Annotated in this window: 57 protein-coding genes and 1 pseudogene (1 of these 58 running past the window's edge); 37 read left to right on the top strand and 21 right to left on the bottom strand. The window is 41.4% G+C overall.

Features of this window, described 5'->3' with window-relative positions; genetic code table 11:
- From AMD01_RS15740 to AMD01_RS15725, 4 genes are all read left to right on the top strand, one after another.
- Nucleotides 1-343, top strand: the end of a protein-coding gene (locus AMD01_RS15740; RefSeq protein WP_053402390.1) for a SulP family inorganic anion transporter. 1,076 nt of this gene lie to the left of the window's left edge; 343 of the gene's 1,419 nt are visible here — the last part of the coding sequence; its start codon lies off the left edge, out of view; it ends in the stop codon at nucleotides 341-343.
- A 450-nt stretch (nucleotides 344-793) separates the two neighbouring features.
- Entirely contained in the window at nucleotides 794-2,539 is a 1,746-nt protein-coding gene (locus AMD01_RS15735) for a processed acidic surface protein (RefSeq protein ID WP_053402389.1), read from the top strand.
- A 42-nt stretch (nucleotides 2,540-2,581) separates the two neighbouring features.
- A complete protein-coding gene (locus AMD01_RS15730; protein ID WP_245638962.1) occupies nucleotides 2,582-3,199 on the top strand; it encodes a class D sortase in 618 nt (205 codons plus the stop codon).
- 199 nt (nucleotides 3,200-3,398) lie between these two features.
- Entirely contained in the window at nucleotides 3,399-4,445 is a 1,047-nt protein-coding gene (locus AMD01_RS15725) for a metallophosphoesterase (protein WP_245638966.1), read from the top strand.
- Nucleotides 4,446-4,479: 34 nt separating this feature from the next.
- On the opposite strand, the gene AMD01_RS24225 is transcribed toward AMD01_RS15725, so the two are convergent.
- Nucleotides 4,480-4,653, bottom strand: coding sequence for a hypothetical protein (locus AMD01_RS24225; RefSeq protein WP_157052763.1), 174 nt, complete (start codon nucleotides 4,651-4,653; stop codon nucleotides 4,480-4,482).
- 98 nt (nucleotides 4,654-4,751) lie between these two features.
- Nucleotides 4,752-5,186, bottom strand: a complete 435-nt coding sequence (locus AMD01_RS15720; RefSeq protein ID WP_053402386.1) for an acyl-CoA thioesterase — start codon at nucleotides 5,184-5,186, stop codon at nucleotides 4,752-4,754.
- Between the two features lie 406 nt (nucleotides 5,187-5,592).
- Here AMD01_RS15720 and AMD01_RS15715 point away from each other — a divergent pair, with 406 nt between their 5' ends.
- The 3 genes from AMD01_RS15715 to AMD01_RS15705 all read left to right on the top strand — a co-directional run bounded on the left by AMD01_RS15715 (nucleotide 5,593) and on the right by AMD01_RS15705 (nucleotide 8,686).
- Nucleotides 5,593-6,894: an MFS transporter gene (locus tag AMD01_RS15715; protein WP_053402385.1), complete on the top strand. Its 1,302-nt coding sequence runs from the start codon at nucleotides 5,593-5,595 to the stop codon at nucleotides 6,892-6,894.
- A gap of 129 nt (nucleotides 6,895-7,023) precedes the next feature.
- Complete coding sequence (locus AMD01_RS15710; RefSeq protein ID WP_053402384.1) at nucleotides 7,024-8,256, top strand: MFS transporter; 1,233 nt, start codon at nucleotides 7,024-7,026, stop codon at nucleotides 8,254-8,256.
- 139 nt (nucleotides 8,257-8,395) lie between these two features.
- Nucleotides 8,396-8,686 (top strand): TIGR04104 family putative zinc finger protein, encoded by a 291-nt coding sequence (locus tag AMD01_RS15705; protein WP_169775976.1) that lies wholly within the window; start codon nucleotides 8,396-8,398, stop codon nucleotides 8,684-8,686.
- Between the two features lie 173 nt (nucleotides 8,687-8,859).
- Here AMD01_RS15705 and AMD01_RS15700 read toward each other — a convergent pair whose 3' ends face one another.
- A complete protein-coding gene (locus tag AMD01_RS15700; protein WP_053402382.1) occupies nucleotides 8,860-10,221 on the bottom strand; it encodes a hemolysin family protein in 1,362 nt (453 codons plus the stop codon).
- A gap of 121 nt (nucleotides 10,222-10,342) precedes the next feature.
- On the opposite strand from AMD01_RS15700, the gene AMD01_RS15695 reads away from it, so the two are divergent.
- From AMD01_RS15695 to AMD01_RS15670, 6 genes are all read left to right on the top strand, one after another.
- On the top strand, nucleotides 10,343-10,801 hold the full coding sequence (locus AMD01_RS15695) for a DinB family protein (protein WP_053402381.1): 459 nt from the start codon (nucleotides 10,343-10,345) through the stop codon (nucleotides 10,799-10,801).
- 548 nt (nucleotides 10,802-11,349) lie between these two features.
- Complete coding sequence (locus AMD01_RS15690) at nucleotides 11,350-12,330, top strand: class F sortase (RefSeq protein ID WP_053402380.1); 981 nt, start codon at nucleotides 11,350-11,352, stop codon at nucleotides 12,328-12,330.
- A 144-nt stretch (nucleotides 12,331-12,474) separates the two neighbouring features.
- The gene (locus AMD01_RS15685) at nucleotides 12,475-13,161 is read left to right on the top strand and encodes a class I SAM-dependent methyltransferase (RefSeq protein WP_053402464.1); all 687 of its coding nucleotides are present in this window, start codon (nucleotides 12,475-12,477) and stop codon (nucleotides 13,159-13,161) included.
- Between the two features lie 311 nt (nucleotides 13,162-13,472).
- Entirely contained in the window at nucleotides 13,473-13,727 is a 255-nt protein-coding gene (locus AMD01_RS15680; protein WP_053402379.1) for a FeoA family protein, read from the top strand.
- Nucleotides 13,717-14,469, top strand: a complete 753-nt coding sequence (locus tag AMD01_RS15675; RefSeq protein WP_053402378.1) for a FeoB small GTPase domain-containing protein — start codon at nucleotides 13,717-13,719, stop codon at nucleotides 14,467-14,469. Before AMD01_RS15680 ends, AMD01_RS15675 begins: the two co-directional genes overlap by 11 nt.
- Nucleotides 14,470-14,485: 16 nt before the next feature.
- On the top strand, nucleotides 14,486-15,844 hold the full coding sequence (locus AMD01_RS15670) for a nucleoside recognition domain-containing protein (protein WP_245638965.1): 1,359 nt from the start codon (nucleotides 14,486-14,488) through the stop codon (nucleotides 15,842-15,844).
- Nucleotides 15,845-16,007: 163 nt separating this feature from the next.
- Here AMD01_RS15670 and AMD01_RS15665 read toward each other — a convergent pair whose 3' ends face one another.
- The 5 genes from AMD01_RS15665 to AMD01_RS15645 all read right to left on the bottom strand — a co-directional run bounded on the left by AMD01_RS15665 (nucleotide 16,008) and on the right by AMD01_RS15645 (nucleotide 20,511).
- Entirely contained in the window at nucleotides 16,008-16,325 is a 318-nt protein-coding gene (locus AMD01_RS15665) for an ArsR/SmtB family transcription factor (protein ID WP_053402376.1), read from the bottom strand.
- Between the two features lie 156 nt (nucleotides 16,326-16,481).
- Entirely contained in the window at nucleotides 16,482-17,390 is a 909-nt protein-coding gene (locus AMD01_RS15660; RefSeq protein WP_053402375.1) for a phosphotransferase, read from the bottom strand.
- Between the two features lie 16 nt (nucleotides 17,391-17,406).
- Entirely contained in the window at nucleotides 17,407-17,784 is a 378-nt protein-coding gene (locus AMD01_RS15655) for a hypothetical protein (protein ID WP_157052761.1), read from the bottom strand.
- A gap of 11 nt (nucleotides 17,785-17,795) precedes the next feature.
- Nucleotides 17,796-19,064: a TolB-like translocation protein gene (locus tag AMD01_RS15650; protein ID WP_053402463.1), complete on the bottom strand. Its 1,269-nt coding sequence runs from the start codon at nucleotides 19,062-19,064 to the stop codon at nucleotides 17,796-17,798.
- Between the two features lie 103 nt (nucleotides 19,065-19,167).
- Nucleotides 19,168-20,511: a hypothetical protein gene (locus tag AMD01_RS15645; RefSeq protein WP_053402373.1), complete on the bottom strand. Its 1,344-nt coding sequence runs from the start codon at nucleotides 20,509-20,511 to the stop codon at nucleotides 19,168-19,170.
- Nucleotides 20,512-20,867: 356 nt separating this feature from the next.
- Between AMD01_RS15645 and AMD01_RS15640 the strand changes: the two genes are divergently transcribed.
- The 4 genes from AMD01_RS15640 to AMD01_RS15630 all read left to right on the top strand — a co-directional run bounded on the left by AMD01_RS15640 (nucleotide 20,868) and on the right by AMD01_RS15630 (nucleotide 24,810).
- Entirely contained in the window at nucleotides 20,868-22,541 is a 1,674-nt protein-coding gene (locus tag AMD01_RS15640) for a copper resistance CopC/CopD family protein (RefSeq protein WP_053402372.1), read from the top strand.
- Between the two features lie 21 nt (nucleotides 22,542-22,562).
- Nucleotides 22,563-23,186: a YcnI family copper-binding membrane protein gene (locus tag AMD01_RS15635; RefSeq protein WP_053402462.1), complete on the top strand. Its 624-nt coding sequence runs from the start codon at nucleotides 22,563-22,565 to the stop codon at nucleotides 23,184-23,186.
- 320 nt (nucleotides 23,187-23,506) lie between these two features.
- Nucleotides 23,507-23,629 carry a hypothetical protein gene (locus AMD01_RS24960; protein ID WP_281176888.1) on the top strand — a complete coding sequence of 41 codons (123 nt, stop codon included), beginning with the start codon at nucleotides 23,507-23,509 and terminating at the stop codon, nucleotides 23,627-23,629.
- Between the two features lie 314 nt (nucleotides 23,630-23,943).
- A complete protein-coding gene (locus AMD01_RS15630) occupies nucleotides 23,944-24,810 on the top strand; it encodes a YitT family protein (RefSeq protein ID WP_053402371.1) in 867 nt (288 codons plus the stop codon).
- A gap of 30 nt (nucleotides 24,811-24,840) precedes the next feature.
- Here the strand turns inward: AMD01_RS15630 and AMD01_RS15625 are convergent, their stop codons facing one another.
- Together AMD01_RS15625 and AMD01_RS15620 are read right to left on the bottom strand one after the other, a co-directional pair.
- Nucleotides 24,841-25,512 carry an alpha/beta family hydrolase gene (locus tag AMD01_RS15625; RefSeq protein WP_425415147.1) on the bottom strand — a complete coding sequence of 224 codons (672 nt, stop codon included), beginning with the start codon at nucleotides 25,510-25,512 and terminating at the stop codon, nucleotides 24,841-24,843.
- 122 nt (nucleotides 25,513-25,634) lie between these two features.
- Nucleotides 25,635-26,069, bottom strand: coding sequence for a GNAT family N-acetyltransferase (locus tag AMD01_RS15620; protein WP_053402370.1), 435 nt, complete (start codon nucleotides 26,067-26,069; stop codon nucleotides 25,635-25,637).
- Nucleotides 26,070-26,310: 241 nt separating this feature from the next.
- Between AMD01_RS15620 and AMD01_RS15615 the strand changes: the two genes are divergently transcribed.
- Entirely contained in the window at nucleotides 26,311-26,826 is a 516-nt protein-coding gene (locus AMD01_RS15615) for a GNAT family N-acetyltransferase (RefSeq protein ID WP_169775975.1), read from the top strand.
- Nucleotides 26,827-27,105: 279 nt separating this feature from the next.
- Nucleotides 27,106-27,870: an SDR family NAD(P)-dependent oxidoreductase gene (locus AMD01_RS15610; protein ID WP_053402368.1), complete on the top strand. Its 765-nt coding sequence runs from the start codon at nucleotides 27,106-27,108 to the stop codon at nucleotides 27,868-27,870.
- Nucleotides 27,871-28,027: 157 nt separating this feature from the next.
- Here the strand turns inward: AMD01_RS15610 and AMD01_RS15605 are convergent.
- Nucleotides 28,028-28,240, bottom strand: a pseudogene (locus AMD01_RS15605) (IS5/IS1182 family transposase); the annotation flags it as partial.
- A gap of 82 nt (nucleotides 28,241-28,322) precedes the next feature.
- Here AMD01_RS15605 and AMD01_RS24220 point away from each other — a divergent pair.
- Nucleotides 28,323-28,505: a hypothetical protein gene (locus AMD01_RS24220; RefSeq protein WP_157052760.1), complete on the top strand. Its 183-nt coding sequence runs from the start codon at nucleotides 28,323-28,325 to the stop codon at nucleotides 28,503-28,505.
- A gap of 41 nt (nucleotides 28,506-28,546) precedes the next feature.
- Here AMD01_RS24220 and AMD01_RS15600 read toward each other — a convergent pair whose 3' ends face one another.
- Together AMD01_RS15600 and AMD01_RS15595 are read right to left on the bottom strand one after the other, a co-directional pair.
- Nucleotides 28,547-29,809 (bottom strand): MFS transporter, encoded by a 1,263-nt coding sequence (locus AMD01_RS15600; protein ID WP_053402367.1) that lies wholly within the window; start codon nucleotides 29,807-29,809, stop codon nucleotides 28,547-28,549.
- Nucleotides 29,799-30,419 carry a PadR family transcriptional regulator gene (locus AMD01_RS15595; RefSeq protein ID WP_053402366.1) on the bottom strand — a complete coding sequence of 207 codons (621 nt, stop codon included), beginning with the start codon at nucleotides 30,417-30,419 and terminating at the stop codon, nucleotides 29,799-29,801. Before AMD01_RS15595 ends, AMD01_RS15600 begins: the two co-directional genes overlap by 11 nt.
- Nucleotides 30,420-30,777: 358 nt before the next feature.
- Here AMD01_RS15595 and AMD01_RS15590 point away from each other — a divergent pair, with 358 nt between their 5' ends.
- The 4 genes from AMD01_RS15590 to AMD01_RS15575 all read left to right on the top strand — a co-directional run bounded on the left by AMD01_RS15590 (nucleotide 30,778) and on the right by AMD01_RS15575 (nucleotide 35,422).
- Nucleotides 30,778-31,851, top strand: a complete 1,074-nt coding sequence (locus AMD01_RS15590) for an undecaprenyldiphospho-muramoylpentapeptide beta-N-acetylglucosaminyltransferase (RefSeq protein WP_053402459.1) — start codon at nucleotides 30,778-30,780, stop codon at nucleotides 31,849-31,851.
- 135 nt (nucleotides 31,852-31,986) lie between these two features.
- Nucleotides 31,987-32,526 carry a histidine phosphatase family protein gene (locus AMD01_RS15585; protein ID WP_053402365.1) on the top strand — a complete coding sequence of 180 codons (540 nt, stop codon included), beginning with the start codon at nucleotides 31,987-31,989 and terminating at the stop codon, nucleotides 32,524-32,526.
- Between the two features lie 85 nt (nucleotides 32,527-32,611).
- Nucleotides 32,612-33,061, top strand: coding sequence for a MarR family winged helix-turn-helix transcriptional regulator (locus AMD01_RS15580; protein ID WP_053402364.1), 450 nt, complete (start codon nucleotides 32,612-32,614; stop codon nucleotides 33,059-33,061).
- A 168-nt stretch (nucleotides 33,062-33,229) separates the two neighbouring features.
- Nucleotides 33,230-35,422 (top strand): EAL domain-containing protein, encoded by a 2,193-nt coding sequence (locus AMD01_RS15575; protein WP_169775974.1) that lies wholly within the window; start codon nucleotides 33,230-33,232, stop codon nucleotides 35,420-35,422.
- Between the two features lie 30 nt (nucleotides 35,423-35,452).
- Here AMD01_RS15575 and AMD01_RS24955 read toward each other — a convergent pair whose 3' ends face one another.
- On the bottom strand, nucleotides 35,453-35,581 hold the full coding sequence (locus tag AMD01_RS24955; protein ID WP_277933907.1) for a hypothetical protein: 129 nt from the start codon (nucleotides 35,579-35,581) through the stop codon (nucleotides 35,453-35,455).
- 78 nt (nucleotides 35,582-35,659) lie between these two features.
- Here AMD01_RS24955 and AMD01_RS15570 point away from each other — a divergent pair, with 78 nt between their 5' ends.
- Entirely contained in the window at nucleotides 35,660-36,415 is a 756-nt protein-coding gene (locus AMD01_RS15570) for a GNAT family N-acetyltransferase (RefSeq protein ID WP_053402362.1), read from the top strand.
- A 296-nt stretch (nucleotides 36,416-36,711) separates the two neighbouring features.
- Here AMD01_RS15570 and katA read toward each other — a convergent pair whose 3' ends face one another.
- A complete protein-coding gene (katA, locus tag AMD01_RS15565; protein WP_053402361.1) occupies nucleotides 36,712-38,172 on the bottom strand; it encodes a catalase KatA in 1,461 nt (486 codons plus the stop codon).
- A gap of 360 nt (nucleotides 38,173-38,532) precedes the next feature.
- Between katA and AMD01_RS15560 the strand changes: the two genes are divergently transcribed.
- Entirely contained in the window at nucleotides 38,533-39,222 is a 690-nt protein-coding gene (locus tag AMD01_RS15560; RefSeq protein ID WP_053402360.1) for an ABC transporter ATP-binding protein, read from the top strand.
- Nucleotides 39,219-40,565, top strand: coding sequence for an ABC transporter permease (locus AMD01_RS15555; protein ID WP_053402359.1), 1,347 nt, complete (start codon nucleotides 39,219-39,221; stop codon nucleotides 40,563-40,565). The genes AMD01_RS15560 and AMD01_RS15555 overlap by 4 nt, the downstream gene beginning before the upstream one ends.
- Nucleotides 40,566-40,606: 41 nt before the next feature.
- On the opposite strand, the gene AMD01_RS15550 is transcribed toward AMD01_RS15555, so the two are convergent.
- Nucleotides 40,607-42,307 (bottom strand): catalase, encoded by a 1,701-nt coding sequence (locus AMD01_RS15550; RefSeq protein WP_053402358.1) that lies wholly within the window; start codon nucleotides 42,305-42,307, stop codon nucleotides 40,607-40,609.
- A 282-nt stretch (nucleotides 42,308-42,589) separates the two neighbouring features.
- Between AMD01_RS15550 and AMD01_RS15545 the strand changes: the two genes are divergently transcribed.
- From AMD01_RS15545 to pepF, 3 genes are all read left to right on the top strand, one after another.
- Nucleotides 42,590-43,996, top strand: a complete 1,407-nt coding sequence (locus AMD01_RS15545; RefSeq protein WP_053402458.1) for an NAD-dependent succinate-semialdehyde dehydrogenase — start codon at nucleotides 42,590-42,592, stop codon at nucleotides 43,994-43,996.
- A gap of 119 nt (nucleotides 43,997-44,115) precedes the next feature.
- The gene (locus AMD01_RS15540; protein ID WP_053402357.1) at nucleotides 44,116-44,739 is read left to right on the top strand and encodes a nitroreductase family protein; all 624 of its coding nucleotides are present in this window, start codon (nucleotides 44,116-44,118) and stop codon (nucleotides 44,737-44,739) included.
- A 130-nt stretch (nucleotides 44,740-44,869) separates the two neighbouring features.
- Nucleotides 44,870-46,675 (top strand): oligoendopeptidase F, encoded by a 1,806-nt coding sequence (gene pepF, locus AMD01_RS15535; RefSeq protein ID WP_053402356.1) that lies wholly within the window; start codon nucleotides 44,870-44,872, stop codon nucleotides 46,673-46,675.
- A 152-nt stretch (nucleotides 46,676-46,827) separates the two neighbouring features.
- On the opposite strand, the gene AMD01_RS15530 is transcribed toward pepF, so the two are convergent.
- On the bottom strand, nucleotides 46,828-47,286 hold the full coding sequence (locus tag AMD01_RS15530) for a MarR family winged helix-turn-helix transcriptional regulator (RefSeq protein WP_053402355.1): 459 nt from the start codon (nucleotides 47,284-47,286) through the stop codon (nucleotides 46,828-46,830).
- 171 nt (nucleotides 47,287-47,457) lie between these two features.
- Here AMD01_RS15530 and AMD01_RS15525 point away from each other — a divergent pair, with 171 nt between their 5' ends.
- The 3 genes from AMD01_RS15525 to AMD01_RS15515 all read left to right on the top strand — a co-directional run bounded on the left by AMD01_RS15525 (nucleotide 47,458) and on the right by AMD01_RS15515 (nucleotide 50,855).
- Entirely contained in the window at nucleotides 47,458-48,369 is a 912-nt protein-coding gene (locus AMD01_RS15525; protein ID WP_053402354.1) for a TIGR01777 family oxidoreductase, read from the top strand.
- 295 nt (nucleotides 48,370-48,664) lie between these two features.
- On the top strand, nucleotides 48,665-49,855 hold the full coding sequence (locus AMD01_RS15520; protein WP_053402353.1) for a glycine C-acetyltransferase: 1,191 nt from the start codon (nucleotides 48,665-48,667) through the stop codon (nucleotides 49,853-49,855).
- 37 nt (nucleotides 49,856-49,892) lie between these two features.
- Nucleotides 49,893-50,855 (top strand): L-threonine 3-dehydrogenase, encoded by a 963-nt coding sequence (locus AMD01_RS15515; protein ID WP_053402352.1) that lies wholly within the window; start codon nucleotides 49,893-49,895, stop codon nucleotides 50,853-50,855.
- A gap of 33 nt (nucleotides 50,856-50,888) precedes the next feature.
- Here the strand turns inward: AMD01_RS15515 and kapB are convergent, their stop codons facing one another.
- Nucleotides 50,889-51,296 (bottom strand): kinase-associated lipoprotein KapB, encoded by a 408-nt coding sequence (gene kapB / locus AMD01_RS15510; protein WP_157052772.1) that lies wholly within the window; start codon nucleotides 51,294-51,296, stop codon nucleotides 50,889-50,891.
- Nucleotides 51,297-51,591: 295 nt separating this feature from the next.
- Here kapB and amyS point away from each other — a divergent pair, with 295 nt between their 5' ends.
- Both amyS and AMD01_RS15500 read left to right on the top strand, forming a co-directional pair.
- Entirely contained in the window at nucleotides 51,592-53,106 is a 1,515-nt protein-coding gene (gene amyS, locus AMD01_RS15505) for an alpha-amylase (RefSeq protein WP_157052771.1), read from the top strand.
- 147 nt (nucleotides 53,107-53,253) lie between these two features.
- Nucleotides 53,254-53,808: a hypothetical protein gene (locus tag AMD01_RS15500; protein ID WP_053402349.1), complete on the top strand. Its 555-nt coding sequence runs from the start codon at nucleotides 53,254-53,256 to the stop codon at nucleotides 53,806-53,808.
- A 199-nt stretch (nucleotides 53,809-54,007) separates the two neighbouring features.
- Here the strand turns inward: AMD01_RS15500 and AMD01_RS15495 are convergent, their stop codons facing one another.
- From AMD01_RS15495 to AMD01_RS15485, 3 genes are all read right to left on the bottom strand, one after another.
- Nucleotides 54,008-54,442 (bottom strand): Dps family protein, encoded by a 435-nt coding sequence (locus AMD01_RS15495; RefSeq protein ID WP_053402348.1) that lies wholly within the window; start codon nucleotides 54,440-54,442, stop codon nucleotides 54,008-54,010.
- A 102-nt stretch (nucleotides 54,443-54,544) separates the two neighbouring features.
- Complete coding sequence (locus tag AMD01_RS15490; RefSeq protein ID WP_053402347.1) at nucleotides 54,545-55,108, bottom strand: TetR/AcrR family transcriptional regulator; 564 nt, start codon at nucleotides 55,106-55,108, stop codon at nucleotides 54,545-54,547.
- A complete protein-coding gene (locus AMD01_RS15485) occupies nucleotides 55,092-55,817 on the bottom strand; it encodes an MBL fold metallo-hydrolase (RefSeq protein ID WP_053402346.1) in 726 nt (241 codons plus the stop codon). Before AMD01_RS15485 ends, AMD01_RS15490 begins: the two co-directional genes overlap by 17 nt.
- Before the next feature lie 170 nt (nucleotides 55,818-55,987).
- Here AMD01_RS15485 and AMD01_RS15480 point away from each other — a divergent pair, with 170 nt between their 5' ends.
- Nucleotides 55,988-57,286 (top strand): arsenic transporter, encoded by a 1,299-nt coding sequence (locus AMD01_RS15480; RefSeq protein WP_053402345.1) that lies wholly within the window; start codon nucleotides 55,988-55,990, stop codon nucleotides 57,284-57,286.
- 13 nt (nucleotides 57,287-57,299) lie between these two features.
- Nucleotides 57,300-57,584 (top strand): iron-sulfur cluster assembly accessory protein, encoded by a 285-nt coding sequence (locus AMD01_RS15475; protein ID WP_053402344.1) that lies wholly within the window; start codon nucleotides 57,300-57,302, stop codon nucleotides 57,582-57,584.
- Nucleotides 57,585-57,671: the final 87 nt, after the last annotated feature.

Raw genomic sequence — 57,671 nt, 5'->3', positions numbered from 1 at the left:
GCATAATCTCGCCATCGGAGTTGTGGTAGGGGTTGCCATGAGCGCCGTCGTATTTGGTTGGAAAATGGCACGTTTGAAAGCTACTTCTTCTATTGAAGGAAGTACTAAAACATACGTTATTTCAGGACCGCTCTTTTTTGGAACGGCTTCACAGTTCGTATCGCTATTTAACTATGAAGAAGATCCGGCGCATATTGTGATCGATTTTACCCATTCACGCATTTGGGATCATTCGAGCGTCACGATGATGGCGAAGGTTGTTGAAAAGTACGGCGACCGCCAAGTCGAGTTTAAGGGAATGGATTCTGAAAGTAAGGTTCTCCTAAAACGCGTCGGATATTAAAAGAAAAGCATGACGATCTTCATCGTCATGCTTTTTTGTGTTTTTATTTTTGCGATGAAAGAAACTGATTGAGCCAATGTAGAAAAAATGATTTTCTCTTCTTATAGCGCTGAAAATATGATGCTTGTATTTCTTTTCGTTGATTTGCTAGAATCTCAAACGCGCGACGGCGATGCTGAAAACCCATCATCATTCTACCACTCTTTTTAAGAGAGCGCTCTTTCTAACTTTAACATAAATAGGGTGTGGAATTTATAATAAAATGGTTATATTACCATAATTTTCTTACAGTATTGATTCAAGAATTAGGAAATGTTTCGTATATATTAAAATAACAATTAGGTCTTTATGATCATTTTGTTTTGGAAGAAATAAACTTATTGTAGAAACTTTTCTAATCGACTATAGTTAATCTGTTGTGAAAATAGTTTAATAGAAGGAGAGCAACAGGTGAAGAAATTCGGGGGATTTTTACTTATTATTATGTTAGTTATTGGAAGCTTACCTTCCGCGGTATTCGCGGCTAAAGCCCCATCTTTTGAGAAGGATTTTAGCGCGTATTTGGCTGACATAAGCAAACAGCGTGGGTTTACGGTGACGCGCGATGACGTCGATTATGCATTGGATACAAACGAAACGATCGACGATTTTGACACGGTAGCAGAGCTGAAAAAAGCAGCTGGACCTGTGATTCAAAAGAATCTAAGTAACTTAGGGCCATTGTATAAAAAGTATCAGTTAACGGAGAAGTCATTAAAAAGCTTGTTAGCAGAAAACGGTGATGAAACGCTAGATGATTACGTATTTTACAATGACTTAGATTCTAGTATTTTCTATTCGCTTGAAGCGAATAAACCAAGAGATCCGCAGTTTAACCAAAAGCTACTTGCTTATTTAAAGGAAGTTAGCAAAGAGCGTGGTTTCACGGTAACAAAATCAGACGTTGAGTACGTGTTAACAGAGGATGACGATGATCTTGATACGTTTAACACAGTAGATGAATTAAAAGAGTATCTTGGACCTGTTATTCACAAAGACTTGTCCAATTTACAGCCGCTGTATAAAAAGTATCAGTTAAATCAGGCGTCACTAGTGCAATTGCTAAAAGAAAATGGACAAACGCTAAATGACTATGTGTTTGTTGATTATTTATGGTCAGATGTGGATTTCTACATCGAAGACAAGAAGCCAAGAGATGAACAGTTTGATCAAAAGCTTGATCAATACTTACAAAAAGTGAGTAAAGAGCGTGGCTTTAACGTTACGAAAGACGACATTGAAACCATCCTTGATTACTACTATGATGAAAAGCTAGAAGGTTATAAAACAGTAGATGAGTTAAGCGACATGCTTGGTGAGGTGATTCAAAAAAACCTTTCTAATCTAGCTCCATTGTATGAAGAATATGATCTAACAGAAACGAGTCTTCGTAAGCTTTTAGCTGATAACGACGAGACGATTGAGGATTACATTTTTTATGATGATTTAGATAGTGCCGTATATGACTATACAGGTGGGGACGAGGGTTATGAGGGTGATATGTTTGAAGCGCTTGCGGAGGAACTAGGCTTAACGCAAGACGAACTAGAGCGTCTAAGCAAACACTTTGAAACAATCAGCGCCAAGCCGACTGATCCTGAAGAGCTTCAGCGCCTTAGTGAAATTAGTGATTCATTAGGTAGTATAGGAGATTTTGATACGCTAACAGAGCTATCACCAGCGGATTTGAATAAAATTCGTGCTGCTTACGAAGAGCTTTTATCAATGCTCGAATTAAAAGCATCGTTTAAGCTAATTGTTGGCGATCAAAAGAAACCAATCACGTTTGACCAGCTGCTTCAGCTAAAAAACATGGATAATGCAAAAGTTGAAGTGACGCTCTATGACAAAGCAGGCGTATTTTTAGCAGACTTCGTCATTACAGGTGAAATGTTTGGCTCTGATTTCATTGAGGAAACAGAAAATAACCTTGAGCAAGGAGCAACAGAAGAAGAGAAGCCAGCAGACAAGCAAGCATCACCTTCAACAAAAGAAGGTCATGCAGCGCCGGTTAAAGGTGATCATCAAGTTGTAACGAAAACTGAGAATGGTGCACGTTTACCAGATACAGCTTCTTCGTATCCACTTGCGATGATGATCGGAGCAGCAATGATTGTGGCAGGATTCTTTATGTTTCGAAAGGTTCGCCAAAACTAAATGAGAGTATCAAGAAAGAGAAAAACCAAACGCGCTTCGCGATTGGTTTTTCTCATATTTAGTGTCGTTATTATAGTAGCCGGTGTGTTTTTGTTTGCAACCAACGGGAAAAAGCTGTGGGATGGACAGCATGTAACGGAAGAAGCACCAAAAGTGATGAAAAAAGAGGTAGTCCAAAAGGAAAAACCTCAGCCGTCTCCTAAGCAGCAAGTTCAATATGATGAGCAGCCAGAAGTGGGAGAGGAAATCGGCACACTAACCATTCCTGCCATTTCTTCTACGCTTCCAATCATTCATGGAACAAATGAAGACGAGCTTGCAAAGGGTGTTGGTCATTATGCAGGGAGCGTTCTTCCTGGCATGGATGATAATTCCGTCCTGTCTGGCCACCGCGATACGGTGTTTCGTAAGCTTGGTGACGTTGGAAAAGGTGATTTGTTAGAGGTAGAGACGCGTGCAGGGCTCTTTACGTATCGCGTGAATAAGGTGCGAATTGTGGATAAGGATGATCGTACGGTCATTGTGCCGAAGCCGCGCGCAACGTTAACAGTGAGTACGTGCTATCCCTTCTATTACGTAGGACCTGCGCCGAAACGATATATTCTCGTCGCAACCTTAGTAGAGAAAGATACGACGAAGCATTGGTCAAAAGCATCATGATATGAGACGGGCAGGAGAATTTCCTGTCTGTTTTTTTTATGTCCCCATATATTCTGTGAGCATGATATACATAGAACGAGTGAAAAGCGTGGTAAAATAAGACAACAATAACGCAGGAATGGGGTACATCGTATTGAGTATACAAAACATAGCAAAAGTAGGCGGTTTTTTTCTGATCTATACGGCTCTTGCCTTTTATATGGGATGGAACGGATGGGTTTGGTTAGAAACGTCATTTGGCGCTAGTCACATCTATGTGTACGGGGTAATCGTGGCGGTATTTGCTTACTCCTATTTGATCAGCCAGCCGTTTTCTTCCACTTCGCCCGTGCGTGTAATCGGGTCGTACTGGCTTGGCATTTTTCAATATGCGCTGCTGATCTTTCCGCTAGCCGATTTAGTAGCGTGGATTTTGCAAACAACGGTCATTGATCGTGAGGATGCCATTGTATGGACAGGAATAGCCGTTGTGGCGCTATTTATTTGGATTTTCGTAAGCGGAACGTTTAACGCTTATTCGCCCGTTGTTCGTCCTTATGAAGTCACCGTCGCGAAAAATGCAGGCTCGCGAAAGCAGCTGCGAATTGCGATGGCATCCGATATGCACTTCGGTACGCTTTCTGGAAGAGCGCATGCGAGACGATTAGTCGCGAAAATCAATGAGCTGAAGCCGGATCTTATTCTTTTACCTGGTGATATTATTGATGATGATCCAAAGGCATTTATGAAAAAGGGGATCGGTGACATTTTAAAAGAGCTTCATGCACCGCTCGGGGTGTACGGCGTTCTTGGTAACCACGAATACTACGGAAAACAAATTCCTGTTTTTCTAGAAGAAATGAAGCGTATTAACATTGAGATGTTGCTAGATGAAACGGTGATGATTGACGATAGCTTTTATTTAGTTGGACGAAGAGATAAGACTGATCATCATCGAGAGAGCTTTCAGCAGCTCACGTCTTCTCTTCGCCATGAAATCCCGATTATTGCGATGGATCATCAGCCATCTGATTTACAAAATGCGGAGGAAAGTCGTGTCGATCTTCTGTTATCTGGTCACACGCACCGAGGACAGATGGCACCCAACCATTTGTTTACGAAAAAGCTGTTTGAAGTCGACTGGGGATATCTACGTAAAAATCAGATGCACGTGATCGTGTCATCTGGATTCGGATTCTGGGGGCCACCACTTCGACTAGGGAGTCGATCAGAGATTATTCAAATTGACGTCACGTTCAACGCGTAGCAAAAAGACCAAATCGGCCACGATTTGGTCTTTTCTAATGTTTTAAATAGTAACCCCAAATGAGTAACGGGGTGATTAGCCCGACGTATAGCACAAGCTGTAGAATGATGAGTGGTCGAATTTCTCGCATTTTATCCACCCAAAAATAAGAAAGAAGCGCATAGCCGATAATTTCTAGCAGCGGTCCATAAACAATTAGCCATTTCATTTCTTTTGACTCCTTCGTGCGGCTCTTTGGTGTGAAAATTACAAACAATTTAATTATTATAGCATTTTTGGACAACTTCGTGAATAGAGATTGAAGCGCTACTCGTTTTCAATAGAAGCAAAATAGTTGGTTAGTTCTTCTTTTGTAATCGATGAAAGTGCTTGAGATTTTCTCGTGCTCTCATTCATTTGGACAATAACCGTATCGGCACGTGCGACAAGCACTTCGTGTTGAAAGATCCCCTGAAAAAGGGTCAAGGAGCTGTTGCCAACTTTTACGACGGCCGTTCCAATCTCAACGGTTCCAGGCCACGTGATTTCGGAGAGAAGATCAATCCGTTGATGAGCGATGACAAAGGCGCAATCATCTGTATGTAGGGGGTCTTTGCCGTATAAAAGCTCTGTGCGTCCCGTTTCTAAAAAGGTAGAAAATAAGGCGTTGTTAACATGACCCTGTCTGTCCGTATCACAATAGCGAATTTTATCGTATGACTGCAGGGGGAAATCTTCATAGCGTAAGTCGTTTCGGTTCATATTTTTCACCGTCCATTTAGTTGAGTGATGGTTGTTGATGAAGTACAGGTCTTCCTTGTGTATTCAGCCGAGTAAACTGCTCGACAATTGGGGAAAAGACCTCTATAAGCCTGTCCAAATAAGCGTCCTGTTTAGGATGTTCTTACAGCAGATGAATGGGTTCTTTGAAAAAATGGATTTCTTCAAGCATATCGATCGTAGAATGTGAAACCTCTTTCAATGCCTCATAAAACGATAACTCCATCTTGAACGTATATGCAACACATCACGCGTGCTTCAAAAGTCACCCTCTCAGAGAAAAAAGAACGAAATGAATTTCTCATCGTTTAGCCTCGTATAATCCGTGGTACAAGTCAGAATGCAATCCTGAAAAAACGAGTACACTATCGGAGAAAGGGGTTTTTGTATGAGTCAACTCGTGAAACGATCAGGACGTACAAGATGGCTAATTTCTTCGCTTTTGAGCAGCATGATTATCCTGAATTACTTTGACCGCGTTGCTGTATCTGTTGCGGCTCCTTCAATACAGGATTCATTTCATTTAAATGCCACTGAACTGGGAATTGTGTTTTCAATTTATACATATTCGTACACATTGATGCAAATTCCTGCTGGGAGCTTGCTTGATCGCTTTGGGGTCGCCTGGGTGACAAGGGTAGGGCTCCTGATTTGGAGTCTGCTTACGCTTACGATGGCCTTTTTGCAAGGAAAACTGCTTTTATATATCATTCGTTTTCTTATTGGTGGTATGAGCGCATCGGCATTTCCGGCAGCTTCTAAAGCAACTTCGCTATGGTTTCCACCGAGCGAACGTAGCTTGCCAAATGCGCTGTTTGACTCTGCGGCAAAGTTTTCTAATGTGATTGGAGCGCCGCTTGTGGCTATTCTCGTCACGCGCTTTGATTGGCGCGCTGCGTTTTTAGTTATCGGCGTTATTAATGTGTTGTTTACAGCGCTGTTTTGGTGGTACTATGAACGTCCGAATTATCATAAACGCATTTCAGAGGAGGAGCTTGAGTATATTCGTGAACATAACATATCTTCAGACGACGAACCGCAGTACAAGCTCTTTCAAGCGCTTAAAGTGTTGTTTTCAAATCGCAAAGTATGGGGATTAATGATTGGGTTTACGGGTTATGGGTATACCTTCAACCTACTGCTAACGTGGCTACCAACGTTTTTTAAGGTGCAATACGGCATGGATATTATGTCGTCCGGCTTATTGACGGCTGTCCCTTGGCTAATTGCCACTTTTTCTGGCATTTTGGTAGGTGGATTTTTAGTGGACTACTTGTTGAAAAAAGGATTTTCGAGTCAAAAAGTTTATCGGACCATTATCGTTATCGGACTATGTCTTGGATTTGCTTTTTTAGGCTCCATCATAACCGATAACGTGATTGCGGGCATGATTTTTATCTCAATTGGGTTAGCGGGCATATCTGCAACAGCGCCGATTGGATGGTCCATTTCTGCAGAAATTGCTCCGTCTGGATCACTTTCACTGCTTAGCTCACTTGTGAATTTAGCAAACAATCTATTTGGCGGTATCATTGCTACGGCACTTACAGGCTATTTGTATGATCAAACAGGCTCTTTTACATCAAGCTTTTTAGTAGCAGGGGCTGTGCTAATAGTCGGCTTATTCTTTTACATTTACGTATTAGGTGACATTAAGCAAATCGGGGAAATTGATAAACGCAACAACTAGCAAAAGCGTTCATTCTTACGGCATGTGAGGATGAACGCTTGGTTTTTATTGTCAATATTCGTTCTGTTCGTTATTATATTAGATAGATATCTAATTAGATGTTAATCTAATCAATGAGGAGAATGGAAAATGCAAATGGAACTACGTAAGAAACCCCACATCCTTTTTGCAAATACCACGTTTCTAAAAATTTGGCTTGCAGGATGTTTGTCCAGTTTAGCGATCTCCATGTACGTGCTGATTGAACAGTGGTACATCGTTCATTACCTGCGTATGCCGCGCTTACTAGGACTGGCGATGATGGCTACTACGGTACCGCGGGTGGTGTTCATGGCTTTTGGGGGCGTCATGGCAGATCGTTATAAAAAGAAAGTAATAATAGGATGGTCACTTCTTGCAAGAGTTGGTTTATTAGTGTTTATGTCCGGATTTTTTCACCTTGGAATTCTTCACTTCACATTTCTATGTTTGTTTGCGCTTCTTTTCGGTTCACTTGATGCCTTCTTTTGGCCAGCGCGTGATGCGTTACTTCCGAGCGTGTTGGACCAGCATCAGCTACAATCAGCGAACGCGTTCGTTCAAACGACTAATCAGCTATCAACTGTTTTGGGCCCAGTACTTGCTTCTCTCTTACTGTCTCACGTATCGTATCCGATTATCTTTCTGAGCATCGCACTTATGCTTGCCGTTGGTGCTCTATTTATGTATACAGTGAATGAGCCAATTCAAAAGGATCACCTGTCAACTCGTGCTACATTTATTGCGTCCCTTTTAGAAGGGCAGCGCTATGTAAGGCAGTCAGCGTATTTAAAAACAGTCATGTTAACGTTCATTGTGACGAATTTCTTCTTTGTTGGCCCACTTATGATTAGCATCCCCCTTTACGGAGAAGAGGTGTATGGGGGAAAGTCTCTGATCTTAAGCCTCCTCCAAAGTTCATTTGCTAGTGGCATGGTGGCAGGGGCAATTGGCATAGGGATTTTGAACATTCGAACACATCGGGGCGCCGCGGTTATTGGTCTGATTGGAACGGAGGGAGGGCTTTTGATCCTCTACAGTCAGTGGACGGTCCTAACGTGCAGCATCGTAAGTCTGTTTTTGATAGGAGTCTGTATTTCGTGTGTGAACATCATCGTCATTAGTCAAATGCAACAAAGAGTTCCAAAGGATAAAATTGGCCGCGTGATGAGCTTAAACACGATGGTTTCGATGGGGCTTATTCCAGTATCCTACGGTGTGGTTTCACTTCTACTTAATGGAGCTGTCAGCCTAACTATTCTTCTGACCTGTGCGGGGATGTTCATCATCGCTCTGTGTACGTGGTTATGGCGATACGGAGTGGCAATAAGAGGCATGCAGTAAGCATTCATACTGAAAATGGAGAAAAATTCGACAAAATTGACAGTTTTGTGAAACCTCGAGCGAAAGAAGCGTTTTTTCTCGGAAAGGTGATAATATATAACTATACTCTTAAAACAAGGAGACGAAGAGCATAGTGTTAATGACAAAATGTTGTTCATGTCAAAATAAACTTTCTGGGAAAAAGATTTTAAAGTCTATGTTTAAAAATAAAGAAGGCGACATTAAGTGTAACGAGTGTCAGCGCCAGTTTTCACTAACGGAATCCTCGCTGTGGTTCATTCCATTTATGGTGACAGCTGTTCCTATTATTATCGGCAGACTTTCAGAGATGTATTTTGGGTTTGACATTATTTCTACAGCTATCGTCGCGTTTATGATCATGTTCGTGTTATCACTTTTTACGGCGAAATACGAAGAAGTAGCCAATTAGTGATCTTTTATAATAGTGTGGATGAAGACCTGACGTTCTGCAAAGATGTCGGTCTTTTTTGTTTGGATCATCCGTTTTTTACAAGCGTTTCTCCTTCTTGGCACAGGCCTCCGATTGAAGTGGGGAGCACGGAGATAGAACCAACCCCCGTGCTTCAACGCGTAGCATGGGGGTTACTTATCGTCCTTATCTTCACACTCGTCCTTCTCAGTGCTTTCGTCATCTGTTTCTGGAGGAGGATCACGTCGTTTTTTCAGCTCGACGTATTTGATTTGATGAGACTGAATCACAAGCACTTTGAAATTGTAATAATCAGTTTGAATGATATCTCCTTTTTGGACATCAAAGTTCTGCGTTAAAATCCAGCCGCCGATTGTATCCACGTCTTCATCTTCGATATTCGTATCGAATAAATTATTGACCTGTGAGATGAGCGTTTTTCCATCTAAAATATAATGGCCGTCTTTAATCTTTTGCAGATATGGACGTTCATCCATATCGAACTCATCGCGAATTTCACCGACAATTTCTTCAACAATATCTTCAACCGTTACAAGTCCAGCAGTTCCACCATATTCATCCATTAAAATCGCCATTTGAATTTGCTCAGTTTGCATTTTAACGAGCAGTTCATTAATAGGGACGGTCTCGATGACCATAATAATGGGCTTAATATAGTCTTCAAGCGTGTTACTTCCATGAATGCCGTTAAAAATCACATCATTGTAGATTTCTTTAATATTGATTACGCCGATAATATGGTCTTTGTCACCTTCATCAACAGGATAACGCGTATATTTTTCAATGCCTGCTACTTGTAAAAATTCTTTTACCGTATCTGTTTTGGTCGCAGTGACCATTTCCGTGCGGGGCACCATAATTTCTTTTGCTACGCGGTTATCAAATTCAAAAATTTTGTTTACATAGCGGTATTCAGAGGGATTAATTTCGCCGCTTTCAAGGCTTTCAGAGAGCAAAATGCGGAGCTCCTCTTCACTGTGCGCAACGTCACTTTCTGACGCTGCATGAAGCCCAAACATTTTGGTGATTGCTTGAGCAGAACCGTTTAGCGCCCAAATGAATGGAAACATAATTTTGTAAAACCAAATAATCGGTTTTGCAAACGTCAGGACGATTGCCTCTGACTTTTGAATAGCCAGTGTTTTGGGTGCAAGCTCTCCGACTACGACATGAATAAACGTAATAACGGCAAAGGCGATGATAAACGACAGAATACTTGAAAGAGACGGAGCTAAATCCAGCTTCGCAAAAAGAGGCTTTAGCAGAGCCATGACGGTCGGTTCTCCTAGCCAACCAAGTCCAAGCGCTGTAATGGTAATTCCGAGCTGACACGCTGATAAATATTCGTCTAAGTGGGTTACCACTCGGCGTGCTGCTACTGAATTTCGTCTGCCTTCCTCAACAAGCTGGTCAATTCGCGACTTACGGACTTTTACAATCGCAAATTCAGTCGCCACGAAAAAAGCTGTAAGCGCAATAAGGACAATTACTAAAAAGATGTTCAATAGTTCCATACGTGTCCCGCTTAGGAGTCACCGCCTTTCGTTTGGCATTTCTATTTTCATTGTCTCCTAAACGGGAGGGAAGCATGTATACTAGAGATAATATGAAAAAAATGGATGGAGATGAAGGGGATTGGAATGGAAAACAGCGGTTTGTCATCAGGCAGAGATTGCGATACGGTCCACCAAACAACTAATTGAGAGCGTATCTGAAGAACTTTTCAGCAAAAAAATTCATGAAAATAAGCGGTCACTCGGGGAATTAATCGCTCATATCGCCGTCATTTGTGAAGCGGATCTGCACATTATGAAAGAAGCAACAGCAGAGGAAATGAACGTATTTTATCAGCGTTGTAACGTTGCAACAAAAGAAGAGTGTCTAGCGGCATTAGAGCATTCCTTTCGTGTATTTCAGAAAGAACTTTTGCAGGCAGAAGACATGGATCATAAAACCACATCCTATTGGGGCGTGACGTATTCACGAGCAGAGTGGTATATTGAAATCATTGCCCACCTTTATCATCATCGAGGACAACTTCATACGTATGTAACCGTGTTGAAGCAGGAGACAGATGTGACGTTATTTGAATAAACAAAAAGGCTGCTTACATTGCGTTTATGCGCAGTAAGCAGCTAGCTTAATCTATGTTTTAGGGGAATCGTAATTAACATAATGGTAAAATCGCTCATAGGGCCTAACTAGGTCAACTAACATTGTGTCCTTCTTCACGCTTGAATAGGGATTAAACAATTTGAGCTAATCCTTTCACTTCCTTTCTTTAGTGAATTTTTTATATGCCATCTCCTTTCTCTGTAAGTAGTTACAGTATACAACAAAATTCGATAAAATAAAATGAATATTTAGAACTGTCTGAATATTTAAATCCAAATGGAAGAGTCATCCTTTTTTCATCTGATCTTTCGTTAGTCACGGTATATTGTGAAAATCTTTGAAGCATGTAGGTGTTAAAGCAATCAATTATGCCCTTAAGATGAAAAGGTAGATAAAAAGTCATGTGTAAAGAGATGAAAATAAAACAAATGAATTAATTTTACTTTTTGGTGATCCAATTGTTCGTTTGATTCGTTATAAGTAGTAAGAAAAAACGATACGACCAGAAAGAGGGAGGAGGAGACGGTATGAAAAGGAATTCACTTTTTGTTGCGGGAGGACTTATTAGCATTTTGCTAGTAGGTGGGTATAATTATGCTGCGATGAACGAGACACCATCAGAAGAGCACGGGAAAACGGTTGAAAAACCGCTCTCACTATCTCCAGAGGAGGAAAGCAGTGCCTCTTCAACAACGAATCGCCTTGAAAAGGAATTTACGCTTTTAAAGAAAGAGCAGGAGCGTGTAAATAAAGTAGAAGAAAAAAGAGAAGCAGAGGAAAAAGGGATTGTTCCCGCGCGAATTCAAATTCCAGCGATTGATGTTGATGCAGACGTCGAAAAGGTAGGACTCTTAGAAAGTGGCGCCATGGACGTACCAAAGAAGGTGAACAACGTCGGTTGGTTTGAGCCCGGAGTTCGCCCAGGTGGCAAAGGTAACGCTGTTCTTGCCGGGCATGTAGACAGTAAAACAGGTCCAGCGATCTTTTTTAATCTTAAAAAGTTAAAGGCAGGAGATGAAATCATCCTGACCGACAAATACAAAAACTCTCTGACGTTTGTCGTGCAAGACAAAGAAAGCTATTTGCGGGATGATGCACCGCTTCAAAAGATTTTCGGTCCTGCTAGCGAATCTTATTTGAATTTAATTACCTGTACCGGAAAGTTTGATCGATCTGTTGGAACGCATCAGGAACGCCTTGTTGTCTATACAAAGCTTAAAAAAGCGCAAACTTCACCTCCTACACAAATGAAGCTACCTGACGCCCCAACAAACGTGAAGGTAAGCGGTTCGTTTGTGACGTGGTATGCGGTTCGAAGTGATGATGTCATTGGCTACCGCGTGTATCGAGACAACGGGAACGGTGATTTCCAACAGGTGGCAAGTATTGCTGCTCATCAGCGAAAAACGTACTTGGATGAAGAAGCATCAAAGCATACGTACTATGTAACGGCCATTGATGAAAACGGAAATGAATCGAAGCCATCAGCGAAAGCTTCTGGAGAATAGTAATCAAAAGCCCGTCCTCTCTTCCAACAGAGGACGGGCTTTTATAGGAAAACCCTCTCTTGTTCTTCAATGAAAAAACCTCTATACTTATAGTTGTCTAAAAATTTCGTCTTTTAACAGAGGAGCTGAGCAGAGTTGAGAAATATGGGGGCAATGCTAGAAATTGACCGAATTGTATTCATCGGGCGAACATTTCAGGAATATACAAGCATGTTTAATTTAAAACGCACAGATCTTCAGGGGAAAATGATTTTAGACTGTGCAAGCGGTGCGTGTTCATTTACTGCTCACGCAAACAAGATCGGCGCTGCGGCGATGGCTTGTGATGTGGCCTACGAGTTTGATACAGAGATCCTCGCAAAAAAAGGACTAGAGGATATTGATCATACGATGGACAAGATGAGAGACGTGTCTGATCAATATGACTGGTCCTATTTCCAAGACGTCAAAGGCTTAAAAAAGGAGCGAACCAAAGCATTTTACGATTGTATGCAAGACATGAGAATTCATCCTTATCGCTATTTGTACGGGAAGCTACCTCATTTACCGTTTCAAGACAAACAATTTGATTTAACACTTTCAGCACATTTGCTGTTTATGTACGATGATCGTCTGGATTATCAGTTTCATCTTCAATCATTAAAAGAACTGATTCGAGTAACGAGGTCGGAGATCAGACTTTTCTCGCTCAGTAATCGAAGCGGAAGACGATCACGCTTTGTTGATCAGCTGAAGGAGGACCTTCTTCCAGAGGTAGGAGCAATTGAAGAGCAAGAAGTAACCTATAAGTTTCAACGCGGAGCACAGACCATGATGCGAATCATTCTCTAATTGATGGTGCAGAACGTTACATAAAAGCAGATCTTAGGATAAATCTAAGGTCTGCTTTTTTTATTGACTAAAAAATAAGTATGTAACGATCAAGCCCTTTTGAGAACTTTTCTCAATTTTTCGTGCCATCGCTTCTTGCATTTGCATAGGTATGATAAAGGTGATGTTTCTCTCTTTTTTTCAGGAAACGGCGAATCCTGTAGATGAAAAAGAATTGACAAATATCACAGCTGGTCATACTATAATATTAAAAGTTGCACTAGGGAAAAATTATAAACCAAATTCAATTTTATAGACAAGGAGAAAAAAAGATGAGCCTAGATAACATTATGAATCTAAGTCAAGGCTTGAAGGGTGAGCGCATTCGAATTACAGAACTTCACTTATCTGGGATCATGCGCCGCAGACTGCTAGACTTAGGATTTGTGCCAGGAGCCGTCGTCCAAGTCGTTAGAAAGAGTCCGCTCGGAGATCCAATTGCCTATAAAGTAAGTCAAACGACGATTGCATTGCGAAAAGAAGAAAGCTCAAAAATTCTAGGGGAGCGAATAGAAGATGTCGAATAATCAATTCACCATTGCGCTGGCTGGAAATCCGAATACGGGTAAAAGTACGCTTTTTAATACATTAACAGGGCTCAAGCAACACACAGGAAATTGGGCAGGTAAAACCGTTGGAATGGCGGAGGGAGAATTTTCTCATAAGCATGTTACCTACAAAATGATTGATTTACCAGGAACATATTCGCTATTTTCCAATTCAACGGATGAAGAGGTAGCAAGAAACTATATCGTGTTTGAAAAGCCTGACCTCACGATCGTAGTCGTAGATGCGACCGCGCTAGAGCGTAACTTAAATCTCGCTCTACAGGTGCTTGAGATGACAGAAAAAGTAATCGTTTGTGTGAATTTAATTGATGAAGCAGAAAAACAAGGCATCCAAGTAAATGAGCAGCGTCTCATGAATAAACTCGGTGTACCGGTTGTGAAAATTTCAGCCAGAAACAAGCGTGGTCTATCACAGCTTTTAGATACGATTGATCGGGTTGTAAAAAACGAGCTTCCGACTACGCCGTTTCAATTGACCTATTCGAAGGAAACAGAGGCAAAAATTGCGGAGCTTGAGCCAATTGTTAAAAAGATTATTGGAAACGCACTACCTTCCCGGTGGGTGGCCGTTCGACTATTAGACGGAGATGATTCTCTGCTCGCAGAGTGGAAAAAGCGAATCGGACTTCAAGCAGATACACAGAGGACAACGCTATCACAAGGAGGGATGACGAGTGGATTCAACGGGATCGATTCATGAGCAGCAGCTAAATGACTTGCTACAAAAAGCGAAGGACGCCTCGCATCCTGCTGTGAGAGACCATATTGTGCAAAGTATTTTTCAAACAAGTCAAGATCTTTGCAAACAGACGCTTACGTTTACAAATAAAAAGGAGAATGATCGTACAGAAAAGCTGGATGCGGTTTTAACCTCACCCGTTTGGGGATTTCCCATTATGCTGTTGCTCCTTGGGATGGTCTTTTACTTAACGATTGCAGGCGCAAATGTTCCTTCAGCATTGCTTGCTGATTTCTTCAACTGGATTGAAGGGTATCTAACAAAGGGCTTTCAGGCACTTCATGCACCAGATTGGCTCTATGGTATGCTTGTACTCGGATTGTACCGAGGGACATCGTGGGTTGTGAGCGTTATGCTTCCGCCGATGGCCATTTTCTTCCCAGTTTTTGCGTTGCTTGAAAACTATGGATATTTACCACGCGTGGCTTTTAATATGGATCGATTGTTCAAGCGCGCAGGTGCACACGGCAAGCAGTCGTTAACGATGGCAATGGGCTTTGGTTGTAATGCAGCCGCCATTATGTCCACACGTATTATTGAATCACCGAGGGAGCGCATGTTAGCCATTTTAACAAACAACTTTGTTCCTTGTAATGGACGCTGGCCAACACTCATTCTATTATCTTCTTTGTTTATGGCTGCTGGTTACACAGGAGGGTTAAAAACATTTGTCACCGCAGGGGTTATTATCGGAATGGTCTTATTCGGAGTTGTTGTGACGCTAACGGTCTCATGGGCCTTGTCGAAAACGGCACTAAAAGGAGTTCCTACCCACTACACGCTAGAAATGCCACCTTATCGTCGTCCGAAAATTCGGGAAACGATTTTACGCTCTTCCCTTAACAAGTCGCTTTCCGTCTTAATGAGGGCCATCAAAGTAGCCGCCCCAGCAGGTATTTTAACGTGGATTTTAGCAAATGTGTTCATTAACGATACGAGTATTTTAATGCATATTGTTCATTTCCTTGATCCGTTTGCACAAACGTTAGGATTAGATGGCTATATTTTAATGGCGTTTATTATCGGACTTCCGGCGAATGAAATTGTCGTTCCCATTTTACTGATGGGCTATCTGTCTACAGGAGCTCTAACGGAAATGGAAAGTCTATCATCTGTTAAACAGCTGTTTTTAGATCACGGCTGGACGTGGCTGACGGCGCTTAATATGATGCTGTTTTCACTTCTTCATTTCCCATGTGGTACGACGCTTGTGAACATTTATAAGGAAACAAAAAGTAAAAAATGGACGTTTCTTTCCTTCTTGATTCCAACGGTCATTGCCATTGTTGTGACGTGGGCAATCGCACAGACGGTCTATTTTTTCAATCTTTTATAACATAACGGAGCGCATCTTAGAGGATGCGTTTTTTTTTGTGCGTTCTTAACGAAGTCTCGTAAATTAGCAATAAAATAAGCCGTAATCGTCTGGTGAGATTACGGCTAGATTAATGACGCTAAGTCGTTCAATAAAGGGCTATTGAGTGAAGAATGAAGGGTAATTACCGGTTTACTTGAAAGAGAGAGCAAAGTTTCGGAGAAAGTAGCTGGTGGATCGGAGCTTCATTGAGCTTATAATAACTCCACGTACCTTTTGCATCTTTGGTAATTAAGTTCGCATCAAGTAAAATTTTTAAATGATACGATAACTTTGATTGAGGCATATCCATGACGTCGCACAAATCACAAACACAAATCGAATGCTTTTGAACAATATAGTATAGAATTTGCAGTCTTTTTTGGTCTGCTAGCGCTTTAAACTGTTTTTCATATAACAAAAGCTGGTCTTCTGGTGGAGAGATGAGAGATGTTTGTTCCATAGGAATGATTCCTCCTTCGTATGTAATTCCTCTTATTATACAAGAGTTATAGATAGATTGTGAAACGATTACAATGATTATTTTAAAATTATATCTTCTTTCCTACAATTTCAAGAGGAAATAATAGGATGAAATGGAAGAGGTGACGTTTCTTAGTTACAACGATTCATATAACAGATCAATGCTGCTAAGCGAACTTTCTACTAGCGCTTCATCTCGCTGATCAATTGCATATAAAAGTAGCATAATCGTCGTATAAAGACCCTTAAATTTTGCGAGAGTAGCGGTATTATGATCAATTTCTCCGTACGTAGTAAAAAACTGTTGTCTGCCTTCAGACGGAAAATAACTGTAGACAAACGATAAATCAACGGCAGGGTGACCGATATGAACATCTCCCCAGTCAATAATCCCCGCAATTTTTTTCGTGTCGTCAAGGACGACGTTTCGTATGTGAAGATCACCGTGACAAAGCGTTTTTTCCTGACGGATGGTGACCGGCTGTACATGCTTCACCCACTGTTCCAACGCGACGAACCGTGCTGACGGAAGAAGAGCGTTTGCTTTTTGGAGATGTTCAAGTAGCTTCGGTTTTCGTTTTCCTACGTCGAGGCGAGCGAGCTGATCCTCTGACACGCCAAGATGTCTTGCTTGTTGTACAGGAAAGTCATGAAGGATGCGTAAAAACTCCCCCAAAAGCGAAGCCGACAGTATTCGTTCTTCTCTTGAAAGAGTGGACACGAGATGGCCTTGAATATAGTGATAGCCTGTAAAAGGCCACGGATATTGTGATGTCGGCTTTCCGAAAAATAAAGGGTAAGAGATTGAAATGGGTAACAGTGGTGCGAGTGCAGGCAGTAGCGTGTTTTCTGTTTGCAGAAGCGACACGGCAATCTTTCGACGCGGAAATCGAAACACATAGCTATTGTTCACGACATACACCGTATTATCAAAGCCTTTTCCAAGCTCGTCCACTATGACAGGAGAGAGCTTGGGAAACTGTTGTTCAATGCAGCGTTTAGCTTCATAAATAGAGACAGCGTACTCAGCGTCCCAAACGTTCATCGTGCTCATCCTTTCATTAATCCTGTATTCTACCTGATGTTACCATGAATGAGCTGTGACGTGGAGTTAAATATGTTCGATCTAGTGCGATATTGATGCCAAGCCGATTTACCTGTGCGTATTCGATTACTTTTTTCTTGTGAAGAAAGACAAAAAGATACATGTCATCACGCCTCTCCATATTAACGAAGCCTGGAAATTTCACCCCAAGTTGTGCATTCAGCGCTTCTTTAGAGGTGTAGGGACCAAAGACATATGCCTTGTCCCACTTAAACTCTGCCAGTGATGTGAGGTCAATCGTTGCTGGAGCTTTTTGAACCTGTTCGTTCAAGGTCTTTTCAAACTTATGATGACTTGGACTCCACCATAAAGAACCGATCAGTACGGCACTCATCAAAAAAAGTTTCATCTTTCGTACGCTCCTTTCGGTAGTGCCGATGGATTATAGATACCGTACAGTTCAACGCTTTTGATCCAGCGAGCGGCATTTTTTCCGTCACGATCTGACATCCAGATGTCGCCGTATCCCCAGAAGTCTTTGCCTCGAAGCCACGTAAGCTTGTCGATTGACGACACATAGAGAGGCTGATAATCACCTAAAAATCCAGTAGGAGACGTGAGTTTACGCTGCATATTTGTTTTTGTGTTCAACAAATAAAGAGACGCTTTTGGTCGTTTCGTGTAGTCATTGCTCCATTCGCTTTCTACTACGCGGGAAACGACGAGTGAGGAGTCCGTGATCCAAGAAAAACCAAGCTCCGCATAATGGGGTGGCGTCATATGAACCGTTTGATACACGGGAATCTCCGTTATGTTCAGTTGCTTGTTTTTGAACCCGAATACAATTCGTCCGCCTCCTGCAATATAAGCGAGAGTTGACTGGTTTGGCGCCCATTTTGCGTTATCAAGGTGCAAGATGACTTCATCAAGTACGCTAAACTGCTTTCCATCGACGGATAGAACACAAAGCATGTCACTGTCCATAGACCACGAGGCAGTAGGGCTTACCGTGAAAGACAGCCATTTTCCATCGGGTGAGAAGGAGAAGTCTCCAGCGTTAATGGACATAATGGTTGCTTTTCCTTTTGTGAGCTCCTTTGGAATCGTAAAAAAGGGTGTCGCTTCTTGTGAATAAGGTGTGCTAGGTGCTGTGAGCGGTACTTTATAAAGAATGGGATTTGTCCACCCATCAGGATGAAGATCTGCACCAGCTGAAACGATAAATCCTTTTCCGTCAGGTATCCAAATAAAATCATCTACTCCAACGGAAACCGTGCGAAATCGACTCAAGTCGGATACTTGAAGAGCCATCCCCTCTACGTAAGCAACGGAGTGACCGTGAGGAGACCAGACAGGGTGACGACCGTCACGAGCAATCAACTTATGCGTATTACGTACCGTATCATAGACCCAAATTTCATTTGTCTTGGACTGATCGGGCTTAATGTCGTTTCCTTCTTTTTCATAGACAATTAAACGACCATCCTGCGACCACTGTGGGTTATTGGTGAAGAGGGCTTTTTTTGTCGTCACTTTTTTTTCGTATGAACCGTTTGCGATCCATAAAAAGCCTTGTCGCGTAAAAGCAGCCTTTAATTCAGTTGCTCCGTAGCTCTTAGAAGAGGGAAGGAGAAGGAACAATAAAAAAGCACAATAAATAATCTTTTTATACATAATGACATCCTCAGTAACGTTTTTCTTTTTAGGATGTCGCACTTTATAGGAACCTATAACAGCAAAATCCCCCTGAACGTAAGAAGATCAGGGGGAGTAGAGATTATTGTTGTGCTTTACGAGCACGCTGTGCAAAGAATGCTACACCAGCTAGAGCAAGTGCACCAAATGACATCCACATCGTCATTGAAGAAGAATTCGTTGTTTCACTAGCACCACCCATACCGGTTTTAGGCATTTGAGTTGGCATATTTGTGGAAGCAAATTTTTCAGGCATTTGCGTAACGATGGCATTACCTAATGCTTGACCAACACCAAACATAATTTGATAGCCTTCGCGGTACGTGTTTAACTCATCTGCATAGCTTCCGTTCATGTATTGATCAAATGTGTCAATAACCGTTTGCTCATGCTTCATTAAAGCAGCCGTTGCATCTTTCGCTGGAAGGTTGTTTTCTGTTGCCGCTCCTAAGAAATTACCGAAGTCGGTTGCGAACGTTTTAGATAGCTTATTCTCTGCTTGCATCATCGCATCCTTGTTCCCTTCAGCTGCTGCACTTGCAATTTCTGCTTGTGCGTTAATATGATTCGTTTGCCAAATTTTTTCGAACTGATCCGCACCAGCTTGACCATAAATCGATTTCATTGCTGCTTTGAAGTCTGCTGTGTTGGCATTTTCAGCCCATGTGACATAATCATAGTCTTTTGCTGATTCGAATCCTTTTTGCATACCCATAACCGCTAAAGCAAAATGTTCAGATGCTAAGCTGTTAAGCGTTGAGCGAAGATCGGCTGCAGGTGTGTCTGCTTTTGTGTTATTGAACTTTTCAGGCATCTGTGTTGTGATGGCTGTTGATAGTACTTTACTAATCGTGTACATATGCTTGAATCCTTCGCGGAATGCTTCGTAAGAGCCTTTGTAGTCGCCTTTTACGTAGTCGTCAAATGCTGCTTTTACCTGTTGCTCATGTAGACGTAGTGCGTCTTCTGCTGCTTGCTGTGGAAGCTTGCCTTCTGTTGCTGTTGCTAAGAATTTAGAAAACTCTTGAACGAACTGCTCAATTTCTTTGTCTACCATTGCTTTCCCTTGCGCGTCATTTTCCTTCGTTGCTTTGACAAGGTCATCTGTATATTCATTGTGTGCTCTGAAGATTCGTTCAAATTCAGCCGCGCCTTCTTTTCCGTAAACAGAGGCAATAGCTGGTTCCATGTCTACTGCGTTTTGATCTAGTTTTTTATACGTTTCGTCTGCATCTTTTGCACCGTCATACATTTTAGTTAATGATTCAACAGCTAATACGTAATGTTCGGATAAGAGTTGATCAAGCGTTGCGCGTAAGTCTGCTGCTGGTGTATTCACCGTTGGTTTTTGTTCAGCGGCACCTGCTACCGTTGGGAATAATAGTGAAGCTCCTAATACGGGAATTAATAATTTTTTTGCTTTCATTTGTCATACACTCCTTAGTATTTTTTATAGGCTGTTTTGCTTTTCTTACTCACTAAACGGAGCCTATGTCGAAATGGATCACAAATAAAATAAGAAAAAAGATAAAAAACTTTTCGCTATCATGTTTCTTCCTATATTTAAGAGCAATTTTCAAGTCACAAAAAATCACAAAGTTCAACTTTCTTTCACATTTTTTCAAGTACTCCTACTTGTTATTACCAAAATTATGGCGTACTATCTGTTACGAAGAGTGCATTTTTCACCGTTGTTTGTGGAATGAAGGTTTCTGAATATGTACATAATGTTACCAATACTCTCAGGGGAGTTTTAGAAAGAGAGAGAGGGGGGTTTTTGCTATGCATGCTAGCAAAACCATCAAAAGTTTACTTGTTTTTATCTTACTACTCGTCATGTTCACACCGTTGAGAGCGTATGCTCACGCATACATTCAAGAATCAAACCCTTCTGAGAATGAGCGGCTGAAGCAGTCACCAACAGAAGTTAAGATAAAGTTCAACGAGGATTTACAAAACGGCTTTAACTCACTTAGTATAGTCGACTCGAACGGGAAACGAGTGAAATTAGAAAAAGCAGAAATAAAAGCAAACGACCGTTCAACGATTCAAGCAAAGGTCGAACAGAAGCTTAAAGACGATGTGTATTCCCTTGAATGGCGCGTTGTTTCTGCAGACGGTCATTCCGTCTCAGGAAACATTCCGTTTTTAGTTGGAAAAACGTCAAAGGAAATTCCAGGTTCGTTTCAACAGTCAAATGGAACAAGCAGTGCTTTAAAAGTAGAAAATATTACGGATCGCTGGTTTTTATACAGCAGCTTTTCCATCATTGTAGGCGTATTGCTGTTTCGGATGTTTTGGTATCGTCCAGAAAAACCACACATGGTCATTAACAAGCGGACGAAAAATCTCCTGTGGACTGGTTGGATGCTTCTTACCATTGGTATCCTAGCATTTTTACCTATTCAAACAAAGTTAAATGCAGGGGTTTCTTGGAGTAAGGCCTTTGACTTAGATTTATGGTCAAAAACGCTACAGTATACAAAAGAGGGAACCGTGTGGATAGTTCAAATCGTCATTCTTCTTCTGTTATTTGTAAGCATATGGTGGCTAATGCGAGACAAAGAGCAATTTTCACGAATTAAGGCTAGTTTTCCGCTTACCTTAATCGTAGGAATGATGCTTTCAAAAGCCTTTATTGGTCATCCTTCAAGTTCTCCTTACAAGGAATTTGGTGTGGGAACGGATTTTCTTCATCTATTGTCTGCCTCTATATGGGTAGGGGGCATATTAGCGATCGTCTTCTTGTTGCATGAAGGAATGTTTAAAAAAGATGAAGAGTCCCGAGATCTTTATTGGCAGAGCTTAAATCGATTTTCGATTTGGGGTTGGATTGCAGTTGGTACCCTGATGCTAACGGGTATTTTTAATGCGACGCTTTTCATTACCGATATTCAAGCTTTGATTAAAACGACATATGGACGAGCGCTTTTAATTAAAGTAGGCGGATTTGTGTTGATGGGAATACTTGGTATGATTCATTTTATTCGCGTAAAGTACTTTCCGAATAAAGGTTTGAAGTGGGCAGTTCGCGTGGAGCTTCTGATTGGACTTGCCATCTTTGCATTTACGGCTGTTTTCACAAACTTACCAACGCCACAAGGTGCGGCACCGCAATCGTTCAATGATACGGCGATTTTAATTGATAATAAAGAATACTTAAACCTTAACATCAGTCCGAAGCGACCAGGTCCAAACACGTTTGAAGTGACAGTCTACGATCAGCGAGGACGCGCGCTCAAAGACATTGACCAGGTGACGATTACACTATCACAGCAAGGATTATTTAAAGACGGACGTAAAAGCACGTTCCAAGTTCCAGCGGTTTCAGAAGGCGTATATGAAACGAACAACTTGTATTTAAACCAAAAAGGCAGATGGAAAATTCAAGTTCACGTGCTAACAAAATCGTTAGACGAATATGATGCGTATTTCTCTACCAACTTAAATCGATAAGGAGTTTTTAACATGAAAAAAATGAAACAATATGTTGTCGCAGCTTCTGCAGCAGCGAGCATGCTATTTTTTGCGAACACGGCAAGTGCACATGTAACGGTTTTACCAGCAGAATCATCTACTGGGGCATGGGAAACATATACGATTAAAGTACCAGTCGAAAAAGATGTTCCAACAACAAAAGTAGCGGTGAAAATGCCAACAGGTGTAGAATTCGAACAATACGAAACAGTGCCTGGATGGACAACAAAAGTGGATAAAAGCGGTAAAGGCACAACGGTGACGTGGAGTACAGAAGGAGAAGGCATTCAAGCGGGCCAATTCCAGCGCTTTACGTTTGTTGCAAAGAATCCTGATAAAGCAGGAGATGTAGCATGGGATGCGTATCAATATTATAAAGATGGTAGCATCGTTGAGTGGACAGGTGATGAGGATAGTGATTCACCACACTCGATGACGGATATTGTGAAATCAACGACATCTGGTCATAGCCACGGTGGTGCAATGGATAGCCATGGCCAAGTAAAAAGCGATGAAGCAGATGATGATCACGATGATGACTCAAAGCTTCCACTTACGCTGTCAATTGTCGGTCTTGTATTAGCGGTTGTTGCCCTAATTACATCATTACGTCGTAAAAAATAAAAAAGCACCATAGAAAAGAAGCGCTCGTAACGTTATGAGCGCTTCTTTTTATTGTGTGTAAGCAACGAACGATCGTATGTTTGAGAGCATATAATAGTGGGTATAAAATTAACTAACATTCCATTTTGAAAAAGATCGTGAGCGGTCTGTTAACTTATTTAAAAATTTTATATTTTCTGAAAAAATAACTATCTAAAAAAGGGATAGAGCAAAACATCTAGAATATAAATAAATAATAGGAAAAAGATCGTTCTGGAATATGAAAGGGTATTAAGCTCGATCAACGTGGCAGTTAAACAACAATAAGGAGGAAATACGAAATGAACATGAGCTGGGATCTTTTGATCGTCGGAGTCGGGATTTTAGGATGGGTATCGGTGGCGGCATTTGGCTATTCGAAACGAAAACATGAGCAACATTTAGTTCGAAAGAGAGAAGAATAAACAGAGCCCAAACGTTCTAGGCTCTGTTTTTTTGTGCGTCCGTTATTTTAATATTCATACAGTTGAGCGTATTATTTCCCTATAACAAGTCATTTCGATATACTAGTAGTAGGGTAATGTTCACGCTTGCGTTTCCCCAAGCAAGTAATTATTGTGTTGCTGCAAAATCCGCTTTACCACTATAAGAATGAAAGACCCCTCTTATCACTCCGGATTTTACCTACTTTTGTCTCCTTTGGACAAAATTTTCTCATGTGGCATCAGCGATAATTTTTACCTTTTAAGCACACCATACATCATGAGGAGGAGATTTTTTGACCAAAAAGCATCGAAAATTATCAAAAAAAGCCATATTAAAGCGCTTTATTTTCATTACGCTTGGCGCAATCTTAATGGCTGTTGCCCTAGAACTGTTTCTTGTTCCGAACGGCGTTATTGACGGAGGGGTGACGGGTGTTTCCATTATCCTTGCGCACTTAACGGGGTGGAAGTTAGGACTCTTTATCTTCGTTCTTAACGTTCCCTTCATCATCCTTGGGTACAAGCAGCTTGGTAAAACATTTACGATCTCAGCCTTATACGGCATTTTAGTCTTATCAATCTTCACCGCTATTTTCACTCCATGGCAAGTGTTCACGTCAGATTTATTACTCGCTACTGTATTCGGTGGTATTTTGCTCGGGATTGGCGTTGGACTTGTCATCCGTAACGGAGGAGCTCTAGACGGAACAGAAATACTTGCCATTCTGATCAGCAGCAAATCAAGCTTATCCGTTGGACAAATTGTGATGTTCATTAACGTCTTTATTCTTGGAAGCGCAGGCTTTGTTTTTGGCTGGAATAACGCGATGTATTCCTTAATGGCTTACTTTATCGCCTTTAAAATGATTGATGTCGTCGTAGAAGGTCTTGAACAGTCGCGCTCTGCGTGGATCATTAGTGACCATGAGCAAGAAATTGGCGAAGCGCTGTTACAGCGTCTTGGACGAGGTGTTACATACTTAAACGGTGAGGGCGGTTATAAAAGTGAAGACAAGCGCGTAATCTTTACCGTCATTACACGTCTCGAAGAAGCCGAACTAAAGACGATTGTGGAAGAAATCGATCCTCAAGCCTTCTTAGCATTAGGGGATATTGCGGAAGTGCGCGGTGGTCGATTTAAGAAAAAAGCGATTCATTAAAAAACGAGGTGCCTCCTAGGCCCTCGTTTTTTAATGAACAAATGTTTGCGAAGGACCTGTTGAACGAATCATTTGCTGAAGCCTCTCCATAACATTTGCTAAAAACAAAATGGATTGTCGGGCATCATAGTCATCGACATCTAGCGAGTGATCGGCGTTTTTAATCACTTCAATTTTAAAATGTAAATGCTGAAGCTGCTCGATTTTCTCTGCACTATAGTGATGATCTTGGTCTCCGATCACTAGTAACCCTTGGTGGGAGCTGGCCAGCAGTGATTGGAAGAGAGACTTAGCCCGTAAAAGAGGTGTGAATAAAATCATTTTAGATGAAGCAAATTCTTCTCTTTTCATTAAAACATTTGCCATTGGAAGTGTTCCAATCGACTTCCCTACAAAAATGGTTTCCTTGTAGGAACCGTTTTTCAATACTTCTGCTATAACAGGATCGATATCAGCCATCATAATGTCCGTTAATTCTTCATTAGTCTTTCGTAGCGTTTGGTCATCGTATGCATAATCAACGCGTACAATATCAATGTCATTTCGAAGCATCATCATTTTTGCGTAATAAAACAGGGGACTATCATATTTATAGCCTGCACCTGCAAACATAAAGCAGACGGTTTTGGAGTCTACTTCTGTGTGAGTGTAGGGGATAACGCGATTACGTAATTGAATTTCCTTTTTCGTGACACGCACCATCTTCTCTTCCTCCAATCGTATCCATAGTTTATCATAAATTTCCAATTTTTTTATAAAAGATTTTTCCGTTCAAATGACACGAAGCGTTGATAGATAAAGAAAAAAACGATTTAGCCAAGCAGTTAAATCGTTTTTTCAAGCATAATTTTTACTTCTTTTTCGTGGTCTACATATGTACCTACAATTTGAAAGCCATGTTGTAGATTTAAAATCAGCATATCTCGCCATTTGTTTGTCGTTTTGGTTGTAATCCTCGTATACCCAGCACCTTGACAATAGTCATGCTGATAGCTCATTAAGGAAGACGCAATACCTTTTCGGCGATGGGCAGGATGTACACCGCCTAACCAGCTATAAAACGTATGTTTATTTATTTCATAGCCAAGCTTATAAGCAACGATACGCTCTTTTTCTTTAAAAGCTAAAATTTGTACGTTCTTTTTTTCTTCCAATTGATGCAATAGCTGTCCACTGTAAGTTGGACCGAAAAGTAGCTCATGTAGCTCAAAGAAAGAAGGATAGTTTCGTAATTGATAGAGTGGGATGTTAATAATCATACGGTTGCTCCTTTTCTGTATGTATTCGTCTATTATATAAAAAATAGCTATTTATAGAAATATTTAGCTTATAAAATTATAATAATGTGATAAGAACTACCTATAAAAAGGAAAAAAGGTTGGTGTGATGCAAATAGGGAGAATTAATTATGAAACCATTTCTTGTATGAACGGGATGCCGGGTAATGACAATTCCTATTTTTAATTCCGCGTATTAGATTAGTAAATGGCAAGAGAAGTAATGGACATAAACCAAATCAATGATGTGAAAGAGGAGAATGAGATGACGATCATTACACTGACCTCAATGAATGAAGAAGAGTTTAATTTATTTTTGGACGCTACAGTTCCTAGATATGCACAGAGCGTGTCAAAAGCTCAGGAGATTTCATTTGAGAGCGCTCTAGAAAAAGCGACTTCTCAGACAGGGACGCTACTATACGAGGGTTTACAGACACCCAATCATTATTTTTTTCAAATTTTGTGTGATGGGACATCAATAGGAAACCTATGGATTTATATTGATGTGAACACGAATAGTGCCTTTTTATATGAGATTTTTATTGTAGAAGAAGGACGTGGCAAAAGAATCGGATATCATGCCATTAAAAAGGCAGAAGAATGGCTGATTCATGAAAAAGGTGTACCAAAATTCGGTTTGCACGTATTTGCTTATAATGAAAGAGCACACAAGCTCTATCAAAAACTAGGCTTTCAGGAAATAAGTTTTACAATGTCTAAAACGATAGAACCGTAAAAATTCGTCACAGGCTTATCCCATATCTGTCTCATTTAATTTCACGGTCGATCCTTGTTGCTGGAACTTTAATCGGTTAAGCGTTCTCTTTTTAGTAAATAGAAAATATCTCGATATAATATAGATGTGAAAAGATCGAAAAGGAAATGATTGATTTCCAGTTATTTTACAGAGTAACTCATTAAAATAAAAGGATTGTAGCCGATATAGTTAATAGGAATACTATTTTTTTACAATAGGATTCTCTACATACTACAAACGAGGAAGTGTCAAAGAGTTATGAGATTACAAGACAAAGTAGCAATCATTACAGGCGGAGCTTCTGGTATCGGTCGAGCAACGGCACTTAAATTTGCACGTGAAGGAGCAAAAGTGGTCATTGGTGATTTTAATGAAGCACAAGGCACGGAAACGGTCCGACTCATTCAAGAACAGGGCGGAGAAGCAGCGTTTTTTCAAACGGACGTGACGGAATTTGAACAGGTAGAGAACCTGGTGCAGTTTACGGTTGATACGTTCGGGACGATTACGACGATTTTTAACAATGCAGGCATTGCGTACGCAAAATCGTTTCTTGATCATGATCCGAAAGACTTTGATCGCGTCCTAAAAGTAAATTTATACGGTGTTTACTACGGAGTGCTAGCAGCAGGACGCAAAATGAAAGAGCTTGGTGTTTCTGGTGTTATTATTAATAATGCATCTGTATTTGGCTTTATGGGGACGCCTGGAATTACTGGGTATCAAGCAGCAAAAGGTGGGGTTGTAACACTCACAAAGCATGCGGCCGTAGAACTTGCACCTCATGGTATTCGCGTGGTGGCGGTAGGTCCAGCAGCGGTAGACACGCCGATCTTACAAGGAAATAAAGATGCTGGTTTAACAAAATTCATGGAATATCAGCAGCTGACGAAAAAGCTCATTCAGCCAGAGCAAGTAGCGAATGTTGTTGCTTTTATGGCTTCTGATGAAGGTGATAGCATTAACGGAACGACTGTTATGTCTGATGATGGCTATTCGGTCTTCAAATCTCATTTACGATAAGGGAAAAGCGATCTCGTACAAACGGAGTCCACTGAAAAACTTTAGATTTTTTAGATGATCAGTGGAACGCAAGACAAAAAAGCTGGGTCAATTTCGTTTTCCAGAATCGACCCAGCTTTTTCTTCATTCTTTTTCCCATGTTTTCCTTCATTAACTTTCACATTCTTTTTAGGGTGAGGGTGAAAATGGCCATTGCCCCTTGCGTTTCCATGACAATGAGACCAGTGGATGTGGCTACATCCACTGGTCTATGCTTGAATTCGCTATTCTTCCCTTCAATTTTAGACCGTTCCTTGGATTTCTCCTTGAAGTATGCTCCTCTTTGAAAAGGTGCTTGTTCCATATGCTCCGTTGACGTCAATGAAACGGAATCATTGGACTCACCCTTTTGAATAAATGGATTTTCTTCATTATCAAGCAAAAAACGGCCAAGTTCCTTTCGAAATGGAAACTTGACCGTTCTATCTGATACAGTCGCTCTAGGTGGTTTGAAACGGAAGGTGCGAGACTCCTGCGGGATTAGCGTGACAGGTGAGACCCCACAGAGCAGCGAGGAGGCTCACCGCACGCCCCGCGGAAAGCGAAGCGACCTGGAGTGGAAATCAACCGACTCTGTTATGAACGCCATCCTTTAAGTACTTTTTCAGTGGCCTCCCACAAATGAGGTCGCTTTTTTTTACATCGTTTCATGGAAATTGACGTTACCTGCGGGTGATTCTAGCTTTTTAGTCTTTAGAAAGCTCCATACGCCGATGCTCGTAAGAAAGCAAAGGCAACCGGCAATCATAAAAACGGTTCCTACGCCGAGATGTTTAGCGAGAATGGCGCCGATGGAAGGGGCAAGGAGCATCATAGTAATTTGAATGCTTTGAGCAACCGAGCTGACCCGAGCCATTTTATCAGCGGGTGTGTCTCGCTGAAGCAAATAGGCATATGGTAAGTGCTCGCCGCATGAGATCGCACCGCACAAGAAGGCGCCGATAAACCAAATATAGGCGTGAAGTGTAATCAAATTGCTAGCTCCAAGACCGAGAAGAATAATGAATGAACCGATTCCCAAAAAGCTAACGGCCATTGTAGTAATCGGTTTTTGCTGCCAAAAACGAAGGTGACCAAGAGCGAGTGCCCCAACAACGGATCCTAATCCGACAGAAGAGATTAATAGTCCAAAAAACGATTCGTCAAACTGAAGCTCCTTGGAAACAAAGACGAGTAATCCATCGTATAAAAACACGATAAAAAGGGAAATAGACGATGCAATAAGAGCAGTGAGAACGAGCGTGCTTTGACGAAGTTGACGAAATCCTGCACTCAATTCGTTCATATAGCTCGCTTTCTCTTTCAGCTGGTGATGGGACGAAAAAGCAGGAATATGAACGGTTAACAGCGGAAGAATGGCGAGTAAAAATAACGCGCTTTCTATTTTGAGTGCGGTCGAGACGCTAAACGCATGAACAAGCAATCCGCTAAGGGACGGCCCAATAATTTTCGTGGTGTTGGATGAGATTTGTGTAAGGGTCACTGCTTGAGAAAGGTGGCGCTCAGAAACAAGAGCTCGAATACTTGCCTGCTTAGCCGGATCAAATAGAGAGGCGACCGTCCCCTTTAAAAAAACAAGAAAAAGTAAAGCAATGAAAGAAGGCGCAAGTAAATAGCTAAGAATGAGTAGACTTCGCAGCATAAGAGTAGTAATTAAGACCATTTTTTTCGGCAGGCGATCTACAAATACGCTTGCAAACGGGCCGATGATGACCCAAGGAAGACCGTACGTAATAATGAAGGCGGCCATTGCTTCTTCCTTCAATCCCCACTGATAGGCAATTAAAACCGTTAAAATCGTAAAATCAAACCAGTTTCCAAGATCTGATAACAGCTGGGCACTAAAAAAAGAGCGGTAGGAGGATTCACGTAAAGGAGAAAGTAAATGGTTAGCTTTCATCAGACTTCTCCAGTTCGAGCGCTTTTTTTATGCGTTCTTTTTTCTTGTCAATTAAGTTGGACGGGTCCTGTGCTGGAGGCTTTGCGGGACCTTTTACTGCTTCAATTGTTTCATCAATCCACTCGAGTTCCGCCTGCAGCTTTTTCTGTACATATTGAATGGTATACATGCCAAATTCACTAATGGTTGAGACCCCGTTTTTTGGCCAGTTCGTGTAATAAGCAAGCGTTTCTTCCGTTTCTTTTTTTCGTTTCAACAAATGGGGAATAACGCCTTCGCGATCTTCAAGCATAACGTGGTTCCAAAAGCTGACCTTAATTAGCAGTTCATCCTTTAGAATAGGGGGCTGCGGGGATTCTTTTAGCCATTTCTGTAATTCCCGCCATCCCTTTGATGTGAGGTCATATACCTTTTTCCCTCTTCCTGTTTCCTCGTGGTGTAACGTTTCAATAAGCCCTTCTGATTCTAATTTCTTCAGCTTGGGATAGATGCTTCCGAAACTAATTCCCCAATACATTCCTGCACCAGGATGCTCAAATTCTTGCTTAATGTCATAACCGGTACAAGGTCGCGTACTAATGACAGCTAAGATATAGTGTTCAATAGTCAACTAGGTCACATCCTTTCAAAGTTAATATATCGTTTTGATATATCATTATGATATATTGACATGAAATGTGTGTCAATAATGAAAAAATTTAGAAAGTAATGGTTTTTTTGGCATACTATCATAGAAAATGGATCAAGCATTGCAACTATTCGCACTTTCGATTAAGATTAGACTAAGTCAGTTTGCGATAAATACTGACAGAGAGCTAGATCACCACGTTTTGTTAGAAATCATTTCTAATTGATCACCCATAAATTAATCTTTTTGACGAAAGATATAATGATGGACGCAAATGATTCATAACATAAAGAACGGGTGCAAAAAGAAGAAATTTACAGAATTAAAGCGAGGAACTCACATGAAAAAGCAAGTAGTAGTATTTACAGGTGGCGGCTCGGCTGGGCACGTCACACCTAATATTGCGATTATGAATGAGCTAGATCCACAAAAATGGGATATCCATTACATTGGCTCTCGCAAAGGAATTGAAAAAGAATTAATTACAAAAATAAATATTCCATACCACGGAATTTCAAGCGGAAAGCTTAGAAGATACATAGATTTAGAAAACGTAAAAGACGTGTTTCGAGTGATAAAGGGAATTATGGATGCACGTCGTGTGCTTCGTAAGCTAAAGCCTGCGGTTGTCTTTTCAAAAGGTGGGTTTGTGACGGTACCCGTTATTATGGCGGCCAAATCGTTGAACATTCCGGTATATCTACACGAAAGTGATTTAACGCCAGGCCTTGCCAACAAAATTGCGCAGCGCTTTGCGGCGAAAATCTTTACTTCTTTTGAAGAAGCGGCGAAGTTCTTTCCGTCCACTAAAACAGAAGTGGTGGGATCTCCGATACGTCGCCAGCTTTTCGAAGGTGATGCGCTAAATGGGCGTCGCTGGTTAGGCTTTGATGTGAATCGTCCGATCCTAACGGTAATGGGAGGAAGCTTAGGAGCGAAGAAAATTAATAGCTCTGTACGGGAAGCTCTTCCAGAACTGTTGAAAGAATTTCAAGTCGTTCATTTGTGCGGGAAGGGTAACCTTGATTCGAGCCTAGAAACAGTAGAGGGATACAAACAGCTTGAATACGTACACGAAGAATTGGCGGACATTTTAGCTGCGACAGACTTTGTCGTAACGCGCGGCGGCTCCAATGCGATTTTTGAGTTTTTATCGCTTCATAAGCCAATGTTAATTATTCCGCTACCAAAAAGCCAAAGTCGCGGTGACCAAATTTTAAATGCGCAAGCTTTCTCCAAAAAAGGGTATGCAGTCGTTTTAGAAGAGGAGCAGCTAACAAAAGAAACGTTCATTGAACAAATCGACTACTTAGAGAGTCATGGTACCGTAATTCAGGCCAACATGCGTGAAGCGACTAAAACGGATACCATTGCGTATTTAGTGGAGCAAATTGATCGTATGCACAAAGGATAAAGAAATGAGAAGAAATCAAAGAATACTTTGGTTTCTTTTTTGTGTTTTTACATGGATAATAATTCCACGAATAACGAGGACGTGCTATAGTTAAGAAAAGGCATGGTTTTTTTAGTTTTTTTTAGGAGGAAACCAATGAGTAAGAAGGTGTTTTTAGTAAGGCATTGCCAAGCAAAGGGACAGGAAGAAAGCGCTATCTTAACGGAAAAGGGGTTTCTTCAGGCAGAAGCGCTTAGCTGTTTTTTTGAGCAGTATAATATTGACCGCATTATCTCGAGTCCGTATACTCGTGCACTGCAAACGATTGAGCCAACCGCACGAATAAAAGGGGTGAAAGTCGAACAGGACATGCGTCTAACGGAGCGTATATTAAGCGCTTCATCAATGAACGACTGGTATGAAAAGCTGGAAAAAACGTTCCGAGATCTCGATCTCTCGTATGAGGGCGGCGAATCAAGCCGAGAAGCAATGCGCCGTGCCCAGTCAGTCATTCACGATATAGCGGATCATGAGGCGGATTCCACTGTTTTAGTAACGCATGGAAATTTACTTTCGCTTCTACTAAAAAGTTATGATGCATTGATCGGGTTTCCACAGTGGGCTGAGCTTCGGAATCCAGATGTGTTTTTGCTTGAATTGAAAGATTTTAAGATAAAGCGCCTTTATCCGCTATGATTTGACAACTTATGAAGAGACTCGCTACACTTCATAAGTGATGCTTCACACATGAACAACTGAAGATAGAGGGAGAGATCTTAACATGAAGGAATTAAATGGACAGATAAAGCAGGCCTCTGAAGTGTTGCAGTCCTTTTCAAACATCACGAAAGAAGCGGGAAAATGGACACAAAAAAATGCATCTAGTCTAGATTTAAGCGTTCAACAAATGGTTATAATTAATACACTTTCTATTCACAAGGTGCTAACAGTAGAGAAGCTAGAAGCACAGCTACATCTATCAAACAATACGATTCACACACAACTAGAGACTATTGTGCAACGTGGATTTGTCGAACGCACAATGAACGATCAACGTGAGGGACAGCTATCACTTACAGATGAAGGAAGAAAAAAGGCTAATATGTCTATTCAAAACGCCTCTTCCTATAAAGCAATGATGAGGGCGTTGCAGTCCTTTTCTGAAGAGGAAAAAGCACAGCTATTAGCTATGCATGCACGAATCTTAGAGGGACTAAAAGTAGAGGAATGATTTTCCTCTGTCTAAAAAAGACAAAATATTCAATTTTTTCAGGTAGTGGTAATGTGACCGAATTTACAAAAAGAAGCAGTTCAAAAAAATGCATAAAAGGGAGTTTTGGGCGTGCCGGGGGTCTTTTTTCGAAAAAGGAAACAACAAATAGATGAAACAGCTACCGCGGTGGCTGACAAATCGTTTTATGAGGGAGAGCTACCTTTTTTTAAAGGTCTAGGAGAAGAAGAAATTCAGCAGCTATTACATACGCTACAAGCGGGGATTTGGTCATTTGACTGTGAAACACAAACATACACATTTTGTACTGAGGGAATTACGCGTATTACGGGTATAGCAGCGCAGTCATTTTTACAGGGGTCTGTGACGTGGATTAATTATGTAGCAGAAGAAGATCAAGAAGTCTATAAAAAGAAGCAAAAAGAGTTGCTAAACGGAAATCCAATTGAGCACGAATACCGTATTACGTTAGAAGATGGAACGGTAAAATGGATACATGATCATACCTTTCCAACGCTTGATGAAAGAGGAAAGGTAATACGAATAAGCGGCTTTATTACAGATATTGATCACTACAAGCAGCTCATTCAGGATATGAACCATATTTCTACACACGATTACTTAACGAAATTACCCAATCGTTTTTCATTTCAGCAGCAAATTGCTACAGCTATTCATCAAGCGCATGAAAAGGGAGAAAAATTTGCGATCTTTAAAATTAATTTGGATCGGTTTAAATACATAAATGATCAGTTAAATCACGAAGTAGGAGATCAGGTACTTATTGAAGTGACGAAGCGCCTCGCTCGTTATGGCGAAAGATATGAATGGTTTATTAGCAGGGTAGGTTCGGATGAGTTTGCGTTTTTACTTCCGTCTTTATCACGTTTAGAAGATGTGCAGCAGATGGCAAAAGACGTTATGGAGCTGCTGAGCGAGCCGATCACAGTGAATGAATATGAAATTTATGTTACGACATGCATTGGGATTACCATTTTTCCACACGATGGTCATACGGAGGAAGTGCTCAGAAAAAATGTCGATGCGGCTCTACATCGTGCGAAAGAACTTGGGATAAGCAATTATTATGTATACACACACAATTTAAACGCTGAATCCTACAAGATGTATACGCTAGAGCATGATATGAGAAAGGCGTTAAAAAATCGTGAATTCCATGTCTATTATCAGCCGAAGGTAGACATCACAACAAATGACATCATAGGGGCGGAGGCCCTTATACGCTGGGAGCATCCGATTTGGGGAATCGTTTCACCAAGTGAATTCATATCAATTTCTGAGGAGAACGGGCTGATCGTAGAAATCGGTGATTATGTAATTGAGGAAGTCTGTCGTCAACTGCGGGAATGGAAAGATTGCGACCATCCACTTGTTCCGATTTCTGTTAATATTTCACCGAAGCGTTTTTTGCAGAAAAATTTAAAAGCATTTTTATTTGCTACTCTACGTCAATACAACATAGAGCCTCAGTATTTGGAACTTGAAATTACCGAAAATTCACTCTTTCATAATCCAGAGGCGGTTGGGTTTATGATTGGGGAACTACGAGAATGGGGAATTAAATTCGCTCTCGATGATTTTGGAACCGGCTTTTCTTCTCTCATGCATATCAGAAACTTTCAAATTGATACATTAAAAGTAGATCGTTCGTTTATCCGTGATCTTGAAAACAGTGATAAAGACAAAAAAATTATTGAAATGCTCATTCATCTCGCAAAAGGGCTAGAGATCAATCTAGTGATTGAGGGAGTGGAAACGAAGCAACAGCTCGCTTTACTGAAGGATATGGGCAGTCATTATGTACAAGGTTATTTATACAGCAAGCCTGTTCCTGTTCAAGACTTTTCTGAGCTGATCGTTGAAAAGAACATTATTCCGGGTCGAAAGAAAAAAGCAGTACCTGCAAAAGAGCGCCGTCGTTTTTACCGAATGGATGTGCCTGTTCCGTTCGCCGGCGCCCTTTCCATTGTTTGTATTAAAGAAAAAGAGCTTGAAATGGGCAAGATGAAAATTGTAGTGGATAACATTGGCTTTGGTGGCATTCGTTTTAGTTCCCACTTGCACATGCCTGTTCGGGATGATGTACTATTAGAGGTTGAAATGAAGCTTCTTGGCTACACGCTTCGTCATATTGGGAAACTTGTCTGGAAAGAAGAACGCGATGATGGGTTTTATATGTATGGTATGGAGTTTATCCTAGAAGAAAAAGAGCGCCACTTATTAACAAAAGTGGTCAATCAGGTTACGATGACGCTACAGAAAAACCAAAAATTGCTTGAAACGGAGTTAATTGAAGAAGGAATTACGATGTATTTACAAAAAATTCAACAGCGAAAATGAGAGGGTAAAAAAGAGGAATGAATGTAGACATTATTCGTCCTCATTCATTCCTAAACGTCTTTTTAATTCAAACAATTCATCCTCTAGCATGTAAATTTTCTGGTGAATACGATAAAAAATAGGTAGATACACAAGTACTGCTAAGATTAACCATCCCATGTCGTGTTCCTTCTTTCTATGAGTTAAACTCTATGATTATTTACTAGTTTCTATAGTTTATGAGAGGAATAGGAGAGTATGCATAAAATTCATGAGTACAAATCGATAGAGAGCCTCTTAACAGAACAAGTGCCTTCATTTGTGCATGCCGTAATCGAGGGGCAGTTGCAAGGGGAGATATGGGTTGATCATCTAGATGCCCCTTCTTGTGCGATTGTCTCCACTTGGAATGGGGTGCATAGCTTCTTAGGGAAGGCAGGGAATCTAGTATTTGATAAGTGGCTCGTTCACTATATAAATAAAAAAAGCAGCGGCGGTCGCTTTACGGTCTTTGATCCAGAAGACGGTTTTAAGCGGTTGCTGCAACAAACATCATTATCTTTTCAAACGCATTTGCGTATCGGTTATCGCTGGGAGAAAAGAGAGCTTCCTTCTATCAATCATGCAATTCCCATTGGTCAGCAGGAAGTGGAGCTTAGTACGATTTTTACGGAAAGTTATTACGGGTTATGGTGGGATTCGGTGGATGCTTTCCTAGCAAAAGGAATAGGGGTATGTATAAAAGATGGGGAGGATTTAGTAGGAGAATGTGTGAGCATCTTTAAAACCTCTGAATATGCGGAAGTGGATATTGAGGTCAATCCAAAAGCAAGAGGGAAAGGTATTGGCTATGAGATAGGATGTGCATTTATTACAGAGTGTCTGCAGTTAGGAGTTGAGCCTAGATGGGACTGCGATCAGGACAACCTGGCTTCACAGCGACTCGCTCAAAAACTTGGCTTTATAAAAGGATATGAGTATCCACTCTATTCATTAACAAGCACGTCTAGCTAACGGCAGACGTGCTTTTCTTTGTTTTTAAACGTATTCCACATTTGCAAAGCATCGTATGTTTCAGTACTTTGATCGGGGTATGGCAATGTACACAATTCATAGAGGTGAACTCCTTTCGAGATCTTTGACTTATTTTGATGTTTCTCAGGCGCTTTCTCATATATTAATAGTCAGAGCATCAGCATCAACTTGTATAAATTAACCCTTAAAGAGATGAAAGGGCCCTCTTTTCGCTTTCAAAGGCAAAAGAGGGCTCTTTTTTTTAATTGATAAAAAGTAGGTGTAATTGAGAAAAACTACTTTCTCTTGGATGGAACAGATAGACCAAGACCTTCAGCTACGCGAATTCCATATTCAGGGTCCGCTTTATAAAAATGCTGAATTTGTCGACGCTTAATCTCATCACTTTCAACTGGTTTCATTGCCCCTACAATGTTTGAAATGAGACGCGTACGCTCGTCTTTTGTCAGCAAGCGGTATAAATCCCCAGCCTGCGTGTAGTGATCATCTTGATCATAAGCTACGCTATCTGCTACTCCTGATACAGGATAAGCGGCAGGCTTATGCTGAGGGGACTCTTTTGGTCCGTTCAAGCTATTCGGCTCGTAGTAAACAGAACCACCACCGTTGTTGTCAAAACGCATTTGCCCATCGCGCTGGTACGTATGAACATCTGCTTTCGGACGATTAATCGGCAGTGCCTGATGGTTGGCTCCTACGCGGTAGCGATGCGCATCGTGATAAGCGAACAAACGTCCTTGCAACATTTTATCTGGTGAAACGTCAATACCAGGAACGAGTGTACCAGGAGAGAAGGTAGCTTGCTCCACTTCGGCAAAATAGTTTTCAGGGTTGCGGTCTAGCACCATACGCCCAACCTCTTGAAGCGGATAATCCTTTTGTGACCACACTTTTGTGACATCAAACGGATCAAATCGGTATGTGTCAGCATCCTCAAGCGGCATGATTTGCACGTAAAGCCTCCATGCTGGATAATCCCCGTTTTCAATCGCGTTGTACAAGTCTTCAGTATGAGAGTCAGGATTTTCTCCTGCTAATCGCTGTCCCATTTCTTCTGTTAAGTTTTTAATTCCTTGTTCAGTTTTAAAGTGATATTTCACCCATACACCGTCGCCATCTTCGTTTACCCATTTGAACGTGTGGCTGCTAAATCCGTGCATGTGACGATATGTCGCTGGAATACCGCGGTCGGACATCAAAATGGTCACTTGGTGAAGAGATTCAGGTGATAGTGACCAAAAATCCCATACGGCGTTTGGATTTTTTAAGTGGGTTGCAGGGTGACGCTTTTGTGTATGAATAAAGTCCGGAAACTTAATCGCATCGCGGATAAAGAATACGGGCGTATTATTTCCGACAAGATCATAATTTCCTTCTTCTGTATAAAACTTCACCGCAAATCCACGCGGATCACGAACAGAATCTGCTGATCCGTTTTCGCCAGCTACCGTTGAAAAGCGAACGAACAAAGGCGTGCGTTTTCCAACGTCAGAAAGAAACGCGGCTTTTGTGTAGGAAGTAACATCCTTTGTTACTTCAAAATAGCCGTGAGCACCTGCACCTTTCGCATGAACAACGCGTTCAGGAACACGTTCACGGTTAAAATGAGCCAATTTTTCAAGCAGATGAACATCTTGAATAAGTGTAGGGCCTCTAGATCCCGCGGTCATTGAATGCTGATTGTCGCCTACAGGAGCTCCCCAGCTTGTTGTTAGGTGTTGATTTTTTTTCGTCATAAACGATCACCTCATATGTATTTTTTAGTTAAGTAAATGATAACACCTCTCAAAGAAAAATCAATACTAAATTATAATTATTTTAAAAAGAAAATGATTATAACAGATGATTTGTAAAAAAGGGCTAGTACATACCTATCCGAAATGGCGTTCGTTCATGACAAAATTTTAACAGCTTTGCAAAAAGTAGTTGACGAGACCTGTAAACGTGCTTTAGAGTACTAAGTGTATTAAGTAACATAATACAGTTCATACGATAGCGTATACAGTTTAAGTAAAGCATTGAGGAAGCGTTCGTTATGAAGGGATGTTTGCTCAAAAAGAAGCTGTGCGTAAAAAATAAAAGAAGGGGTCTTACATATGATCGAAGTACGAAATGTTAGCTTATCTTTTGAAATTGGAAAAAAAGATCAAAAGCAGGTAACACCTGTGTTAAAAGATGTATCACTAAACGTAAAAAAGGGAGAAATCGTCACCGTAGTAGGACGTAGTGGGTCTGGGAAATCGACGCTCTTAAATGTCATTGGTGGATTTATTCATCCGAAAGAAGGTCAAATCCTTATCGATGAAGTAGATGTTTCCGGCTACAATGAAGCGCAATTTGCTGATTTTCGTCTTGAAAATATGGGCTTTATTTTTCAGAGCTTTCAGCTTATTCAAAGCATGACGGCGTTTGAAAACGTCGAGTTGCCGCTCATTCTAAAGGGGATGAGTGAAGGAGAGCGTAGAGTGCAGACGCAGGCTTTGCTAGAAAAAGTAGGATTATGGGCGTATAAGGATCATTATCCGAGTGAACTATCGGGCGGACAGCAGCAACGTGTAAGTATTGCACGCGCTCTTATTGTCAATCCGCCGCTGATTTTAGCTGATGAGCCAACGGGAAGTTTAGACAGCACAACAGAAGAAGAGCTGCTAGGACTGATTCAAAGCTTAAATCAAGAGTTAGGCATTACGTTCCTCATTATCACCCACGACCAAGAGGTAGCAAAAATTGGACATCGAACGGTTGAAATGGTTGATGGTCGACTAAAAGAAGGAGTAAGAATATGAGAATAAAAGATCAGCTGCGATTTGTTCGCCAAAATATGAAAAAAAATAAAACGAGAATTTTCATGACGGTCTTGGCTACGGCCATTGGGTGCGCGTTTCTCATTGTCCTGGCATCCATCGGATTTGGATTACAAGAAAGTATTGTAAAGGAAATCACTGAGGACAGAGCGGTTACAGAAATTGAAGTGCACGGAAAAAACAATGACGATGACTACCAGCCGATTACAGATAAAGAAGTGTCGGAGCTAGAAGGTATTAAAAATGTAAAAGCCGTCACAAGACATCAAAACCTACAGCAGGGTGCTTCTTATACGATTAGTCAATATCAATCAGGAGGAGCACAAACCGTTGTGACAGATTTCCCATCAGAAGTTCGTTCAGGATTTAAACTATCTGATGGTCGATTACCAAAAAAAGAGAACGAGATTATTGTAGGGTACGACTTTGTAAATGGTTTAGAGCCAGTCGGTACAAAGCCGGATGACTTATACGGAAAAGACGGAGCTGTTAACCAGAAATATCGCTACAAAGAAAATCTCATTGGTAAAACCATTCAAATGAAAGTCGTTCAAAACGAAAACGGAAAAGAAGAAGAAAAAGTCATTCCGTTGACGGTAGTAGGCATTGGTCAAGACCCGGGTAAGAAGTGGGTGATGAATCAGAATGTCTTCATTTCTTCACAAGTACTTAGTCAAATTGAGCAGTTTACCGGAACGGAGAAAGGTGCTGTTCGATCAGGAGATTCAGCAGAAGATCTTTCACCACAGGACCAAAATACGTATGACGAAATTAAGGTCTATGCAGATAACGTAGAAGACGTGAATGGGATTGTGGATCAGCTCGATAAAAAACAGTATCTTTCGTATTCCATTGTAAGCGAGTTAAAGCAAATTAATATGGTGTTTAACGTGTTAAAGGTAGGGTTAATTCTAGTCGGTACAATTGCGATCGTCATCGCATCTATCGGGATTTATAACACCATGACAATGGCCGTGACGGAGCGCTCTCCGGACATTGGGATCATGAAAGCGATTGGTGCGAATCCGAAGACCATTAAACGAATTTTCTTATTGGAAAGCAGCTACATTGCTATTATGGGAGCAATTGTTGGGACAGTGGTCGCTTATATTGTGAGCTTTGGCGTAAACCTTGCGTTGCCACCTATTCTTGCGAAGGTGTTCAATCAAGACCTTCCAGCTAATCTAATGTTTTCCTACATTCCGTGGATTCTCCCCATCATTTGTATTGCCATTTGCTTCCTCGTGACGATTGCATCAGGTATGCGTCCAGCGACACGCGCGACGAAGGTCGATGTATTGAAGGCGTTAAGACGAGAAGTTTAATAAGTAAAACGCCCCTTGCGCAAGGGGCGTTTTGTTTGCGTTTAATATGGATGCGCATCGTTTCCTTTTTGCTCGGCTTCCTTCACCACATCTGCCGCACCGCTGCTACCAGCCGGAGAGCCACCATGCTTTGGTAGAGATCCATTGGAAGGAGATATCTCTTCATTGACTTCCAGATGATAGGATCCATTTTCGCTTCGAACCCCAATTCCAAGTCCGTTGGCCACTTGCATACCATAATCCTCATCACACTTCAAAAAGTGCTTCACCATGGTCGTTTGAATACGCTGATGAGCTGGTTTTAATGCAGCAATCAGATTTTGAATCAAGTCGTTTCGTTCCCACTCTTCAAGCAGTCGGTAACGTTCGCCTGCTTGCTTGTAATCGTTGGTACGATCAATTTTCGCCTTTTGCAGATTTCCTTCCACATTAGGCTGATACGGATGTGGACGCTTATTTGCTTCTTTTAATCCACCGAGAACGGAAGGCTCATAGTTCACGTGCGGATTTTGCTTTGGACCGCTATCGACGTGGTAGGCCATCTGACCGTCACGAAGATTGTTTGCTACGTGCTTTTTCGGCGCGTTAATCGGAAGCTGTTGGTAATTTGATCCCACACGATAGCGCTGCGTATCCGAATACGAGAAGGTACGTCCTTGAAGCATTTTATCATCTGAAAAATCAAGACCGTCTACTAAAACCCCAGTTCCAAAAGCAACCTGTTCGACCTCTGCAAAGAAGTTTTCGGGGTTTTTGTTTAAAACGAGCTTTCCAACTTTCAAAAAAGGAAACTGATCCTCTGGCCAAATCTTTGTGTCATCGAGTGGATCAAAGTCAAGCTCAGGATGCTCGTGATCGTCCATAATTTGAATGCAAAGTTCCCACTCAGGATAGTTTCCTTCTTCAATCGCTTCGTATAAATCCTGTGTGGCGTGTGAAAAGTTCTTCGCCTGAATTTTTTCTGCATCTTCTTGTGTTAGGTTTTTAATTCCTTGCATCGGCTCCCAGTGATATTTCACTAAATAGCCTGTTCCTTCTTTGTTCACCCATTTATACGTGTTTACCCCAGAACCTTGCATTTGACGATAATTTGCCGGAATACCCCACGGTGAGAAGAGAAATGTAATCATGTGAAGCGATTCGGGCGTTTGCGATAAAAAGTCAAAAATGCGCTCGGTGTCCTGGCGATTTGTGACAGGATCAGGCTTAAAAGCGTGGATTAGATCTGGAAACTTCATCGCATCACGGATGAAAAATACTTTTAAATTATTCCCGACCAAATCCCAGTTTCCGTCTTCTGTATAAAACTTGACGGCAAACCCACGTGGATCACGCGCCGTTTCAGGTGAATCTTTTCCAAACGTCACCGTTGAAAAACGTACAAATGCGGGTGTCTGTTTGCCTGCACCAGAAAAGATCTTCGCACGTGTGTATTTCTCTACCGGCTCATCGCCTAATTTTCCGTATGTTTCAAAATAACCGTGCGCACCTGTACCACGAGCATGAACAACACGCTCTGGAATACGCTCACGATCAAAATGGGAAATTTTTTCAATGAAATCGTAATTCTCAAGCGTGGCAGGGCCACGATTTCCGACCGTACGAATGTTTTGGTTGTCGCGCACAGGATGTCCTTGGCGGTTCGTTAGTGTTTCGCTGGTTTCACCTTCTGTAAATCGCTCATCTAATGGTCCGCCTGTACCGTTAACGTGCGTACCATGATGGTTTTGATCCTTTTCCATATGTAAGCAGCCTCCTTCAATGTAGCCTAGTTCAAAATCCACTACCTAGTATGTTCAGGATTTTAATTATTAAACAAAATTTGGATAAACATGTAGAGTTATCAAATTAAATAAAAACATGTGCTAAATAATCAATAATAAAATGGAATCGTTTATTAGAAAGAAAAGAAGGGTACCTGTACCTACACAAAGAATTAGTTCCTGATATGAAAAATAGATTAGAAGTGAAGGTCATAGATGGAAACGAAATGGAGGAGATTAGTCGTGGCAAAAGACGTAAGCATGTATGTAAACGGAGAATGGATCACAACGGATGAAAAAATTGAGGTAACCAATCCAGCAACGAATGAAGTAATCGCGACTGTTCCAAAAGGCGGAGAAAAGGAAGCGACAAGAGCTGTGGATGCAGCCTATGAAGCATTTAAAGAGTGGTCGAAAAAAACGGCTGATGAACGTGGAAAGCTGTTGATGAAATGGCACGCCCTTATTGAACAACATACTGAGGAGCTCGGGAAAATCATGACGCTTGAGCAAGGTAAGCCTCTAAAAGAGGCGGAAGGCGAAATTAGCTATGCCAATGGATTTATTTCGTGGTATGCGGAAGAAGGAAAACGCGTGTATGGTGAAACGATTCCAGCGTCTGCCGCAAATAAACGAATTTTTGTACATAAACAGCCCGTAGGCGTATTAGCAGCAATCACGCCATGGAACTTCCCAGCGGCGATGATTACAAGGAAAGTGGGTCCTGCGTTAGCTGCAGGATGTACAGCAGTCATCAAGCCAGCGTCTCAAACTCCGCTTACGGCGCTTCGCTTAGCAGAGCTTGCCGAAGAAGCAGGAATTCCAAAGGGTGTTCTAAATGTTGTAACGGGAAGTGCCAAAACAATTGGCGACACGTGGCTTGCTGATGAGCGTGTCCGAAAACTTTCGTTCACAGGGTCGACTGAAATCGGAAAGCAGCTAATGAAGGGGGCAGCGGATACGGTCAAGAAAATTTCTCTTGAGCTCGGTGGTCACGCACCGTTTATCGTGACGGAGAATGCCGATATCGAAAAGGCCGTTTCACAAGCAGTCGCGTCCAAATTCCGAAACGCCGGACAAACGTGCGTATGTACAAACCGTTTCTATGTTCAAGAATCAGTTGCTGAAGAATTTACATCGAAGTTTATTGAAGCGGTGAAAAAATTGAAGGTAGGGGACGGATTAGAGGGAAATGATGTCGGACCGCTTATTGACGAGGATGCGGTGAAGAAGGTTCGTGAGCATATTGCAGATGCCAAAGAAAAAGGTGGGACGCTTGAAACGGGTGGCAATACGTTTAAGGACGATGGCGGCTTATTTGTAGAACCGACGGTCATTTCAGGCGCGAGCGATGACATGCTTTGCATGTATGACGAAACGTTTGGACCAGTCGCTCCGATCGCAACGTTTAAAACAGTTGATGAGGCCATCGAACGCGCGAACAATTCTCCGTTCGGTCTTGCGGCATATCTTTTCACGGAACATATTAAAGAAGCCATTAAGATTGCAGAAGCACTCGAGTATGGCATTGTAGGAGTAAACGATGGATTACCATCAACACCACAGGCTCCGTTTGGTGGATTTAAGGAAAGTGGTCTTGGTCGTGAAGGTGGTCACTATGGAATTGATGAGTTTTTAGAAGTAAAGTACATTTCATTAGGTCTTTAAACGGACTGAAAAGGGTGCATCCAGAGGGTGCATCTTTTTTTGTTGTTAATATCTTATAAGTAGGATAAAATTCGAATATAGGTATTTTTTACTAAAAATTCAGAAAAATAGGATGAGGTATGGGAATGAATTTTGAACAGCTTGTATCAGAACGTCGATCTGCAAATAATTTTTTAGAGGGAAATCCAATCACAAAAGAGGAATTAGCAAACATATTCAAACAGGTAAAGCTCGCTCCTTCTGCTTTCAATCTCCAACACGCCCGATATATAGTCGTATTGGATGCCGAAAAACGGAAAGCAATCAAAGCAATTGCATACGGACAGCATAAAGTAGGAACAGCTTCAGCTATCGTAGCCGTACTAGGCGATAAGAAGGCTTATGAGCATGTAGAAAAAATTTACGAGGGCCTTCGCATGTTAGGTGTTATCAAGCAAGAGGAGTACGATGAAATTGTTCGAAGCGTATTAGCAGCGTACGAAAATGGAGGAGAGAAATTTCAGGAAAACGAGGCTATTCGAAATGCTTCTTTATCAGCCATGCTCTTTATGCTTGCTGCCAAAGATCAGGGATGGGATACGTGTCCGATGATTGGATTTGATTCAGGTGCGCTAAAGGAATTTCTTCAACTCCCACAGCACTTAGAACCGGTGATGCTCATTGCTATTGGGAAAGAAAAAGTGCAGAGTAGAAGACCAAGAGGATATCGAAAGCCCGTCGAAGAGTTTGTATCGTTTATTTGATTTCGTCTCTATATGTACTATATAACATTTCGATAATGATCTGGTTTTTTCGTAAGACCGATTGTTATTACGGGAACGGATACATATGATATGGTAAGAAAGACAAACACAATGTAAGGGGGATACAAGCATGACTACTTATCAAAACCGATCTGACATACCTGTTCATGAAACGTGGAATCTAGCTGATTTATTTGCATCAAAAGAGGCATGGGAACAGGCTTATAAAGAAGTCGAAAAAGGCATTGAGTCGTTAAGTCGGTACAACGATGCCATTGAAAATGGGAAAGACTTGTTTGACTTTCTTACTCAAAAGGAAGAATTAAGTCAAACATTCAATTTGGTATACGTCTATGCCATGCTAGGAGTAGATTTAGATACACGTGATAGCGATGCACAGGCGCTGCTTGATCGTGCTACTCAGCTTAGCGTAAAGTATAGCGCAGCTGTCTCATTTTTCACTCCTTATCTTCTTAGCGTAGAAGAGGAAACGCTTCGTCAATACATAAAAGAGGTAGAAGGACTACAATACTTCGAGAATGATTTATATGAAACCTATCGCTATAAGGAACATGTATTAAATAAAGATCAAGAAGAACTGCTGTCACATTTAGGTGAAGCGCTCTCGTCACCAAAGCAAACGTTTGGCATGATGAATAATGCAGATATTAAATTTGGTGATGTGACAAACGATGATGGAGAAAATGTGGAACTGACGCGTGGTTTGTATGCGAAATTAATTGAAGACGATGACCGAAATAAACGCCAAGAAGCTTACAAAGCGTATTACAAGCCCTATGCACAGTTGAAAAATTCCATTGCGTCTACGCTTTCTTCAACTGTAAAAACGAATGCAACGACAGCCAAGCTTCGTCACTTTCCGTCTGCATTAGAGAAGGCACTGTTTGGTGATAACGTTCCAAAAGAAGTGTATGAGAACTTAATTAAAGCGGCACGTCATCATCTTCCGTCACTGCATGCTTACAGTGATATTCGAAAACAGGTGTTAGGTGTTGAGGATTTGCGTCAATACGACCTAAGCGTCAAGCTCGTTCAAAATTTAAACAAAGAGATTCCATATGACGAAGCGTATGAAACGATGTTGAAGGCTCTTGCACCACTCGGTGATGATTACGTAAAAACGCTCGCAGGCTTTAAAGAAAAGCGCTATGTCGATGTTCGCGAGACGAAAGGGAAACGTTCAGGAGCATATAATCTAGGAGTTTACGGTGTTCATCCGTTTGTTCTTTTAAATCATCGTGATAATATTGATAGCTTGTTTACGCTCTCTCATGAGATGGGTCACGCGATGCATAGCTATTATTCGAGTAAATATCAGCCGCAAATTTCTGCACGCTACTCCATTTTTGTGGCAGAAGTCGCCTCAACGGTCAATGAAATCTTGCTTATGAATTATTTGATTAATCATGCGGAAGATGAGGAAACGAAGCTTTATTTATTAAATGAGTTCATTGATAAATTTAAAGGGACGTTCTTCACACAGGTAATGTTTGCAGAATTTGAGAAGAAAACACATGAATTAGCGGAACAAGGTCAGCCGCTAAATGCCACTGTATTCAGTAGCGTTTATGAACAGCTTGTGGTTGATTATCATGGCCCTTCACTCGTACTAGATGACGAGGTGAAATACGGTTGGTCACGTATTCCACACTTTTACCGTCCGTTTTATGTATATAAATACGCGACTGGTTTTGCTTCTGCTATTCACATTGCAAATGAGCTGTTAGTTGGAAATAAGGATGCTCAGTCAGCTTACTTGGAATTTTTACAAAGCGGTGGATCAGACTATCCGCTTGAGCTACTGAAAAAAGCGGGCGTAGATCTCACGACAACGGAACCAGTGGACAATGCGCTACGTAAATTTGATCAGCTCGTGTCTGATTTACAGAACGTTTTCTCAAAACCAAAGGCGTAACGATTAGGTAATTAAACATCACCTTATTTTCCGTAAAAGAAGATGGAGATGTAGAGATAGAAGGTAACTTAGCGAGGTAAATATACAAGCAAGTACGCCCTGTTTTGAAAACGAAAAAAGGGAGCCCTTGAGGATCAAGAAGGGCTTCCTTTTCATTTTTTTGCATTGTTGGATTGATTATAATCGTTAAGATAATTGCTGATTTGTTCCACCGTTCCAAGCATGTTTGCAATTTGATCTTCAGGAAGGGAATGAAAAATCGTTTTTGCTTCGTCCGTAAAGTACTGCCTAATTTTCTCTAGTACCTCTCTGCCGCGTTCCGTGAGCTGAACGGAAACAATTCGGCGGTCTTCCTTTGAACGTGTTCGTTCTACAATATCATGCTTTTCGAGCTTATCAATCATACTAGTAGCAGAGCCAAGCGTAATGCCTAAGTAATCTGCAATTTCGTTCATTTTCATTTTCTCTTCATTTTCAAGCTTAAAAATAATTGCAATGCCTGAATTAGAAATGGCCGTATGTTCGTTCATATGTTGAAGAGCCTGCTTAAACTCTCGGTTTACTCGCAACAACTGTCTCCATAAATCAATCATTAACTGTTCTTTCTCCATCAATCGATCTCCTAACGTGTTAAAGCTTCTATTATGTCTTGTTATCTCCTTATTTTATCATATAATCCGCTAATATGCTGTGGTCGCCTCGATTTAAATAAGGAGCGTAACAGGATTTTTCCTAAATGCACCGAACTATTGAAGAGGATAAAGTAGAGGGAAGTGATGAGAATGAGGAAGGTAGTTCTTCCAGGGGGTTCGGGATTTTTAGGTGAGGCGCTTGCTGACTATTTAATTGCTAGAGGTTATGAAGTGGTCATTTTCACGCGATCTTCATCAAGGGGCGAATCACCGAGAAGGTACGTGCAGTGGGACGGAAAAACGAGAGGCGATTGGGTCCGAGAAATTAGCGGATCAACAGCCGTTGTCAATTTTACGGGTAAAAGCGTTAATTGTATTTATACACCAAAAAACAAGCAGGAAATTTTGCAGTCTCGGCTAGATTCTGTTAGCGTGTTGCATGACGTTATCAAAGGAAGTGACGATCCTCCGAACGCCTTTATACAGGCAGGTTCACTCGCCATTTTTGGTGATACGACAGATGTTTGTGATGAAACCTCCCCGCATGGCACAGGGTTTTCAGTAGACGTGTGTCAAAAATGGGAGGAAGCATTTTTTTCGCAGGAGCATATCGGAACGCGAAGAGTGCTGCTCCGGATTGGCTTTGCGCTCGGAAAAAATGGAGGAGCGCTAGAGCCGCTACGAAAGCTCGCAAATCGTCGTCTAGGTGGAACCGTAGGCTCTGGTAAGCAATACATAAGTTGGATTCACCTAGATGATTTAAATGAAATGTTTTTAACGGTCATTGAACAAGAGGAATTTGAAGGGATTTTTAATGCGACTGGACCTTCTCCCGTTACGAATAAAGAATTTATGAAAACGCTCCGTTCTGTGCTGAATAAGGGATGGTCACCAAAGGCACCAACGCCATTAGTAAAAGTAGGGGCTTATGTTATTATGCGTGCTGCGCCTGAGCTTGCACTAACTGGGAGACGCTGTGTTCCGGATCGTTTTTTGCGCCGGGGCTTTACGTTTCGATATATGAACTTAGAACAAGCTCTTCAAGAAATTATCAATGAATAAGCGATCAGCCTTCTGCGACATGATGCAGAGGGCTTTTGTATATGAAGTGATTAGTTGCGAAAAAAACAGGGGCATTCATTGTGTTTTATCTGTCTTTTTATTGTGGACATTTCTAAATATTTATAATATTATATCCTTAATAAATGTTATTATAGTAAGCTTTTAAAAAGATTTATGTGTACTTTTGAGGAAGACACTTGTTTTCTTATAGAGGAATGTAAGGGGTTGCAAAGTTGTAAGTGAAGAGGTTGCTACAACTTTTGTCTAGTTGAATATTATGAAAGGGGATGTGTGAATGTCTAGTCATACACTACAAAAATTTTTAACAGAAAATTTAGAGGAATTGAAGGGGAAAGGGCTTTATAACGTCATTGATCCAGTAGAAGGAGCAAATGGACCAACGATCACAATTGCTGGCAGAACGTTAATTAACCTTTCATCTAACAATTATCTAGGGCTTGCAACAGATTCTCGTCTCATCAATGCTTGTAACGAAGCAACGAAAAAATATGGTGTTGGTGCAGGGGCTGTTCGTACGATCAATGGAACGCTTGATATTCACGTAAAGCTTGAGGAGAAGTTAGCTGAGTTTAAGCATACAGAAGCAGCTATTGCCTATCAATCTGGATTCAACTGTAATATGGCGGCTATTTCCGCTGTAATGGATAAACATGATGCGATCTTATCGGATGAATTAAATCATGCATCCATTATTGACGGCTGTCGCTTGTCAAAAGCAAAAACCATTCGCTATAACCATTCTGATATGGAAGATCTTCGCGCTAAAGCAAAAGAGGCGACAAGTTCAGGTCTTTACAACAAGGTCATGGTCATTACAGATGGTGTCTTTTCAATGGACGGAGACATTGCAAAGCTTCCTGAAATTGTAGCGATTGCGGAAGAGTTCGATTTAATTACGTACGTTGATGATGCACATGGTTCTGGTGTACTCGGAAACGGCGCGGGAACGGTAAAACACTTTGGTTTGTCTGATAAAGTAGATTTTCAAATTGGTACATTATCTAAAGCCATTGGCGTTGTCGGTGGGTATGTTGCAGGTCGCAAAGATTTAATTGACTGGCTAAAGGTAAGAAGTCGACCATTCCTATTCTCTACGGCCGTCACGCCAGGAGCAGCTGCCTCTTGTATTGAAGCCATTACAATTTTAATGACGAGCACAGAGCTTCAAACAAAACTGTGGGAGAACGCCGACTACTTGAAGAAAGGCTTGAAGAAGCTAGGATTTGATATTGGTCATAGTGAAACTCCGATTACACCTTGTATCATTGGGGAAGAGACGAAAACGCAGGAGTTTAGCAAACGGTTAAATGAAGAAGGGGTATACGCAAAATCCATTGTGTTTCCAACCGTTCCTCAAGGAACAGGGCGTGTTCGTAACATGCCAACAGCTGCACATACGAAGGAAATGCTAGATGAAGCGTTAACGGTATATGAAAAAGTAGGAAAAGAGATGGGAATCATTTAAGAATGGTGGACACCCAGAGGATAGGGAGGAATTTTTAATGAAACGAATTCTAGTTACAGGGGCACTAGGACAGATCGGATCAGAACTGACGATGAAGCTACGTGAGTTATACGGCGAAGAAGGGGTAGTCGCAACAGATATTCGCCGTATTGATAGCAAAGTGGTGCATTCAGGACCATTTGAAACGTTAGATGTAACGGATGAAAAAGCCATGTTCGAAATTGCGAATCGTTATAAAGTGGATACCGTTATTCATTTAGCAGCATTGCTTTCTGCGACAGCAGAGCAAAAGCCGCTTCTTGCGTGGAACTTGAATATGGGTGGATTGGTGAATGCACTTGAAACAGCAAGAGAGCTGAACTGCCAATTTTTCACACCTAGCTCCATAGGGGCATTTGGCCCGCTAACGCCAAAGAATGACACGCCGCAGGATACCATTCAGCGTCCAACGACGATGTACGGAGTGAACAAAGTATCAGGTGAGCTTTTATGTGATTACTATTATCATAAGTTTGGGGTAGATACGAGAGGCCTTCGCTTTCCTGGTCTTATTTCTTATGTGACACCACCAGGCGGAGGAACAACTGATTACGCCGTTGAGATCTATTATGAAGCAATCAAAAAGCAAGCCTATACATCTTATATTGCACAGGGAACCTACATGGATATGATGTATATGCCGGATGCTCTCCAAGCCATCGTTGACTTAATGGAGGCGGACGGTTCGAAACTAGCACACCGAAACGCATTTAACGTGTCGGCAATGAGCTTTGAACCGTCTGAAATCGCCGCGGAAATTAAGAAGCATATTCCATCCTTTACGATGAACTATGAAGTGGACCCTGCTCGCCAAGCGATTGCAGAAAGCTGGCCGGATCGTATCGACTCTTCTTGTGCCAAAGCAGAATGGGGCTTTCATACTTCTTATGATTTAGAAAAGATGACGAAGGATATGCTTGAAAAATTGGGGCATCCGACGCAACAGCGAATTTGTTCATAAAAAAAGATGATCAGGATCTCCTGATCATCTTTTTTATGATTGTAACACGATTTTATACATGCGCTCATATTCTGGTTGAATCGCTGCTAATGTTTCTAAGCTTCTTGTGGCAAAAGGCGTTTCTTCTGCACGAAGCTGCTCTTGTAGCGATTGAAACGCAGTGATAAGCGACTCCTTGTATTCAGGAATGTCTCCGTCAAAAGGTTTTACCATTTTCTCCGGAATATTCGTTTGCTCGCGAAAGGCAAGAGCCTTACGTTCGTGAAAAAGCGGTACATCAACTTCGTTTGGGTTATGTAGATCTCCTTGACGAGGATGTTTCATTACGGCTAACACTTTTACGAGAACCGTGCCAGGACGAGTATTCGTAATTTCACCGATGTATTTTCCAGTTTTGTAAATGGCGGTTACGTGGTCGCCAATTTGTAGGGTTGTCATGATGATCGCCTCCTTTTCTTCATCATATCGATAGAGAGCACAAGAAGTAAAGAGAAATGATGTCAAGATCTCAATTTGGTTTTTATATTGAGAAAAAAAGAGTATATCGATTTACTAGGATAAGAATAAAAAAGAGTCGAAGATTAAAAATAAGGTCTATCGACTCATCTTTTACCTGTTACTATAGACTCCGCTCTTTTTTTATAGTATGACATAATTGAAGCGCTTACATTTATTTAGGGGAGTGGGAGAAATGAAAAAGAAGTGGAAGAAGAGAAGTCGCTTTGCGGCCATTACGATGTTTTCAACCTTATTATTAGTGCCATCGCTTGCACAGCCAAAAGAGGCAAAGGCGGCTACAACAAATGGAACGATGATGCAATATTTTGAATGGTACGTTCCAAATGACGGCCAGCAATGGAACCGATTGCGCACCGATGCTCCGTATTTATCAAGCGTTGGCATAACAGCGGTTTGGACGCCGCCTGCATACAAAGGAACAAGTCAAGCAGATGTTGGATACGGACCGTACGATTTGTACGATCTAGGGGAATTTAATCAAAAAGGCACCGTGCGCACAAAGTACGGAACGAAAGCCGAGTTAAAATCCGCTGTTAATACGCTTCATTCAAACGGTATACAGGTTTATGGAGACGTGGTTATGAACCATAAAGCGGGGGCAGACTACACGGAAAACGTAACGGCGGTTGAAGTAAATCCGAGCAATCGAAATCAAGAAACGTCTGGAGAATATAACATTCAAGCGTGGACGGGTTTTAACTTCCCGGGACGAGGAACGACGTACAGTAATTTTAAATGGCAGTGGTTTCACTTTGACGGGACGGACTGGGATCAATCGAGAAGCTTGAGTCGAATCTTTAAGTTTAGGGGAACCGGAAAGGCGTGGGATTGGGAGGTATCGTCAGAAAACGGAAATTACGATTATTTGATGTATGCAGATATTGATTACGATCACCCTGACGTTGTAAACGAAATGAAAAAATGGGGCGTATGGTACGCAAATGAAGTTGGTTTGGATGGATACCGCCTAGATGCGGTGAAACATATTAAGTTTTCATTCTTAAAAGACTGGGTGGATAATGCGCGTGCAGCCACTGGAAAAGAAATGTTTACGGTAGGAGAGTACTGGCAGAATGACCTTGGTGCGCTCAACAACTATCTAGCAAAGGTTAATTACAATCAGTCGCTATTTGATGCACCGCTTCACTACAATTTTTATGCGGCATCAACGGGTGGCGGGTATTATGACATGCGAAATATTTTAAATAATACGCTTGTTGCTTCTAATCCAACAAAAGCGGTAACGCTCGTTGAGAACCATGATACACAGCCGGGTCAATCATTAGAATCAACGGTTCAGCCTTGGTTTAAGCCGTTAGCCTATGCGTTTATTTTAACGAGATCTGGCGGGTATCCATCCGTATTCTATGGCGATATGTACGGAACAAAAGGTACGACAACACGCGAAATTCCAGCATTGAAGTCGAAAATTGAACCGTTGCTAAAAGCGAGAAAAGACTATGCGTATGGTACGCAACGTGATTACATCGATAATCCAGATGTGATTGGATGGACTCGAGAAGGAGATAGTACAAAAGCAAAATCTGGACTTGCAACGGTCATTACCGACGGTCCTGGCGGATCGAAGCGAATGTATGTGGGAACATCTAATGCGGGAGAAGTCTGGTATGACCTCACAGGAAATCGAACAGATAAAATTACGATTGGATCAGATGGTTATGCGACGTTTCCTGTAAACGGGGGTTCTGTTTCTGTATGGGTTCAGCAGTAAATTTGGAGAAAGCCTTAGAACATGTTTCTAGGGCTTTTTGTTAATCAATGAATCTTTAACTATTTTTAATGGAATTTTAATGCGTATACGTCGTGGGGTAAGATACAATAACAATCATACTGAAGCTTTTCATAAATGGAGGTTCTCATGTCAAAAGAACATGCGCAAAAAACAATGAAAGTAATCTCACCCCTTATTCGAATTGGCGGTATTGTGCTTTTACTTGTAGCCGCCGGAATGTTTGTGGTGACAATGTATCGCTTTGGAACAGGAGCAGGAGGCATACGCGCTTTAAAAGGTCTCAATAAAAACGTCGGAACGCTCGCTGAGATTATAGGGATTACGACTGGCGTATTGTGGCTTCTTCGCCACATATGGTTGCAAATGAAAAAACGGAAAATTCCGTTTGTTGAATGGGCACAGCAATTGTATTTGTTGATACGAACGCATCATATCTTTTTAGGGATTATCACACTTTGTTTAGGATTTGCACATGGCCTATATTTCTTCATTTTTCAAACGGATGAAAAGCTTACGATGTATACGGGCATTGCAACGTTTTTAGCACTTGTTGTGCTAGCTCTTTTAGGATGGAATCATCATGCAAAGAAAAAAACGAAGAAGAATCTCGTGACGAAAAAACAGCACATGATTATGGCCATCATTTTTGGTGTTTTATTTTTAATTCATTTGAACGTATAAAAAGGATCGAGAAGTTATTTTCTCGATCCTTTTTTGTATTTGCTAGGAGAAAGAAGAAAAGAAGCTGATTTAGTTGTAATAATCATTGAACTAATAATTTAACATCGTGATTGTATTTATCGCAAAGTGGTGCACACGCATAAAACAAGGGAACTCCTGAAAACGGGAGTTCCCTTTATTTTAAACGATAGCTTTTGTATTAAGCGCCTAAAAAAGCATTTAGCATCCAAGTGCGTTGCTGCAAGTCTTTCACCATGCCAACGAAAAAGTCAGCCGTTGCTTCATCATTCTCATTCCCTGCTACTTCAATGAGCTGTTTTGCTTCCTCAATAATCAATGAATAATCGTTGACTAGCGTACGTACCATGTCTTCTGCTGTTTGCTCATGATTTGTTTCAGAAAGCGTCGCTTGCTCAAGGTGTTCTTTCATCGTTGCAATCGGCTGTCCACCGATACTAAGTAGGCGTTCGGCAAGATCATCAATAATTGTGCCTGCTTCATTATAAAACGCTTCAAATTTCTCATGCAGTGTGAAAAAGTGAGGACCTTTCACATACCAGTGAAAACGATGCAATTTTGTATTTAAAAGACTCCAGTTTGCGATTTGTTGGTTTAATAAGTGTTGTGTACTCAATGTGATTTCCTCCTTTAGATGTCCTGTGATACTCTATAAACTGATTATAACAGATCTAAAATTAAAATCAATATTTAATTATAATTATTATAAATAAAAAAGTTAGTGTGTTTGCGCTGGAAGTCCATTAATAAAGGTTCGAAGCATAAACTGAATCGTTTCTTCATTATCAACAGACAGATTGAATCCACGGTTCATTTCGATCATAGCAAATCCATGAACAAGGCTTCGTAGAGCTCTTACAGCATGAATTAGGTCTTCGTCAGCTAAATGATAGTAATTGAGAATGGCTACAAGAAGCTGAACGATATAGTCGCCTTTTTTCATAATATCAGGATCACTAAGGTCAGGAGCACGAAATGTTGCTTCATATAAGCCGGGATGGTCTCGGACAAATTGAATATACGAAAATCCGACTGAAAGAATCGCCTCGTCTCCCGAACGTCCCACTGCTGATAGGGTTAGCTGGTGAGCGAGCTGTTCAATGGCGTAGCAGGCAAGGTCTTTACGTAGCCCTTTTAATCCGTTTACATGATTGTATAAGGAAGGGGTTTTAATTCCAAGCTCCTTCGCTACAGAAGCTAACGTGACGCTCTCATAGCCATCACGCTCTGCTAGGAGTGCAGCCGTTTTGACAACGGTCGTTTGATCAAGACCTTGGCGCATACTGTTCCACTCCTTTTTCAGCTTCACGGATGGCCTTTTGCATAGAAGTACTGGGATTTACAAGCCAATTCCCATGTCCAACAGCAAGTAGGGTTGGCTTCAAATCATACAGCGCTTTGGCGCTTTCTAACGCAAGCTCTTTGTTCCATGTGGAAAACGCTGGGAAAGGAAAGCGCCATTTTAATGTGCCAGCAACGGCTATTCCGCCACGTATTTGAAAAACATCACCTGCAATGAGCGCCCCGCTTCGTGTATCAAGATAAGCCATATGCCCAGGCGTATGGCCAGGTGTAGCGATAGCTTGCAAGGAACCGATCATATCACCGTGCGTGATGGTTTGATCAGGAACCGTAGTTAAGGATTTTGGAACACCGCCTTTGATGGGAAGCTGAGGCTCATGCGCATCTAGTGACCGATCTCCTTTCATCAGACGAGCATCGCGTTGCGAAATGATGACCTTTGCATGAGGAAAAGCAGCTTTAAGGGCATCGAGTGCTCCGACGTGGTCATCGTGTGCGTGTGTAAGCAAAATGCGTGTAAGTGGCTTTTGGATGTTCTCAATTTCTTTTATAATTCCTTTTGCACTAAAGGGAAGAGCGGCATCAATTAACGTTACTTCATCCCTTTCTTCAACAAGGTAGCAGTTGACAGGGAACAGGTGGGGAAGCTCAGTTAGTTGATAAACAGACTCATATTTTTTTATTTTCATTTTCATCGGTCTCCTCTTTAACTAATGATATTAGTTTATAAACTTATTATATTAGTTAGAGGATAAAATTGCCACTAAAAACTTTGAATGATTCTATATATTGCGATAAACGGGCAATTCGGCTACTATTGAGAACGGAATTATCGTTTTATAGAGTGGGGGTACGAAGCTTGAGTTCTTTAATCATTGCTTCACTTATTTTCCTTTTAACGCTTGTACTCGTCATTTGGCAGCCAAAAGGTCTTTCAATTGGCTGGATTGCTTGTGCAGGAGGAGCATTAGCGCTGCTCGCAGGGGTTGTTTCGTTCCATGACGTAGCGGAAGTAACAAGCATCGTTTGGAATGCGACATTGACGCTTGTGGCGCTCATTATTATTTCGCTCGTATTGGATGAAGTTGGCTTTTTTGAGTGGGCGGCGCTACATATGGCAAGAGTGGCAAAGGGAAGAGGAATGCGTCTCTATTTATTTCTCATTGTGCTCGGTGCCATTGTGTCAGCGTTTTTTGCAAATGATGGAGGGGCGCTTATTTTGACGCCAATCGTTCTTGCGATGGTACGCGCACTAAACTACGATGAGCGAGTGATACTTGTCTTTATTATCGGAAGTGGATTTGTGGCAGACACAACTTCTTTGCCTTTTACCATAAGCAACTTAGTGAACATTGTGTCAGCCGATTTCTTTGGTATTGGCTTTAACGAGTATGCGACACGCATGATTGTGCCAGATTTGTTTGCTTTGCTCGGGACGCTCATCGTTCTGTACTTATTTTCCTACAAGGTTGTACCGAAGACGTATAACGTTGCTGAATTAAAACGTCCTTCAGAAGCCATTCGTGATCACAAAATGTTTCGACTATCTTGGTGGATTATGGGCGCGCTTTTTGCAGGATACCTCGCTAGTCAAGCATTGGGGATTCCTGTTTCAATTATCGCCGGAGTGATTGCGATTGTCTTATTGCTAGCGAGTAGAAAGAGCCCTGGTATTTCCACAAAAGCGGTCTTAAAGGGAGCTCCGTGGGCGATTGTGTTTTTTTCGATCGGTATGTACGTAGTCGTATACGGTCTTCAAAATGTCGGTCTTACACATGTACTTACAGAGTGGTTAGAGACATTTGCATCGAAAGGATTATTTGCGGCGACTGTTGGAATGGGAGCCCTTGCAGCAGTTCTTTCGTCTGTGATGAACAACCTCCCAACGGTAATGATTAATGCGCTAGCCATTTCAGATAGTCACACAAATGGCATTATCCAAGAAGCGCTTATCTACGCAAACGTCATCGGATCAGATCTTGGACCGAAGATGACGCCAATTGGGTCACTTGCGACGCTGTTGTGGTTGCATGTATTAGCGAAAAAAGGTGTGTATATTTCTTGGCGCACGTATGTAAAAGTAGGAGTTGTTATTACGATCCCAGTGCTTTTATTTACATTGGTCGGACTATATCTGTGGTTAAAAATTCTTTCATAGGAGGAACGAAAAAATGGAAATGACGCAAGAAGCAAAACAGCTCGTATTAGATGTGCTGTACGAGCAAGATGTACCAGGCATTCGTCTCTATTTCGCCGGAATTAGCTGTGAGATGCCAACTATTAAATTAGCATTTGATGAAGAGCAGGAAGGCGATGTTCTGATTGAGGTCAATGAGATTCAAGTAGCGATCCAAAAGGAGATTCTTCCATATACAGAGGAACTTTTGTTGGACGTTCATCAAACGCCTTACGGTCCTGGCTTGGCGCTAGTAGGGCTTAAAACAAACGAATCATAACGTTGTAAAGAGGAGGCTGGGACATAACTAGCCAAAAATAACGAAAAAAGGGTTCACGTCATCGGAATATGATGATGTGAACCCTTT

The sequence above is a fragment of the Priestia koreensis genome (genome assembly GCF_001274935.1).
GTDB classification, from domain to species: domain Bacteria; phylum Bacillota; class Bacilli; order Bacillales; family Bacillaceae_H; genus Bacillus_AG; species Bacillus_AG koreensis.
The sequence above is the reverse complement of the archived record's forward strand: the minus strand, read 5'-3'. Positions and strand labels throughout refer to the sequence as shown.

Bases quoted from the DNA above. Each gene is read 5' to 3' on its own strand.
- AMD01_RS15725 (WP_245638966.1), top strand. From the start codon at position 3,399: ATGGGATGGAACGGATGGGTTTGGTTAGAAACGTCATTTGGCGCTAGT.
- AMD01_RS24225 (WP_157052763.1), bottom strand. From the start codon at position 4,653: ATGAAATGGCTAATTGTTTATGGACCGCTGCTAGAAATTATCGGCTAT.
- AMD01_RS15720 (WP_053402386.1), bottom strand. From the start codon at position 5,186: ATGAACCGAAACGACTTACGCTATGAAGATTTCCCCCTGCAGTCATAC.
- AMD01_RS15715 (WP_053402385.1), top strand. From the start codon at position 5,593: ATGAGTCAACTCGTGAAACGATCAGGACGTACAAGATGGCTAATTTCT.
- AMD01_RS15710 (WP_053402384.1), top strand. From the start codon at position 7,024: ATGCAAATGGAACTACGTAAGAAACCCCACATCCTTTTTGCAAATACC.
- AMD01_RS15705 (WP_169775976.1), top strand. From the start codon at position 8,396: ATGACAAAATGTTGTTCATGTCAAAATAAACTTTCTGGGAAAAAGATT.
- AMD01_RS15700 (WP_053402382.1), bottom strand. From the start codon at position 10,221: ATGGAACTATTGAACATCTTTTTAGTAATTGTCCTTATTGCGCTTACA.
- AMD01_RS15690 (WP_053402380.1), top strand. From the start codon at position 11,350: ATGAAAAGGAATTCACTTTTTGTTGCGGGAGGACTTATTAGCATTTTG.
- AMD01_RS15685 (WP_053402464.1), top strand. From the start codon at position 12,475: ATGGGGGCAATGCTAGAAATTGACCGAATTGTATTCATCGGGCGAACA.
- AMD01_RS15680 (WP_053402379.1), top strand. From the start codon at position 13,473: ATGAGCCTAGATAACATTATGAATCTAAGTCAAGGCTTGAAGGGTGAG.
- AMD01_RS15675 (WP_053402378.1), top strand. From the start codon at position 13,717: ATGTCGAATAATCAATTCACCATTGCGCTGGCTGGAAATCCGAATACG.
- AMD01_RS15665 (WP_053402376.1), bottom strand. From the start codon at position 16,325: ATGGAACAAACATCTCTCATCTCTCCACCAGAAGACCAGCTTTTGTTA.
- AMD01_RS15660 (WP_053402375.1), bottom strand. From the start codon at position 17,390: ATGAACGTTTGGGACGCTGAGTACGCTGTCTCTATTTATGAAGCTAAA.
- AMD01_RS15655 (WP_157052761.1), bottom strand. From the start codon at position 17,784: ATGAGTGCCGTACTGATCGGTTCTTTATGGTGGAGTCCAAGTCATCAT.
- AMD01_RS15650 (WP_053402463.1), bottom strand. From the start codon at position 19,064: ATGTATAAAAAGATTATTTATTGTGCTTTTTTATTGTTCCTTCTCCTT.
- AMD01_RS15645 (WP_053402373.1), bottom strand. From the start codon at position 20,511: ATGAAAGCAAAAAAATTATTAATTCCCGTATTAGGAGCTTCACTATTA.
- AMD01_RS15640 (WP_053402372.1), top strand. From the start codon at position 20,868: ATGCATGCTAGCAAAACCATCAAAAGTTTACTTGTTTTTATCTTACTA.
- AMD01_RS15635 (WP_053402462.1), top strand. From the start codon at position 22,563: ATGAAACAATATGTTGTCGCAGCTTCTGCAGCAGCGAGCATGCTATTT.
- AMD01_RS24960 (WP_281176888.1), top strand. From the start codon at position 23,507: ATGAACATGAGCTGGGATCTTTTGATCGTCGGAGTCGGGATTTTAGGA.
- AMD01_RS15625 (WP_425415147.1), bottom strand. From the start codon at position 25,512: ATGGTGCGTGTCACGAAAAAGGAAATTCAATTACGTAATCGCGTTATC.
- AMD01_RS15620 (WP_053402370.1), bottom strand. From the start codon at position 26,069: ATGATTATTAACATCCCACTCTATCAATTACGAAACTATCCTTCTTTC.
- AMD01_RS15615 (WP_169775975.1), top strand. From the start codon at position 26,311: ATGGACATAAACCAAATCAATGATGTGAAAGAGGAGAATGAGATGACG.
- AMD01_RS15610 (WP_053402368.1), top strand. From the start codon at position 27,106: ATGAGATTACAAGACAAAGTAGCAATCATTACAGGCGGAGCTTCTGGT.
- AMD01_RS15600 (WP_053402367.1), bottom strand. From the start codon at position 29,809: ATGAAAGCTAACCATTTACTTTCTCCTTTACGTGAATCCTCCTACCGC.
- AMD01_RS15590 (WP_053402459.1), top strand. From the start codon at position 30,778: ATGAAAAAGCAAGTAGTAGTATTTACAGGTGGCGGCTCGGCTGGGCAC.
- AMD01_RS15585 (WP_053402365.1), top strand. From the start codon at position 31,987: ATGAGTAAGAAGGTGTTTTTAGTAAGGCATTGCCAAGCAAAGGGACAG.
- AMD01_RS15580 (WP_053402364.1), top strand. From the start codon at position 32,612: ATGAAGGAATTAAATGGACAGATAAAGCAGGCCTCTGAAGTGTTGCAG.
- AMD01_RS24955 (WP_277933907.1), bottom strand. From the start codon at position 35,581: ATGGGATGGTTAATCTTAGCAGTACTTGTGTATCTACCTATTTTTTAT.
- AMD01_RS15570 (WP_053402362.1), top strand. From the start codon at position 35,660: ATGCATAAAATTCATGAGTACAAATCGATAGAGAGCCTCTTAACAGAA.
- katA (WP_053402361.1), bottom strand. From the start codon at position 38,172: ATGACGAAAAAAAATCAACACCTAACAACAAGCTGGGGAGCTCCTGTA.
- AMD01_RS15560 (WP_053402360.1), top strand. From the start codon at position 38,533: ATGATCGAAGTACGAAATGTTAGCTTATCTTTTGAAATTGGAAAAAAA.
- AMD01_RS15555 (WP_053402359.1), top strand. From the start codon at position 39,219: ATGAGAATAAAAGATCAGCTGCGATTTGTTCGCCAAAATATGAAAAAA.
- AMD01_RS15550 (WP_053402358.1), bottom strand. From the start codon at position 42,307: ATGGAAAAGGATCAAAACCATCATGGTACGCACGTTAACGGTACAGGC.
- AMD01_RS15545 (WP_053402458.1), top strand. From the start codon at position 42,590: ATGTATGTAAACGGAGAATGGATCACAACGGATGAAAAAATTGAGGTA.
- AMD01_RS15540 (WP_053402357.1), top strand. From the start codon at position 44,116: ATGGGAATGAATTTTGAACAGCTTGTATCAGAACGTCGATCTGCAAAT.
- pepF (WP_053402356.1), top strand. From the start codon at position 44,870: ATGACTACTTATCAAAACCGATCTGACATACCTGTTCATGAAACGTGG.
- AMD01_RS15530 (WP_053402355.1), bottom strand. From the start codon at position 47,286: ATGGAGAAAGAACAGTTAATGATTGATTTATGGAGACAGTTGTTGCGA.
- AMD01_RS15525 (WP_053402354.1), top strand. From the start codon at position 47,458: ATGAGGAAGGTAGTTCTTCCAGGGGGTTCGGGATTTTTAGGTGAGGCG.
- AMD01_RS15520 (WP_053402353.1), top strand. From the start codon at position 48,665: ATGTCTAGTCATACACTACAAAAATTTTTAACAGAAAATTTAGAGGAA.
- AMD01_RS15515 (WP_053402352.1), top strand. From the start codon at position 49,893: ATGAAACGAATTCTAGTTACAGGGGCACTAGGACAGATCGGATCAGAA.
- amyS (WP_157052771.1), top strand. From the start codon at position 51,592: ATGTTTTCAACCTTATTATTAGTGCCATCGCTTGCACAGCCAAAAGAG.
- AMD01_RS15500 (WP_053402349.1), top strand. From the start codon at position 53,254: ATGTCAAAAGAACATGCGCAAAAAACAATGAAAGTAATCTCACCCCTT.
- AMD01_RS15490 (WP_053402347.1), bottom strand. From the start codon at position 55,108: ATGCGCCAAGGTCTTGATCAAACGACCGTTGTCAAAACGGCTGCACTC.
- AMD01_RS15485 (WP_053402346.1), bottom strand. From the start codon at position 55,817: ATGAAAATAAAAAAATATGAGTCTGTTTATCAACTAACTGAGCTTCCC.
- AMD01_RS15475 (WP_053402344.1), top strand. From the start codon at position 57,300: ATGGAAATGACGCAAGAAGCAAAACAGCTCGTATTAGATGTGCTGTAC.